Here is a 57,671-nt window from a genome sequence, read left to right on the forward strand (position 1 = left end):
ACACATGGTTAAAAAACTTCTTTTCATTTCTTTATCACTTTTATTTACAGAAATCAGCTCTGCCCAGGATTTTAACAGAAAAAACCTGGAACAAACCATTCAAAATGGCATCAAAAAAGCCTATGCAGCGTCAGTAAGAATATGGGGTATAGATACGCTGACCGGCAAACAAAACAGTGCCCAATTTAGCGGTGTGATAATAGATGCAGCAGGACATATTTTGACTGCTGCCCATGCCATTGTTCCCGGAAAAAAGTATAAAGTAATTTTTACTGATGGTAAAGAATATACGGCTGAAGGTCTGGGAAGAATGGGTTTTGAACCTAAAACCGGCAGGCCGGATGCTGCTGTAATCAGGATTATTGAGAAAGGAATATGGGCCTTTGCAGAAATGGGCTGGTCATATAGCCTAAAGGTAAATGAACCCTGCATTAGCATTGCTTACCCTACTACACTTAACCAGTCTTTACCAACTGTACGTGTTGGCCAAATTTCAAATCCGCTTACGGTATGGGGCTTTGTAGAATCTACCCGTAAAATGGAACCGGGAGATTCGGGAGGGCCATTATTTGACTATATGGGTCGTGTGGTTGCTTTGCACAGCAGAATTGAAAGAGCAGAAGATGTTAATTTTGAGATTCCGGTGGATACGTATAGGAAATACTGGTCTTCACTTACAATTGCCGAAGACTACAAAGCCTACCCTACTCAAGAAGATGCGGTTAAGACTGATCCAAAGGAGGCGGGCATTATAGCAGTTAAAGAATTGGAAAACCTAACGGCTACGCAACTAGGTGTACAAGGTAAATTTGAGGCCTCCACTGTGCTCATTAAAAGCAAAATAAAAGGGCAGGATCAACAAATTAATGGCACTGTACTTTTACCAGATGGAAAAGTATTCAAACCCTCTGTTAAAGACGGAACCTTGATATTGAGTAAAAGCTCTATGGTTGGAAGTGAAGTCAAAATTATATTGCCTGGTTCTGAAGTTGCTGAAGCTACAGTGGTTGCCAGAGATAAGGAAAATGATTTGGTATTGTTGAAAATTGCGATAAAACTAAAGAAAGGTGTAAAACTTAATCCATCGGATACAGTTAGCTTAGCCTTCCGGGACATTGGAAGATTTTTAATTTCTCCTATGACTGCTGCTTCGGATAACAGACTAAGTGTGTTGAGCAGCGGATATATAAATCAGCCCATAAAATTCAGCTCAGGATATTTTGGTGCATCTGCTAATTTCATTAATCAACAAATCATCCTCACAAGGATTAATCCCGGCAGTCCGGCAGAACTTGCTACATTAGAACTGAAAGATCAAATTACTGGCATTAATGGTGTACCCATTAGCAAACCAGAGCACTATGGCGCGGAATTGATGAAATATGCGCCGGGCGATACAATCACGATACAAGGTGTAAGGGCTGGAAACAATTATAATTTAAAAGTGGGTTTAACAAAAATGCCTGCCAGACCTGTTGTTCATCCGGCAGATTTGTTTGATGGTGGCAAAAGCTTTAGGCTTGATGGCTTTGAGCGGGTATTTGCTCATGATGCAATTATAAAACCTAATGAATGTGGCAGTCCTGTATTTGATGCCGATGGAAAGTTTTATGGGATAAACATTGCGAGATTTAGCAGAACATCAACATTGGTTGTTCCTGTAATTATGATTCAAAAGTTTCTAAATAACTTATAAGAAGACAGCATTAACGATAACCCTCAGTTATCAACCAATGATGTAATTGGTATTTATAGGCATAGACGACATCAATTATATTTGTCTGAATCATATAAATATATTGTGAAACAGATTTTTGAATACGGTACGGAGGTGCTTACAGTAAGTAAGGCCCTAGCTATAGGTAAAGGATTACTAAATGGAATTTTAAGCGAAGCCACAAGAGACAAAATAAGGCAAAGCAGTGCTATTGTTGAAAAAATAGCCCGTGCTGATAAAGCGGTGTACGGGATCAATACTGGCTTTGGACCGTTATGCACCTCGATGATTTCTGCTGAAGACACTAAAAAACTTCAGGAAAACATACTCAAAAGCCATGCAGTAGGAATTGGAGAACCTATCGCAATAGAAATATCAAAGCTGATGCTGGTTCTAAAACTCCAGGCATTGGCGCAGGGTTATTCTGGTATCCAGGAGGCTACACTCGACCGTATGATTTGGCATCTGGAAAATGATGCCATCCCTGTGGTACCCAAACAAGGTTCTGTTGGTGCATCTGGCGATCTGGCACCTTTATCTCACCTTTTCCTGCCATTGATTGGCTTGGGAAAGGTCCATTACAAAGGAAACATTGTTTCCACGGAAGAACTTTTAAAAGACCATGCAATGGCACCAGTTGCTTTAGGTGCAAAAGAAGGTTTGGCCTTAATTAACGGAACCCAGTTTATTGCTGCTCATGCGATAAAAGCGGTGGAGAAGCTACATAATGTATTGACTACAGCAGACATTACCGCTGCCATGATGCTAGAGGGTTTGCTGGGCTCTGCAAAACCTTTTGAAGAACAATTACACTTACTAAGACCCTATAAAGGTAATTTGCATGTAGCGGCGCATATCAGAAATCTACTGGATGGTTCTGAAATTGTACCCTCGCATGCCAATTGCTCCAGGGTACAGGATCCATACTCTCTGCGTTGCATTCCACAAGTTCATGGTGCATCGCGTAATGCCTGGCTTCACTTAAAAGAAATGCTGGAAATTGAGATAAATGCGGTAACAGACAACCCTGTAATTTTTAGCGAAGACCTAACCATTAGTGGCGGTAATTTTCATGGACAGCCGATGGCCATGCCTTTGGATTATGCCTGCCTTGCTGCTTCGGAGATTGGCAACATATCTGACAGAAGAATCTACCTTTCGTTGGAAGGCAGTACTCCTGGCGTTCCCAAATTATTAATGAAAGAAACCGGTTTGAACTCTGGCTTTATGATCCTTCAATACACTTCCGCAGCATTGGCAAGTGAAAATAAAGGATTGTGTTTCCCAGCGAGTGCCGATAGCATTCCAACCTCGTTAGGTCAGGAAGATCACGTAAGCATGGGTTCTATTAGCGGTCGCAAGGCCCTTCAAGTGATAGAAAACGTAGAGAAGATCTTGGGCATAGAACTTTTTTGTGCCGCGCAGGCAATGGATTATCATGCACCTTTAAAGTCGGGCAAGATCATCAATGCTATCCATGAGGCAGTACGTGCAAAAGTACAGCACCTGGAGCAGGATCAAATTATGTACGACCTGATGCAAACGACCATCGACATGGTAAAAAGTGGCGAATTGTTGCAAATAGCTAAAGCAACAGCTGTTGCAGAAAAGCTAACTTACAGCACAGAGTTTAGTACTTACTTTGAAGAATTTTAACATGGAAGAGCAGTATTGCCTGATTGGGCCAATTTCGCAATTGCTTACCCTTTCTGATTTACCAGAACGCGGAGCACTAAAAGATGAACTGTTACAGCCTTTACCGGATGCAGGAATCTTGCTTTGGGGAGAACTGATTTATAAAACCGGAAGTTATACGGATTTAGTAGCAGAAGCTACAGCTTTAAAAGCAACATTTGTAAGACTGGAAGGGGATTACGTTTGCTTGCCTGGTTTTGTAGATGCACATACACACATCTGTTTTGCCGGTTCTCGTGCTAACGATTATGCATTGAGAAACGCAGGAAAAAGCTATTTGGACATTTCTTTGGCTGGTGGAGGAATCTGGGACACGGTACAGCACACCCGGAAGGCAAGTGTAGAAGAGTTGGTAGCACTAACCACGACTCGTGCTCAGCGACATTTGCAGGAAGGCGTAACCACCATTGAGGTTAAAAGTGGGTATGGCCTTAATGTGGAGGAAGAATTGAAAATGTTAAGGGCGATTAGACTGGCCGATGCGCAAAGCGGGGCCGATTTGGTTGCAACCTGCCTGGCTGCACACACCCTGCCTAAAGATTTTGAAGGTACACATAGTGATTACTTAGAAGTAATAGCGGAGCAACTTTTCCCAGTTTTGCAACAGGAACAATTATGTACAAGAATAGACGCTTTTATAGAACAAGGGGCCTTTTCGGCAGAGATGATTGGTCCTTACTTTATCAAAGCACAGCAATACGGCTTTACAATTACCGTGCACGCTGATCAGTTTAGTGCCGAAGGAAGTACTGTCGCAGTAGCATTTAATGCCATAAGTGCCGATCATTTAGAAGCCAGTGGGGATAAAGAAATCGAATTACTGGCTTCAAGTAATGTAATTGCTGTTGCATTACCGGGGGCATCTATAGGATTGGGATGTGCCTTTACCCCCGCCCGTAAAATGCTGGATGCGGGAATGAGTTTGGCCATTGCAAGCGATTGGAACCCTGGTTCTGCACCTATGGGTGATTTGTTGACCCAAGCTGCTATACTCGGGACCTTTGAGAAACTGAGCAATGCAGAAGTTTTGGCGGGCATTACTTACCGGGCAGCACATGCACTAAACCTGCACGACAGGGGACAACTCACACCTTCTTTTTTAGCAGATTTCAACTTGTTTGCTGTTGCTGATTATAGAGAAATCCTTTACCAGCAGGGGAAACTAAAACCTGCACAAGTATGGAAAAACGGAACCTGTATGTATAATGCCATTTAAACGCTACTGACATGAATTTTAAAGAAGAGATTTTACAGGGAATTCCGGCTATATTGCCTGCAAAAAAAGAATACAATACGGCGGTTAACCATGCACCGGTACGTAAAGATATTTTGAGCACTGAAGAAAAGAAACTGAGTTTGCGCAATGCATTAAGGTACTTTCCGGAGGAATGGCATAAGGAATTAGCACCCGAGTTTTTGGAAGAACTGAAAACTTATGGCCGCATTTACATGTACCGCTTTAAACCAGCTTACGAGATTTTTGCCAGACCATTAACGGAATATCCATTTAAAAGTCTGCATGCCGGTTGTATGATGTTGATGATCCAGAACAACCTGGACCCGGCAGTAGCGCAACACCCTGATGAATTGATTACCTATGGTGGAAATGGCAGTGTATTTCAAAACTGGGCACAATACCTGCTCACCATGCAATACCTTGCTACAATGACTGATGAGCAAACGCTCAATATATATAGCGGGCACCCGCAAGGTCTATTTCCTTCTTCTGCTGCTGCGCCCCGCGTAGTAGTAAGCAATGGGATGATGATCCCCAATTATTCTAAACCGGATGATCTGGAGAAGTACAATGCCCTTGGGGTAACTCAATATGGACAAATGACAGCGGGTTCTTATATGTACATTGGTCCGCAGGGAATTGTGCATGGCACTGCGATCACGCTGATGAATGCTTTCAGGAAAAAGCTGACAAATGGAGAAAGTCCGGCTGGGAGGGTATTTTTAACCGCAGGGCTGGGCGGAATGAGCGGCGCACAACCTAAAGCGGGTAACATCACGGGTTGCATCACAGTTTGTGCAGAGATAAACCCTGCAGCGGCCGCTAAACGTAAAGCACAGGGATGGGTAGATGAGTTAATTGAAAGTCCTAAAGATTTAATAGCACGTGTACGAAAAGCCATGGCAGCAAAAGAAACGGTTTCCCTGGCTTACATTGACAACATTGTAGAGGTCTGGGAGTTGTTTGATCAGGAAAATATTGCTGTAGAAATAGGTTCAGACCAAACTTCATTACACAATCCATGGTCGGGCGGTTACTATCCGGCAGGACTAAGTTTTGAAGAATCCAATACCATGATGGCAGAAAACCCTTCTCTTTTCAAGACTAAGGTACAGGGGTCCTTACGGAGACATGCTGCAGCAATAAACCGGCATACAGCAAAAGGAACCTACTTTTTTGACTACGGAAACGCATTTTTACTGGAATGCAGCCGAGCGGGCGGCGATGTCTTAGCCAATAATGGAATTGACTTTAAGTACCCTTCTTATGTGCAGGACATTCTGGGACCCATGTGCTTTGATTATGGATTTGGGCCTTTTAGATGGGTATGCACTTCTGGAAAACCAGAAGATTTGAAATTGACCGATCAGCTGGCACTGGAGGTGATGGAAGAAATTAAATTGGAGGCACCAGCAGAAATTCAACAGCAATTGCAGGATAACATCACATGGATTAAAGAAGCGGCACAGAATAAACTGGTGGTAGGCTCACAAGCCAGGATTTTGTATGCCGATGCAGAAGGAAGGGCAAAAATTGCCGCAAAGTTTAATGAAGCTGTCGCATCAGGCCTTTTGTCTGCACCTGTGGTACTGGGTCGTGATCACCATGATGTAAGCGGAACCGACTCTCCCTTTAGGGAAACCAGCAACATCTATGATGGCAGCAGTTTTACTGCGGATATGGCCATACAAAATGTAATAGGCGATAGTTTTAGAGGTGCTACCTGGGTATCTATCCACAATGGTGGCGGCGTAGGCTGGGGCGAAGTAATTAATGGTGGTTTTGGGATGGTACTGGACGGCAGTATGGAAGCCGGGCAAAAGCTCCAAAACATGTTGTTTTACGATGTTAATAATGGCATAGCGAGGCGCAGCTGGGCACGCAACAAAGAGGCAAACTTTGCGATAAGAAGGGAGATGGAAAGAACCCCTTCCCTGCGTGTAACTTTACCAGAAATGGTAGATGACGAATTGTTAAACGGCCTGTTTTAAATTTTCTAAGATGAACAGTTATAAAATCACCCACCCTGTTGCCAACCGAATCCCTATTTTACTGAGTATCCCGCATTGTGGAACTGCTTTTCCGGACGAACTGTTACGGGAATACAAACCGGAAATGCTGCCACCGGATGATACGGATTGGTTTGTAGATGCGTTGTATGATTTTGCCACACAAATGGGTATTACTACTATAGCTGCAAATTACAGCAGGTGGGTAATTGACCTGAACCGCAATCCGGATAGTACACCATTGTACAGTGATGGCCGTGTGATTACGGGTTTATGTACCAGCAGCAACTTTTTAGGAGAACCTATTTACAACGATGAAAGAACTTTAGTAAATGCCGATGAAGTGGAACGGAGGAAGTCGCTTTATTTTGACCCTTACCAACAAAAAGTAAAGGAACTACTGGATGAGCTAAAAGCAGAGTTTGGGACTGTAATGCTTTGGGACTGTCACTCGATACGGAGGTTGGTACCCTCGATACAGAAAGAGGCCTTCACTGATTTAATTTTGGGGACTGCAGACGGGACTTCAGCTTCGGCATCCTTAATTGACACCGCTTTAACACAACTTTCGGGCAATTTTAAAATCAATCACAACCATCCTTTTAAAGGCGGCTACATTACCAGGAATTTTGGACAACCAGCACTTAACCAGCATGCCTTGCAATTGGAAATGAGTAAAGATCTTTATATGGACAACAGTGAAACACGATATGATGAGGCGCGAGCGCTACACATGCAAAGTGTACTAAAACAATGTTTGACCGCCATGAACACCATACTACAAACCCTATAACCGCCATGAAACACTATAAATTCTCTGCATTGCTGCTTAAAAACGGCTGGATGGAACCTGCCTACGTTGGAGTGGACGACAAAGGTATCATCACTTATCTTTCTTCAGAAAAACCTATCTGCGAAGATATTGAAATTGTACATGGTGCTGCCGTACCAGGCTTTCAAAACAGTCATTCTCATGCCTTTCAATATGGTATGGCCGGTATGGCTGAAAGACATACATCAGGAACAAAAGATGATTTTTGGAGCTGGCGTGAAGCTATGTACCAATGCGCATTAGCTCAGGATCCGGATCAGTTGCAAGTGCTGGCCACCACGCTTTACCAAGAAATGCTTAGACATGGATATACGCAGGTAGCGGAGTTTCATTACCTGCACCATGATAAAAACGGAAATCCTTATGACAATAAAGCTGAAATTGGGGAACGCTTAGTTGCCGCAGCTGCAACTTCAGGGATAAAAATAACCCTGGTTCCGGTGTTCTACCAAAAAGGATCTTTTGGAGAGGCTCCTCAGGAAAGGCAAAAGAGGTTCATCTCTTCTACGATGGAAGACTACTTTGAGCTCTTGGAGAGCAGCAAAAAAGCGGTTGGACATTACCATAACGCAAGTCTGGGTTTTGGTGTACATTCTTTAAGGGCGGTAGATGCAGCCGATATCATCCGCACTTTTGAGCAAGGGCCTAAAGATCTGCCTTTCCATTTACATGCGGCAGAGCAACTGAAAGAAATAGCAGATTGTACGGCATACCTGGGACAACGCCCTGTAGAATGGTTGCTGGACCATTTGCCCTTGGATCATCGTTTCAATTTGGTGCACTGTACCCATATGAGCAGCGAAGAAACAAAAAAACTGGCTTTGAGCGGTGCAAATGCAGTTTTGTGTACTGGAACCGAAGGCAATTTAGGAGACGGGATCTTTAATTTGAAAGATTATGCAAGTTATGGTGGAAAATGGTGCTTGGGTACGGATAGCCACATTTCATTGAATCCACTGGAGGATTTGCGTTGGCTTGATTATACACAACGGATGCTGACGCATCAGCGAAATACTTTTGACAATGGTGCGAGTACCCTGGTAAAAAACACTATTCTTAATGGTAGACTTGCCATGGGTAATAGCGGTAATAAAGATTATTTTGAAATTGGCAGGGCCTTAGATGCCGCGGTTTATGATTTAAAAAGGCCTTTATTAAAACAGGCAGCAATAAGTGATTTGCTGCCTGTGATAATTTATACGGCTGATTCTTCAGCTTTACTTGGAACCATGGTTGATGGAAGTTGGATCCGTTGATCCCATAGCTTCCGCCAGCTTGGAAATCAGTGCCTCTCCCCGTAGGTTGCATAGATGTATATATTTCATAATAAGGTTTTAAAAAGGACAAGCGTACTAGCCTGCCCCTATGTAAATGTTAGTTATATCCTAAATTTTGTTTTAAAGTTGTATTGGTATTGATTGATGACAGCGGAATTGGGTAAAGTACATCTGTAGATTGCCAGGCCGGTCCCTTTATAGGTTTCAATACCGCATCGGCACGCGCCGTTCTTTTTAGATTTAACCACCTGTCTCCCCACTCCAGGAAGAGCTCTGTCTGCCGCTCATGTTCCAATGAAATTTTAAAAGACGCTAAATCAGTAGCCGTTGTTCCATCCAACCCTGCCTTGTTGCGGATTACATCAAGATCCAGTTTTGCCCCACTAAAATTATTCTGATATGCCCTGGCTTCAGATCGGATTAACATCAATTCTGATAAGCGTAAGAAGACCTGGTACTCCTCGTCATTACCGGTACTTTTGTATTTTGATGGATAACTATATCTGGTACCACTGTAATTAATGCTGCTAATCCATTTCAAAGGTCTAATGTCGCCCGTTTCAAAAGAATGCATTAGTGCATCTGTCAGTGCAAAATTTGGGAGTATATTTTCCCGGAGTTGAGTATACGATGTTTCGTAAGGATATCCATTGGCATTGGTATAAAATGACAGGATTGTTTCCGGACTATCTTTTAGAAAGGCTTTGGAGATATCATCGGTGACAACGCGATATAAACCGCTCTGGCTGATCACGTTTGTTGCCTCCCTCTCTGCTTCAGGATATTTTCCCATGTATAGGTATACTCTCGACAACATCGCACTCGCCGCCCATTTATTGGCCCTGGTGCGGTTTCCTTGCGACCAGGAGTAATCTGCGGCAAGTGTACGCTCTGCTTCGGAAAGATCTGCTACCATCTGGGTATAAATATCAGACATTGGTGTTCTAGGCATCTTTCTGTTCGTATTTAGATCTGTAACCGTTACCAGTGGCACGTCACCGAAATAATTAACAAGATAAAAATACATGACCCCACGTATAAATTTAGCTTCACCGGTTAGTTGTTTTTTAAGTCCTGCAGAAATGGTGGTAGAATTCTGCGCACCTTCTATAATGCTATTGGCATTAAAAATCATGGAATAAGAGTCATTCCACATGCTTTCTATTTCATTGTTAGAGGAAAGCAGACTATTGTTATAAAAATAGTCTGCGCTGCTGGAAATCGAATATAACTCATCAGCCAATCTTGCAGGATGCAATGTGATGTTATAACTATAATAGCTAGTGCCACCCATAAAACCATTATAAAGTTTACTGTAAAGGCCATTTATGGCAGATTGTGCAGTTGCCGAATCTATGAAAACTGTAGAAGAAACCAACTTATTGTTGGGTAATGGTACGGTAATTAACTTTTTGCAGGAAGTATTCCAGGCAAATACGAATAACGTGATAATCAGTGTATATATACTTTTTTTCATGATAATAGATCCTTTAGAGTGAAAACTGTATACCTCCGGTGATGGTTAATAGCGGAGGAAAAACCGGTGCTGGTAATGGCATCGGGTAACCTAATGGGTTAAATTGTGCGGTCTCCGGGTCATATCCTTTGTAGTTGGTAATGGTAAGCAGGTTTTGCCCTGATGCAAATATTCTGCAATTCCTGATTTTTACAGCAGAAGTCCATTTTTCTGGTAAATTGTACGAAAGCGTAACGTTTTTGAGCCTGATAAAAGAGGCATCTACGACTATGGCGTCAGAGTTTACATAGTAATTCTTGTAAGAGGCGTAAGACGGGGAAGAAACACTGGTGCTGGGCGTAAACCGGCGGTCAAGCACACCCGACAATTGATTTTTAAGTAATCCGGGAAAGCTGGTCGGCGCCAGGCCATCCTTTTTTACAAAGTTCACGAATAAATCGAGCTGAAAATTACCAATCTTCAGGTTATTAGTTAGGCCTCCAAAAAACTTAGGATCTGTGGTGCCTGCAATGATTTGATCTCCCAAACCGTTTATTCTGAGGCCCTGACTAATTTGTCCGTCCCCATCCAGGTCTTGTACCTGAGCAATTCCATCCTGAAAACCGCTGAACTGGTACATAGCCAATAGGTTAAGGGAACGTCCTATAGCATACCTGTTGCCATCAGAAGAACCGGCTAATCCGGGGTAAGACACCAGTTTATTTGTTGAAGTACTGATATTAAATCCTACATTCCAGCTTAAAGATGCTTTATTAATTGGTGTGAGCTTGATATCAAACTCCCAACCCGTATTTTGTACCAGTGCATCCATATTGGCTGTGTAGCCGGTAGACCCGGTTTGTCCGCTTAATGGAGCGTATGTCAACAAATTGCCAGAACGGTTCCTAAACCAAGTTGCGTTCAGCATCAGTCTGTCTTTAAAAAAACCAAGTTCCAATGCCATCTCCATTTTCCTGGTCGTTTCCCAACTGTAATCTTTATTTGCTACGCCTGTGAGCTCTATACCCGGACTATTGCCATATGGCGTCCCTAAAGTAGTATACGTTTCCAAGTACAGGTAATCCTGGATCTGATCGTTACCAACGGTTCCATAACTTCCTCTTAACTTTCCAAAGCTCAGCAAACCTGATTCTTTCAAAAAAGATTCTTCTGTAAATAACCAGGCAGCACCGACAGAACCGAAATTGCCATACTGCTTGCCCGGACCAAATCTTGACGATCCATCTCTCCGGAATGTTCCGCTCAGTATGTACTTACTATCCCAATTGTATACTGCTCTTCCAAAAACCGAGGCAAAACGATATTGAGAACTTGAATTGGTTTGGAAAAAGATCATCCCCGCAGAAGTATAATTTTCTAGCAAGGCATCAGAAGAAAACAGCCCTGCAGCGATAAAATAAGGTTGTTTATATTCCCTAAATTGATAGGTTCCACCCAATGTGGCATTCAACTTGCCCTTTGCTATGTTCACATTATAATCAGCCAATGGCTCTACCAGATAGGTGGTATTGGTATTATTGGTATAATTCCCCCCCCCGCTCTGATTAGTCCCTAGTGTGGGATTACCAGCAGTACTTGGAACAATAGTGATACCTTCCTGAGACACGGAGTTTTGCCCCGCATTAACTTTCAACTTTAGATTAGACAGTAAGTTATACTGTAGTCCGGCATTCATCATCAAAGTCTTGGCGTTGGTTTTGCCATAACTCCGCACTAATGCAAGTGGATTTGTCGGAAAGTCAGGGTGAAAATACAGAGTGCCGTCCGGATTATAAAGTGGATAATTGTTTGGATAGGTAGTGGTAATATTCGCAATGTCTGTAGAGGGCATCTTGTTGGTTTCGCTCGAATAAATTGTTGAAAATTCTGCTCTGAATTTCCCATTTACGGCGGTATGATAGGCTTTAGCATGCATAGAGCCACGCTTGTAACCATAATCGGCCGGATAAACGGTGCCTTCCTTTCGGTAAGATCCACTAAGGTAAAGTCCTGTAGCGCTGTTGCCACCAGAAACAGATAGGTTGGCATCTGTTTGAGGGGCATTATTACCCATAATATATTTTTGATAGTTGGTATCTTCAGTTTGGCTCCAAAGCTTCAAGTCTGGTGCATTAAACTCCGTAGGGGCAATGTTATCGTTCATAAAAGCTGCTCTGCGAATGTCCAGAAATTCGGCTGTACTGAGCACAGGAACAAATTTACGGATCTTCGAAATTCCTGAATATACCGTACCACTGATGGTAGTGGCTCCTGAACTAGCATATTTTGTGGTGATGATAATGACCCCGTTAGCACCACGGGCGCCATATATTGCCGTCGCATCTGCATCTTTAAGCACGTCGATACTTGCTATATCCTGGGGGTTAATGGCATTAAGTGGGTCTGAACTTCCATTTGCTTGTTCGGCAAAGGTATTACCAGAACGCTCTACTGAATTTCCATCAAATGGCACACCATCAATAATATATAAGGGAACTGTCCCAGAACTGAGGGAATTGGTACCTCGCAGTGATACTTTGGATGATGCACCCGGCATACCATTTCCCTGTTGAATAAATAAACCAGGAACCATACCTTGTAACGCCTGTATTGGACTGATAACGGTTTGATTTTTGATATCCTCTGATTTTATCGTGGTAACGGAGCCGGTGCTGAACCTTTTGGTTGTGGTACCATACCCAATTACCTGTACCTCATCTAATTTTGAATCAATTAATTTTAAGCTTATTGCCCCCATGTTTGCCTTTGCTTTAAGCTCAATTGGATCATAGCCAATAAAAGAAATGAGGATTACCGCATTTTCATCTACGTTGGCTAATGTAAAAGCCCCGTTTTTATCGGTAATACTATAAATATTGGTTCCTTTTACTTTTATGGAAGCACCGGGTAAGGGTAGCCCCTTTTCATCCAGCAACCTCCCTGTTATAGTAATAGAGGCAAAATAGCGGCTAAGATTATCAAGTAAACTTTTCTTTTTAGGCTTAATTAAAATGGTTTTGCCATCTATGAGATAAGTTAAAGGTAGACCACTGAGTAGCTGATTAAGAGCATCTTCAAGACTTGCATTTTTTAGTGTAACATCAATAGGCTGCACTTTAGTAATCACCTTACGGTCAAACACAAAGTCATATCCGCTTTGAATATGTATTTTTTGCAACACATTTTCCAGCTGGCTTTTGCGCTCCTTTAAAGTGATACGTTGTGCAAAGCCAGCGGCACTGACCTGCATCAAGGTTGCTATAAATATAACGGTGGTTAAACGCATAATTAGCCAGATTTTCCTAGTATAATTTTTATACATTTGTTAAGTTTGGTTTAAACAGAATGCCTTTTGTTCTCAAGCGCAGGGCATCTGAAGGTGAGTTGATGAGTTTATTATTAACCAATGCCAAACGATTTCCAGGTTCCGGTTGCCCCCGGGATCTGGTTTCTTATCAGTTGACATTACTGTGCTGTTTACATATAATTATCTGACCACAGTAATCCTCCTTCCTTCAACTTTAAAGTGAATGTTATTGGTGGATTCGATCCATTTCAATACGGCGGATAAGTTGTTTTTTCTGGAAATCCATCCCCCCAGCTCAATGTCATTTCCAATTCCGGGATGATAAATAACTTCTACGTTATACCATCTGGCTATTTTGCGCATAGCGGTTTTAAAATCCGTTTCTTTAAAAACAAAATCGCCATCTTTCCAGCCTGTGGCTGTTTCTGTATCTACCTGCAAAACCTTTATGCTGTTACCGCTGTTCATCGCCTGTTCTCCGGGCTTGAGTAGTGTATTGTTATTAATTCTTACGCTGCCTTCTACCAAAGTTGTTTTGATACCGGGCTCATCGCTATAGGAGTTCACATTAAATGCAGTTCCAATGTCTTCAATCAGCTGAGCGGCAGTCTGAACCCTGAAGGGTTGCTTTGCATTGTGAGTTACCTGAAAATAAGCTTCTCCGTCCAAAATAACTTTACGCTCTTTTAAGTTAGCAAATGAAGCTGGGTATTTTAAGCTTGACGCTGCATTTAACCAAACAACGGATTGGTCTGGCAATATAACCTGGTACATTTCTCCTTTTGCCGTGGATATTAAATTATAGGAAATATCATCTGCAGAGGGCTTACTTTGAGTTTTACCTTGTGCTGTAACAGTATATACAATTTGCCCGTTCTTAGTTTTGTTGATGCTTACACCTGCTTCTTTGGCTAGCTCGCCGTTGATGGCATCAGACAATTTGATTTTGCGCCCGCTAGCGAGTGTTAAAGTGGCTGAATTTTTACCTGGGGCGATATCGTTTTCTGCGGTAAGCCCCCCAACAGAATTTGGTGTTCGATGCCCGGTATAATTCCAGGTTAGAAAAGCTATAGCACCGATAATTAATAATATAGCCGCTGCTGTAATTTGGTACCACAAACGGTAATTGGCTTTGGCGGCAGGTATAACTGTTTTTCCTTTTGCAGCATTGATCTTATTTGCAGTTTTAGCCCAAACCAGCTCTTCATGAGCGTCGTAGTAATTTGCCAGCAATAGAGGAAGTTGCTCCTTATGGGTTACCATTTTATACCATTCACGATTGTGCTCATTGGCACTTATCCAATCATCCAGCTCCTGCTGTTGTTGTGGGGTAATTTCGGCACGCATTTGCAGCGCAATTAGCATAGAAATATGGAATTGTTTTTCAAACATTTTATACCGCTCTTTAGTATAAAAACGACCGGGCATCAAAAACAACTAAAAGAAATTAATATATTTTAATTTTTACCGGCAAACAGCATTAAAGCGATAGCAAAAGCATTAGACATTCCTTTTTTAAGAAAGACAGTCCTTAAAAGTTCCACAGCCCTTGTCTTTTGATTACGTACCGTTTGTACAGAAAGATCCAGTTCTAAAGCTATTTCATCGGTTTTTTTTCCTTCAAAATAAATCAGTTTGAAAATCTGTTTACACTTTTCGGGGAGCAATTCAATTTCCTGGCTTAATATTTCCAAAAATTCTGCTTCCATAATGGTATATAAAATGTTGTCTTCGCTTTGACTCAACTGGCTAAAATAGGTTTGTTGAGCAACAGTTTTTACCTTTAAGTGCTTAAGATAATCCAGACTGGCATTACGACAACTGATGAATAGAAATGACTTGATGTTTGTGGCGTTTTCAAAGCTTTGCCTGCGTTCCCAGAGTTTTAAAAAACAGTCGGCTACGATGTCTTCTGCCTCTTCGTCATCCTGAACCATACGTTTGGCAAAGTAGCAAAGGGATTTGTTGTGAAGTTTAAAGAAATGAGCTAAGGCATTATCGTCTCCATTTTGGAAAGACCGGGTCCAATGCTGTTCATCCTGCTGCTCGCTCATTATCGCTACGCTTATTTATGCGGCAATATCTGTATTTATTTTGGATATTGACATTAGAAGCGGCAAAAGACCTTTATTAAAACAGGCAGCATAAACATTTGCTGCCTGTGATAATTATAATATTAACGGATTAGAGGAACCGATTATTGACTACATTTTACTATAACCCGGATTCTGTTCTCCAATTGTAGGGTTGGTTAAGAACTCTTGTGCCGGTATAGGAAGGATGTATTGCGACATGTTAGTTATGGTTGGCTTAAGCTGTTTTACAGTTATAAAGGGCAATCTCAAAAGCGCCATCCACTCCTGTCCATCCTCAGCTATAAGACTGCGGCTGATTTCATAAAAAAGCTGAAGTTCAAATGCTTCATATGAATTGGCATTATCTACCATAGAAAAGTCCGTTGCTCCTGCACGTTGCATACTATTTTTCAATATCGTTTTTGCAGCATTCAAATCTCCTCTTGAACGCGATATGGCCTCTGCTTTGAGCAGGTAAATCTCAGATAACCTAAATGCGTAAGAGGTTTCAGATGCCACGGTAGGTGTTGTATTAGGGGTGATATATTTGGTGAAAAAGTAAGCATTAGGTCTTGCAACAACATTTAGAGGGGCTCCAACAACCCAATTCTTTCTCGGATCGTCCGATCTGAATAAATCATAAAGTCGCTTAGTAGCATAATGGCCTACAGACACCTGTGCTGTAAAACTGGAATAACTAATGCTGATATTGAAAACATCATTCTGTTGATTAGGCTGCGGACGCACACCAAGTATAACTTCTGAACTACTTAAACCTTTTGTTCTAAAGATATCCCTCGGATTGGCCTCCAACTGATATGGACTGTTTTGAATGATTTGATCTGCAAGTGAAATAACCGCAGCATAATCACCCGCCTGTCCCCTGCTCATCAATACCCGCATCTTTAATGCCATCGCAGCCCACCTGGTTGCATAATAGTTAGGATTTTGTATGGGCGCGGTTGATATCGATTTATCAAGATCTGAAATAATGAAATCATAACTTTCTTTAACACTGGTTCTCGCTTTTGCGATATTATCAAGGTTAGATAGTTCGTTTCGCACTAAAATTCCATAGGGACTTTCATACTTAAACCATTCTCCATAATAACTGAGAATTCTAAAATGCGAATATGCCCTCAAAAACAAGGCTTCCCCTAGTATTCCATTTTTTCGATCATCTGTAAACGCAGCATCGGGCAATAAGGGGATCCTGTTGATAATTCCGTTAGCAGCATTTATTGTCCCATAAGATTCATCCCAAACAGCACTTCTTGAAAATCCATCTACATATCTATTTTCTTCCTCCGGCCCATCAGGGGTACCGGCAATATATCCTGCATAGTATCCCGGTAACCATTCATGGTTGGTCCAGTAGGTGATGTTTCTTCCGCTGGCTGGAATGGCTGAAAACAAATAATAAGCGCCTCGGAGTGCGACTTCAGCAGTCCTTTGGTCTAGTATGGTATTGGCATCAACCTTCGCATTCTCTGGCAACGCATTTAAAGTCTTCTTACATGCTACGATCATCGTAAACAATACAAAGCATAATATATTTAGGAGTAGTTTTTTCATAATGATTGTTTCATTTATTTTTTTTAAATCTAAAATCCAAGACGTAATCCCATAGTATACTGACGGACATTAGGATACGCACCAGCATCAGAATAGCCACCTATAATGCTATATGGATCATCACTAACTTCCGGGTCTGCCCCTGGGTAATTCGTAATCGCAAAAAGATTAATTCCAGAAACATATACAGAACATTGGCTAATCTTTAGCCTTGATAGTATAGATTTCGGAAGCTGATAGTTTAAAGTAACAGACTTGAGCTTAACATACGATGCATCATAGACATCTCCACTGGAAGGAGTCATATTTACCGCAGACAAAAGATAAACTAACCGGGGTCTGTTAGAATCTGGATTTTCCGGAGTCCACCTGTCCAAAATACTTACACCCCTATTTGCAAAATTATTAACCTGCTTATTTAAGGCATCTCTCAGATAAAGTATGTCTCCACCATAAGAGAAAGTAAATAACGAAACCAGGCTCAAATTCATATAAGAAAACGTATTGGTGTACCCTCCATAAAACTTAGGTTCCGCCCGTCCTATAATATCCCTTTTATAAAAACCAGACTGATCCAGTTGATAATTACCATATCCTGTGCTTAAGTAAGGACTATTCCCGGATTTATATAAAGCATTAACAGCCTTATAAGCATCCACTTCTTCCTTAGTTTTAAGTGTACCTAATAACGGAACACCATACAGCAGCCCTAGTGGTTCGCCTATTTTTAGAACGGTATTTCCAAAAGTATAAACTCCAGGATTAGATAAATCAGGAGATACATTGTTTAATTTTAAAACTTTAGAACGGTTCCTGGAAATGTTCAACCCACCGGACCATTGGAAGTTGGCTTTCGAAATAAACTGTCCTCGTAAATCAAGTTCCAGCCCCCGGTTTTGGATGTTAGCTATATTTGATATGACTTCTGCAAATCCAGAACTTTTTCCGACAGGGGTATTAAACAAAACTCCGCTGGTATTTTTTTGGTAATAGCCGATGGTACCACTCAGTGTAGATTTAAAAAAGGCGAAATCAAGTCCGAGGTCTTTCTGTAATGTAGACTCCCATTTAATCGTATTATTTCCAAGCTGAGTTGGAATTAAGCCATTACTTCCTCCCAATGAAACAGGGCTATATAGCGTGTAAAAAAGATTATTTCCAATATTTTGAGTACCAGTATAACCAATGCTGGCCCTTAGTTTTAGTTCATCTATCCATTTATGATCTTTTAGAAAATTTTCTTCAGCAATGCGCCAGGCTATTCCGCCTGACGGGAAGTAACCGACCCTATTGTTAGAAGGAAATTTTGAGGAAGCATCAGAACGAGCGGTAAATGTAGCGAGGTATTTATCTTTCCAGGCGTAGTTGCCCCTTAAGTAAAAACTCAGCAACGCACTTTGTCCTGAGGCATTAAAAGGTGGTAAGGGAATTGCAGCGGATGACAGTCCATTCAAAAACTCATCATCAGGAAATCCCTGCCCGCTAGCAGAAAATGAATTGAACCGGTTCTTCTCAAAAGAAGTTCCTGCCAATAAATTTAGCCGGCTATTTTCGTTAAACTGTTTGTTCCATGTAAATGTATTTTCAAAAAATATGATGTTGGTTTCTGTCTGACCCTGAGTGCCAATTCCGCCGTTAGACCTGGCCAGCCCGTTTCTACTTCCTACTGAAATTGTGCCTGGCACATAATTGAGCTGGTGGTAGTTGCTGTGATTTACAGAAACCGTACTCTTAAATTTCAAATCCTTAATCATCTCATATTCCAGAGATAGGGCGCCAATTAATGAAGTGTTTTTACCCTGATTGATTCCATCAAGCAAGGCTAGCGGGCTTTGAAGGTTAGACAAAGCTGTTGCAGAAAAACCGTTACCTAATTCTGCATTAGTAAACAGGTGAACACTTCCATCAGCGTTATATGGTGCAATGGTTGGAGGCGCAAGCAAGGCCTGGGCATATACTCCATTGCTGATGTTATTTCTTGTAAAACCGTAATCGAGGTTTGTAGTAACCCGGAGTTTTTTACTAATCTCATTATCAACATTAATTTTACCGGCAACTCTGTTAAAATCAGAACCTAGAATCACTCCTTTCTGGTTGGTATAGGCAAGTGAAGTATAATAGCTTGAATTAAGCCCACCACCCCGGACAGATAAATCTGCGTTTTGACTGACACCATTTCTAAGAACTAAGCCAAGCCAGTCCGTATCATTGTTACCGAAAAAATTTGGGTCATTAAGAATGCTCGTCGCAGTGGCTTGTGGAACCCGGCCTATTTCCTCTCTAATGTCATTTGCATTTTTAGCTGCCTCTTTCATCACCATAATGTACTCTTCCTTGTTTAGCAACTTTTCTTTCACGGCAGAGGAGACACCCGTGTAATAATTAAACTCCAAAACCGGCTTCTGATTTACCTTTCCTTTTTTGGTTGTAATAATAACCACTCCATTTGCAGCTTTTGAACCATAAATAGCCGTAGCAGATGCATCCTTTAGTATGTCAATACTTTCAATGTCATTGATGTTAATTCCCGCAAGACTATTTACGCCTCGGGAAAAAGAACCAGAAACACTTGTTCCAATCAGGTTTCCGGTCTGATTTCTAAGTGTGGCTTCATTGGGGTTTATCACCTCGGCAGCGGTAGTCAAATACCTGTTCTGAACGTTAACAGGTACACCGTCTATGATATAGAGTGGATCATTACCACCTAAAAGTGAAGCGCCACCTCGAATCCGGATTTTAGCTACCCCACCAGGTGAGCCGTCTCCTTGTACAACCTGTACACCAGAAGCCTTGCCGGCTAGCGCATTATCCATACTTACGAATGGAATGTTGCTAAGTTCTTTCATATTTACCGAAGCAACTGAACCTGTAAGGTCTTTCCTTTTAGTCGTGCCATATCCAACTACAACTACCTGATCCAGATCTGAGATGCGCTCTTTAAGAACAACGTTAACACTGGCTGCCGTAACGACCTGCTCTGCAACCTGGTAACCAAGCAAATTAAATATCAGCACATCTTGCTCATTAGCTATGATTTTAAACCTTCCGCTATTGTCGGTAAATGTACCTTTCGTTTTCTGCCCTTTAATTTTGACGGTCACTCCTGGTAAAGGCTTTCCATTCTCATCTCTTACGTTTCCTGTAACCTCTATTTCCGAAAAATACCGGGCAATCTTATTCAGGATATTTGCCTCTTTTGTTTTTACTACAATGGTTTTATCTTCAACGGTATAAGTAAAAGACTGGGATGCAAAGCAGCGTTGCAACACTTCATCAAGGCTTGCATCTTTAACGCTAATGCTTACGGGGCTTGCTTTAGCAATCAATTGGCGGTCAAACATAAAATCATAGCCACTCTGTACCCTGATTTGTTTAAACACCTCCAGCAAAGTCGTATTTTTTGAATGGAGTGTAATAAGCTGACCGTACGATGCAGCACTTACCTGCATCATTGTTGTAATGAGTAGAACGGTGGTTAATCGCATAATTAGTATAATTTTTCTATACATTTGTTTTGGTTTAAAGTTGAAAATGTTGGTTGAAAATCTCGCATTTAGCTTAAGCCAATTTGCCAGAGGTGTTAGTCGCACTTCTGGTTTTTTGTTCATTCTAAGCTGTTATGGTAATTTATCTGCTCACAATTACCCTCCTTCCTTCTAATTTAAAATGAACTTTTCCAGTAATCTCCATGATCTTTAAAATCGATGAAATATTTTTTGAGCGAGACATGTAGCCGCCCAGTTCTACATTGTCCGGTGCAGAATCGTCGTAAACAATCTCTACGTTGTACCATCTTGACAACTGCCTCATGATACTTTTGAAATCATCATTTTTAAATATAAAATCGCCGTTTTTCCAGGCGGTAATTTGGTTAACATCTGCGCCTCTAACGGTAATTGAACCTTCTTTATTTAATCCCTGCTCCGAAGGTTTAAGAAGGACTGATCCATTTATTTTTACACTTCCTTCTACCAGGGTAGTTTTTACATCCGGCTCATCGGTATAAGCATTAACATTAAAGGAGGTCCCCAGGTCTTCTATGGTTTGGGTATTTGTTTTCACAAAAAATGGCTGGCGATTGTGCTTTACCTCAAAATAGCCCTCACCTTCTAAAAACACCCTTCGTTCTTTTAAACGGGCAAACGAAGTAGGGTACATTAAGCTCGATGCTGCGTTTAACCATACTACAGATTGATCAGGCAGTACTACTTTGTATGTTTGCCCTCTTGATGTTGACAGGGTATGATAAGCTGTTTTGTCACTTACAGTCTTATCTTCAGCAATTTCGTAAACAATCTGGCCGCTGGAAGTTTTAGTAATCTTTAGTCCTGCATCTTGTAGTAGTTCACCCTTTGTGGCAGCAGTCAAATTAATCCTTCTTCCGTTGGCAAGTGTTAACGTTGCCGAACGATTACCGGGAGCAATATCATTTTTAGCGAATGATTTGTACTTTTCGTTAATATCCTGTTCTGAGTTTAAAAAGATTATAACTATTCCCAAAGCAATAAATAAACAGGCGGCCGACACCGCATATCTCCAATCCTTGTAAATTTTTAGCAATGAGGGCCTTTTATCCAACCTTGGTAATACCTTTTGCAAAGCCTTTGCCTTGTCAAATCTCGCAAATTTTGCATGCTCAGCAATCAGCTGCTGCTCATTCATCATCTCTTCAAACAACAGACGATTTTCCTGGCTTTTTTCTACCCAGGCAAACAGTTCTGAAATTTGACCGGCAGTTAAACTAGCGTTCAGGTAATTGCTGATCTGGTCTGCAAGCCAAAAAGCATGATTTATTTCCTCTGGTTTCATCTATTCTGATCTTTTTACACCTTTAGAACAGGAAGAGTCCGTTTTTATCCAAATGATTTGAAAATAAATTTCAAAAAAGCCCAAATAACTTTTTAAACCGGCTATTTTGTGTAGGCTGCCACTGCCGGAACCAGAATTGAAAGCGCAATGGTAAGCTCATCGCCCGGAAGGCGATCTTTGAGCAAAGAAATGCCGCGCATCTTTTGGTTATTGACTGTACTTACCGTTACCCCCAGTTCTTCTGCAATTTCCTTTGGCTTTTTACCTTCCTCAAAGGTCATCTTAATTACCCTTCTGCACTGTTCAGGCAAGGTATCCACAGCATCAAAAACTTGCCGCAATACTTCAGCCCTGATCATAGCCTGTAGCACGGTGATTTCCTGTATTTCTCCCTGAAAAGACAAATGTTCCTGATGCTTCAACTTTACAGCATTGCGTTCCAGGTAATTGAAGCAAGCATTTCTAACACTTACAAACAAAAATGATTTGAGTGATTCTATGGTTTCGAAATCAGCGTATTTTTGCCATAAACGGACAAAAATATCCTGAACGATGTCTTCTGTGCTCATGTCATCTCCGGTAATCCGCTCTCCAAAATAGCAAAGCGACTGATAGAAATGATTAAAAATTTGACTAAAGGCATTTTGATCTCCCTGTTTAAAAGAAGAAAATAATTCCGGTAGGTTTGTTTTTGTCTTTGATGCCATCTGACCTGAAACAAATGTATTAATTTTTGCTTGCAATAGTGTGTACAACTCCATCATCAGAACATCAGGCTGGATACACTATTGAATTTAAAAACGTATTTTGCATTGAACCTTATCTAAATTAATATGAAGAAGATTCTTTCTGCTTGCCTTATAATAACTACAATTGCAGCCTGTAGCAATAAAAACAGCAAAATGGAAAAATATACCTGGCCGGACGCTAAAGCGCCAATAGCAGAGATTAAACCTACAACAAGAACTATGCATGGCGATACCGTAGTAGACAATTACTACTGGATGATAGACTATTTTAAAAAGGGCCCCGACAGCAGCAAAATAGTTGATTATCTGGAAGCTGAAAATAAGTATCTGGATACTATGATGAGCGGCACAAAAGCCCTGCAAGCCAATTTATTTAAGGAGTTGAAAGGCAGAATTAAAGAAAAAGATGAATCTGTACCGGTATTTAAAAATGGCTATTATTATTACACCAGAACTGAAGACGGTAAGCAGTATTACAAATATTGCCGCAAAAAAGGAAGCATTATGGCAAATGAAGAAATACTGGTTGATGTGGATAAGATGGCGGAAGGCCTGCCCTATTTTAGCATCTCTGGATTTAGTGTTAGTCCCGATAATAAGTTATTGGCATTTGGAGTAGACAAAGTTTCCCGCAGACAATACACCATTCATATTAAAAACCTGGAGACAGGCGAAATTTTGAAAGACGAAATTGTGAATACCGAGGGTGATGCCATCTGGGCGGCAGATAATCAAACGATCTTTTACACAGCTAAAAACCCAGTTACCTTATTAAGTGAAAAGATCCAGAAACACCAGTTGGGTACAGATGCCAAAAAAGACGTAGTTGTCTATAACGAAAAAGATAAATCGAACTATATAGGCGTTAGTAAATCAAAATCAGGCAAATATATTTTTATCCATTCATCAGCAACCATGTCTGATGAAATTTGGATGATAGACGCCGCCAGACCAAATGATGATTTTAAAGTATTTCAGCCACGTAAAAAAGATGTAAAATATGATGTAGTAGCCTTAGATGATAAATTCTTAATCGTTACCAATTGGGAGGCAAAGAATTTTAGGCTGATGGAAACTCCTTTAACAAAGACCGAAAGCACAAACTGGAAAGAATTGATTCCGCACCGTAAAGATGTATTATTGGAAGGTATTGAAGAATTTAAAGCTTTTATAGTACTCTCTGAACGTAAAAACGGATTATCGCTATTGCGCGTAAGGAAGCTTGGCGGAGCAGAACATTACCTGGAATTTGATGAGCCTGCCTATACTGCAAAAACCGGCGCCAACCCGGAGTACAATACCCATACCTTACGGTATATGTATACCTCTATGACGACACCGATGTCTACCTACGATTACGACATGACCGTTAAAGAGAAGAAATTAATGAAACAGCAGGAGGTAGTTGGTGGTTACACCAGGGAAGATTACAAAACCGAACGTTTATTTGTAACGGCAAAAGATGGCACTAAGGTGCCGGTTTCTCTGGTTTATAAAAAGGATTTATTTAAGAAAGACGGGAGTTCAGCTCTGCTGCTCTATGCTTACGGTTCTTACGGACATAGTATGGATGCTTCTTTTTCAGGCAACATTTTAAGTTTACTAAACAGAGGATTTGTGTTTGCGATTGCCCACATTAGAGGAGGTGAAGAAATGGGTAGGGCCTGGTATGACGATGGGAAGATGATGAAAAAGATGAACACCTTTACAGATTTTATTGATTGCGGGCAATACCTTATTGATCAGAAGTTTACCGCTAAAGGTCATTTGTACGCTCAAGGTGGAAGTGCCGGCGGTTTGTTGATGGGTGCGGTTATAAATCTGGCACCTGAATTATGGAATGGTGTGCTGGCTCATGTACCCTTTGTTGATGTGGTGAATACCATGCTGGATGAAAGCATTCCTTTAACCACAAATGAATTTGATGAATGGGGCAATCCTAAGAATAAAGAGGCTTATTTTTATATGAAAAGTTATTCGCCTTATGAAAATGTAGAAAAGAAAGCTTATCCAAATATGCTGGTCACAACCGGACTTCACGATAGCCAGGTTCAATATTTTGAACCCGCCAAATGGGTAGCTAAGCTTAGGGCGATGAAAACAGATAAAAATGTACTGCTGCTTAAAACAGATATGGACTTTGGCCATGGCGGTGCTTCCGGTAGGTTTGACTATCTGAAAGACATCGCACTTAACTACAGCTTCCTCTTTAGCCTGGAAGGAATTACTGAATAGAAAAAAGCTGATCTTCATCAAAATTGAAGATCAGCTTTTTGAATTTAACCTTTACCGTAAACGGTTTTCAAATATTCGGCTACTGTAACTGGCTTTCTTCCCAGAATTTCCGCCAAATCAGTACTAACCGCGTCAACCTCACCTTCGGCTATTGCTGCACTAAAAGCAGATACAATGCCAATCACTTCTGCAGGTACTCCAGCGGCTGTAAGCGCTGCAGTAAATTCTGCTACCGTTGGTGCGTGGTAAGAAATTTCAGTTCCTGTTACTGACGATATAATTTGGGCTATTTCAGTAAAAGAGATGGCTTCAGAACCTGATAATGCCAAAACCTTCCTTTCATATTTCCCTGTCTCATCTAACAATACGTTTGCACCGGCTTCAGCAAAATCAGTCCTTACTGCAAAAGAAGTTTTTCCATCACCTGCCGGAAGGAAAATGGTTTTTGTTTCCAGCACTTGCTTACCCGCAAACATCGGGATGATATCCGCATAAAGGTTATGCTGCAAAATGGTATATAACAATCCAGACTCTTTTAACAATTTCTCGGTATTCAAATGTCCCTTGGCTACTGCTGCAATAGGAGAACTATCTGTTTCATTTTTACGTTGAAAACTGGTGTATAGTAAAACTTTAACTCCCGCAGCCTCTGCTGCCTTAACTAAACTTTCCTGCTGTTTAACACGGGCCACAATATCATCTCCAGAAACCATATAAACTTTGTCGATGCCTTCAAATGCAGCAACTAATGAATTGAAATCATCATAGTTCCCCAGAACAATGTTTACACCTTTTTCCTTTAAATCCGCTGCTTTAGCCTCATTTCTTACCAGGGCCCAAATATTTGAAGCTGCTGTGTGTTTTAAAAGATGGTTGATTACTGCTGTTCCCAATTGACCAGTAGCACCCGTAACTAATATTTTACTCATGATTTTTGATTTTAGTTTAAACTTTATACTCTCCAAAAGGTCATTAGTTACCTTTGGATACTCAAAGATAAACAGTAGCTTAGTACCAAAAAAGAAGGCACGTCCTGGTGTGAAACTTACCTCCAGGAAACTAATACTGAAAATCAATACGTTGCGATGGAAAATAATTTAGAAAAATATAAAAACACGGAGGGCTGTCCGGTAAGAAATGTATTGGACAGACTTGGTGACAAGTGGTCTATCCTGATTATCATTACGCTGGGAGAAGCCGGAACATTAAGATTTAACCAGCTTAGCCATAGTATTGGCGACATTTCTCAAAAGATGCTTACTGTTACACTAAAAAATTTAGAGGCAGACGGCCTTGTTTCCCGCAAAATATTCCCGCAGGTTCCACCCAGGGTAGAATACACACTTACTCCCGTTGGAGAAACCCTTCTGAATCCAATTTTAACACTCTCTGAATGGGCACTAAACAATATGCCTTCCATTTTAGCATCCAGAAAACAATACCTGAATCAATAACAAAATACATATGAACAGAAATATAGCGAAGACGGCAACACTTTTAGTATTAGCTGCGATTACACTTTCATTTGCGCAAAAAAAAGGAGAACCTGGCAAACAACAGAAACTACTGATGATTGTAGGCTATTCCCTCCAAAAATACCACTATCTTTCTCCGGTCATCAATGATGATTTTTCTAAAGCCTTATGGAAAGATTATGTAGATGCACTGGATGGCAAGAAGAATATCCTGCTTAAAGCTGATGTAAATGCATTAAGTAAATACCAGACCTATCTGGACAACGAAATGCGTGGTGACTCCCTTTTATTTTTTCCGGAAATTACCAACATTTATGCAAAGAGGCGTGCTGAAGTAGCAACCCTATATAAGGAGTTGTTATCGAAACCTTTTGTTTTTGAAAAAAACGGCATCATTGAACTGGACAGAACACCAAAGGATTTCCCTAAAAATGAGACAGAACGCAGAGAAAGATGGAAAAACAGCCTGAAATTTATTACCCTTCAAAAATTAACTGAATTACAGGACACCCGTTTAAACAGTAAATCTGGCGATGCCACCTATCATAAAACCGACCTGCAACTGGAACAAGAAGCCAGGCAGTTTGTACTCAAGCAGTATGACAGGATTTATAATCGCTATAATGCTTATAGTGAGGATAAATTGTTTGGCAATTATTTGAATGTAATTACCCGTTACCTTGATCCACATACGGACTATATGGCACCTGTAGATAAAAAATCTTTTGATGAACGGATGGGCAACCGCTTTTACGGCATAGGAATACAACTCAATGAAACTGAGGGTCAAATTAAAATGGCTGCTTTAACCCCAGGTAGTCCGGCTTTTAAAAGTGGTGCATTTGCTGTAAACGATGTGTTGACTAAAATTGGCCAGGGACCTACCGGGCCAATGACTGAGGTTGCCGGAATGGAAATTGAAGATGTGGTTAAACTTATTAGAGGAGATAAAGGAACGATAGTTAGAATTGGTTATAAAAAAACCGATGGTACAAATGCGATTACCCCCTTAGTGAGGGCTGAAATAAAACAAGAAGAAGCGCTTGCCCGCAGTGCGGTAATCCTGGAAAAGGGAAAGAAAATTGGATACCTTAACTTACCTTTATTTTATGATGACTTCGGAAATCCCAATGGCTCACATTGCGCAGATGATGTAGCAAGAGAAATTGTTAAACTGAAAGCAGATCAGGTTGATGGAATAGTGATGGACCTTCGTTTTAACGGCGGTGGCTCTTTAAATGAAGTGATAAAAATGGTGGGCCTTTTTGTAGGTTCCGGACCTGTGGTGCAAACAAGAAACAGTAAAGGAGAGGCACAGGTTTATGCCAGTAAAAATGAGCTTCCTTTATATACAGGTCCACTTACCGTAATGGTTAACGAATACAGTGCTTCGGCCTCTGAAATATTTGCAGGTGCAATACAGGATTACAAACGCGGTTTAATTGTAGGCACAACTACATTTGGAAAGGGAACGGTTCAAAATACATCTGGACTTGGCCCACAGGAAAATGGCGCCCTTAAATTAACAATCAGCAAATTTTACAGGGTAAATGGTGCTTCTACCCAGCAAAAAGGGATTGTACCTGATGTTATTTTACCAAATGGTGGGGAGACAAGGAAAAACCATGAAGGTGATCAACCTCATGCAATGCCCTGGGATCAGGTAGCAGTGGCAAAATACAAATCATGGTCTGTAAATATTGATAGCATAGCTGCACTGGCGACTCAACGACTGGCTGCGGAGCCTGCTTTTTCTGAAATCAGAAACAACAATGTATGGTTGGAAAAGCATCCGGATACGCTGAAGACCATGACCGTTGCGCAATATAAAGCAGACCTGGAATACCGCAGAAAGATTGCTAAACAAAATGGCCTGGTTCAAAAATTAAAAGATGAAAATATTTTAAAGGTAAACCCGGCTGCCGTTATCCCTGAAGAAAAACAAGCATCTTACCTGGACTGGTATAAAAAAATTGCGGCAGACTTATATATCAGACAAGCAGTTTTTGTAACACTGGATCAGCAGGATAATAAATAAGCGATTTATAGCGGGAGGGTAAAATAGAAAGTGGATCCTTTTCCTTTTTCACTTTCTACCGAAATTTGCCCTCCATGATGCTGAACAATTTCTGCAGATAAATACAAGCCTATTCCAAAACCAGAAATATTTGGATTGTCTTTATTTTCTACACGATAAAACCTGTCAAATAGCTTTTTAAGGTTCTGATTATCGATACCGAGGCCTTCGTCTTTAATACTTACTTTTACCTGGTCGCCATTTAAAATACATTTAATGGTGACCAGGTTTTTATTTGGAGAATATTTTACGGCATTATTGAGTAAGTTAGAAATAACAGCTCCTATCTTATCCCGATCCGCATAGATAAAACACCCATCGGTAGCCGGTGTAAAATCAAACTGATAATTAGAGGCCGAAACACGCGCATCCTCAATCATATCCACAATTAATTCATCAAGGTTAAATTTCTGCTTTACCAGATGGATTTGTCCAGATTCCAAACGGGAAATATTAAGAAAACCATTGATCATGGAGGTCATTTTCTTCAGCTGCCGCTCAGCCTTTTGAGATAGCTGCGTACTAAATTCATCTTCGTTTTTAATAGCGGTGCGTTCCAGCATTTGAATATAAGCCGTTAAAGATGTGAGTGGGGTTTTAAGTTCATGACTTACCATACTGATAAAATCCTTTTTTCTATGGCCATCATATTTTTGCGTCAAAAATAACTCCGTTACATCTTCAGCTGTATGAAGGATAGCATAGGTTTTTCCCTCCCTATTTTTCATAGCCTTATATTCATAATTGTAATACAAGGTTTGCAGCACTCCATCAATCCTGGTTTCTGCCGGAATCTCTTTTCCTGTATTTGTGATCCCCGTATTCCAAACATCCCGTAGCATTTGAATGAAAGGTTGTCCATTAAGTTCTGGCACAGCCTTCGCTAATGGCATGCCTATAATATCTTTATCCTTCCCCCAAAAAGCAAGCATCGCATCATTAGCCGCCTGAATTACGACATCTTCTGTAGTATAAACAGCGAAAGCTTTGGGCAATGTAGCAAGGACATCTAGTATTTCGGCTGCTGTAAGGTCAGGTGTAAAGCTCATATTTCTGATTAATGCGATCAAATATTTTTGGCAATTTCCATTAAACTACGCTTATCGCAGGGAAAAGTTTTTAATACTTACATATATCAGCAAAAATCAACTATTGGTGCCCTCTTTTAATACATAAACCTGTTCAATAAATGCCCGGAGCTGATCATAGAACAACAACATATTCACTACTTCATCTCCATCTACTTTGTTCGTATGCGTCAGCATCCAGGCTTTATACAAATCAAAAAGGTTGTCTTTTATATCTATTAAAGCGTATTCATCTATAAAGCTTTGCAAATTTTGCAAGGCTTGTGCTCTGTTGTAAGTTGGCTTTTCCATAAACTTTTTCATTAAATTAATCGGTTTAAGGTATCATCATTTTCAAGTACTGCATTAGTTAAGTCGGTTTCACCCAAAGCTTTTTCTACCAAAGCTCTGGCTATAGCAGGACTAATATCGCCCGCAATAGTAATGTAGGCGTGGTTAGAGTTCACATGGGTTTTATAAAATGTATGCAGGTCTTCAAATGTAAGTCCCTCCACTACCGCTTCAGTTACCAATTCTCCATAAGGATGATTCTTAGTGTGTAAATCCAGTCTTAACTTTTTTTTAATTTTACTAAAATCATTAAGGGTAATTTCCGGCTTTTTAAGCGCATCAAACATCGATAAAAAGTTATCCTTGAACTCTTCCTTTTTAGCAGAAACATTGTAAAGCCTGCTGATCAGGTTAAGCGTACTTGTTTTTTGTGTGTCCGTCTCTACACCCTCGTCGAAGGAAAAACCAGCGTACACTTTAGGCGTACTGTGGTTTTCCGCGACAATAAGGGTAAGTCCATTCTTGAACTTAAAACTAACCGGATCTTTATATATGCCTTGTTGTGCCTTTACTGAATTACTGTTCATAGCAAACAGGCTTAGTGCTGTAAATATTATTTTTTTCATGTTGTTTGTCTTGGTAGATGGTTCAACTTATTTGATGATCAAAAATAGGGTTATCAAAAGGTTTGCTAAAGAGATCATAGATAGAAAGGCATTTTTAGACGGTAAATAACCGCTGATAATCTTTGAAATCTTTTCGTAAATATTGATGATAATCTTTATTTTAGTCAAAATCTAACACCTATGAACTGCCTGATCGTTGATGACAACAGTATTGCAAGAAGCACATTAAAACAGCTGCTAAGCCTTCATGAAGACCTTACGTTGGTTGCAGAATGTGCCGATGCCATTGAAGCCACAAGAGAAATGCTGAACAGCCCTGTTGATCTTTTGTTCCTGGACATAGAGATGCCTGGAATGAGTGGTATAGAACTAGCCAGAACGTTATCTAACAAGGATGTGCTGATCATCTTTACTACCTTTCAAAGAGATTATGCTGCCGAGGCTTTTGACTTAAATGTAGTAGACTTCATCACCAAACCCATAATGCCCGTGAGGTTTCTGCAGGCCTTAAAAAAAGCGAAAGAGATTTATAAAAATAAGAACCTCGTATTTGGCAAGGCCGAAGATGATTTTGTTTTTATAAGAGACTCAAACATTGTAAGAAGGCTAAAAATTGATGAGATTTTATACCTCGAAGCAATGGGAGATTATGTAAAAGTATACATCAAAGAAAAACATTATGCAATCCATTCTTCTCTAAAATCCGTAGAAGAAAAGTTACCATCAAGTGTTTTTTTACGCGTACACCGTTCGTTTATCATTAACATTTCTAAAATTGATACGGTGGAAGGAGGAACATTGATTATCAACAAAAATCTGGTACCTGTAAGTGATGGTTACAGGGCCAATTTAAACAAACGGATTAATATACTATAACCATTAACAGTTGAACCAGCAAAAGGGAGTTATAAACCTAACTTATATGAAAATGATTAGCCTTGGTAACGAAGAATACGAAAAAACCGTTACCTCGCAATTTATTGAACTTATTCCGGAACACCTTCATGTCTTAACATCAAACTTTGATGAAGGGGCTTACGAAGTGGTTAGAAAAGAGATGCACAGAATGATTTCAACGCTTTACATTATGGGTTTAAACATCAGTTTAAAGAAGGAAATTGATGCTATTGTGAACCACAATTTAAATAGAAATGATTTTGAAACCTATCTTAACATTGTAATCTCTACCTGTTTGCAAGCAAAACTGGAAGCGGAGGAGTTATATCTTACCTTTAGTTGATTTATTTTAAATTCACAAAGCCGTAACTTTTTTATCGTTATTTTGTATTATTGTAGAACCTGTCACAATATGCGGCTATGGCTATATCCACCATGCTTTTGCTGATGCGGCTCTTAATTAAACAGATACTAATTTTTACTAAATGAATTTTACAAATTTTGGCAAGTACATCCTGCTTTTGAAAGCAGTATTTAGAAGGCCGGAAAAATGGAAGATCTACCTTAAAGCGATATTTCAGCAGATGGATTATATTGGTGTAGGTTCTTTGGGCCTTATCTCCATCATTTCTACGTTTATTGGAGCAGTAATGACTTTGCAAATTGCCTTTCAGCTGGTAAGTGATTTTATCCCCAAAACCATTATTGGTTCTGTAACGCGTGACTCTAGTATTCTGGAGCTTAGTCCAACCATCAGTGCAATTGTTTTGGCAGGTAAAATTGGTTCGGCCATTTCATCAGAAATTGGAACCATGCGTGTAACTGAACAAATTGATGCGCTTGAGATCATGGGCATCAATTCTCCGGGTTATCTTATTTTACCTAAAATTATTGCGGGGATTACTATGGTGCCCCTATTGGTTATTTTTGCCATGTTCTTAAGTATAACAGGGGGATTCCTTGGAGGAACACTTTCAGGAGCTGTTTCTGCCGCTGAATATGTGCAAGGGATTACAACAGATTTTAACCCTTATACCATCACTGTTGCTTTAGTAAAAGCATTTGTGTTCGGTTTTATCATTACCTCTGTTCCTGCCTATGAAGGTTTTTACGTTAAAGGTGGTGCACTGGAGGTTTCTCAGGCAAGTACCAGATCTGTTGTAGTAAGCTGTATCAGCATTCTTGCCTGCGATTATATTGTAACCAACTTATTATTATAACCCAATTGATATGATTGAAATTAAAGATATTTATAAATCATTTGGGGACAATGAAGTCTTAAGCGGTATATCCGGCAAGTTTGAAGCGGGCGTAACCAACTTAATCATTGGTGGATCCGGATCAGGAAAGACAACTTTACTAAAATGCATGATAGGACTACATGCTCCTGATAAAGGAAGTGTGTTATATGACGGCCGTGAGTTTACCACAATGACTTTTGAAGAGCGCATTGAAATTCGTAAAGAAATAGGCATGCTTTTTCAGGGCTCTGCACTTTTTGACTCTATGACTGTAGAAGAGAACATCATGTTCCCTTTAAACATGTTTACAGAACAGCCCAGAAAAGAAAAACTGGAAAGGGTAAACTTTTGTCTTGAACGGGTAAACCTGGAAGGCAAGAACAAACTTTTCCCTGCTGAGCTATCTGGTGGAATGAAAAAAAGGGTAGGTATTGCACGTGCTATTGCCATGAACCCGAAGTACTTATTCTGCGATGAACCTAACTCCGGACTTGACCCAAAAACATCAATTGTTATTGATGAACTGATTAAGGAAATTACTGAAGAATACAAAACCACAACGATAGTAGTAACTCATGATATGAACTCTGTGATGGGAATTGGAGATTATATTCTATTTTTGCACGAAGGCAAGAAATTCTGGGAAGGCTCAAATAAAGAGATTGCCAAAACAGATGTTGAAGAATTAAATGACTTCGTTTTTGCCAGCCGCTTTATGAAAGCTGCCAGAAAAAACTTTTAATACCCAAATAGATTTATGATAAGCCTGTTAACCCCTACCCACTGGAAAGATTATGAACTGATTGATTGTGGTGACTTTGAAAAACTAGAACGTTTTGGCAACCTTGTGTTGTGTCGTCCGGAACCGCAGGCAGTCTGGAAAAAGACTTTTTCAGAACAGGATTGGAAAAAACGGACGCATATCCGCTTTAAAGGCCGATCAGCAACATCAGGGGAATGGATTAAAAATGCTGCTCATTTGCCAGACCGCTGGAATGTAGAATATAAAAATGACGACGTAAAAATTAACCTGCGTTTGGGCTTAACATCTTTTAAACATGTAGGTGTATTTCCTGAGCAGGCCGTGAACTGGGACTATATTTCTTCATCGGTACGGAAGTTTAAAACCTCATCCCCAAAAGTACTCAACCTTTTTGCTTATACAGGTGCTGCTTCTTTAATTGCAAAAGCTGCAGGCGCAGATACCACTCATGTGGATTCAATTAAGCAGGTGGTAAACTGGGCGAATGAAAATCAGGAAATTTCGGGCTTAAAAGATGTACGCTGGGTTGTAGAAGATGCACTTAAGTTTGTAAAACGTGAATTAAAACGCGGCAAAAAATATAACGGGATTATTCTGGATCCTCCGGCTTTTGGCCACGGGCCCAACGGCGAGAAATGGAAACTGGAAGACCACATTCAAGAAATGATGCTGGAAGTAGTGCAACTACTAGATGAAGAAGAACATTTTCTGATCTTAAATACATACTCCCTTGGATTTTCTTCAGTAATTGTTGAAAACCTGATCAAAACGTCATTTCCGCAGGTTACCAACCTTGAGACAGGAGAATTGTTTTTACAGGCAACCTCCGGAATTAAATTACCACTGGGCGTTTTTGGAAAATTCAATAAGTTTTTAAAATAAGAGGATCTTCCGGCATCCACCGGAAGTTTCCTCCACCAAACTAAACCACTAGTTTATATTTTTACGCGCTTACAAGCGTAGCCTATTCTTATCAGGTTTATCAAACCTCTCCTTATTATCTGGATTCGTTCCAAATAGCAATGCAAGTATAGAGGTTATTTAGAATAATTACAAACAATAAGAGAAAGAATTTTTAAAGCCCTCTGTTAGCGGACTTTTTATTAGCTAAAAAGAATGCTATACTTGCAAACAAATACATTTACACATATCATTTACTAAAACTATGAAATTACCACACCTGGCCGGAACTTTATTAATAGGTCTGGCTTCTGTTGGCTTATTTGCCAATTGCAGTTCGGATGCGAAAAAAGCAAATGGACAAAGTAAAGCCGCAGGAGACACAACGGCTACCGGTACTGCCGAAGCACCGCCGGATACAACACGTAAGCCAATTGACACCGCCTTATTTAAAGCGCAATTGAAAAAATTGGCAAACGGCGATACTACAGGCAAATGGCCTGTAAAAAACCAACCTATACCACTTCCAGGATCGATTCTGCCTTTCAAAAGAATTGTGGTTTATTATGGAAACTTACATTCAAAAAAAATGGGTGCCCTTGGCGAATATGCACCAAAAGAAATGTGGAGCCGCTTAAATGCCGAAGTTAAACATTGGGAAAAAGCAGACCCGGGAACCCCTGTTCAGGTTGGTTTACATTACATTGCAGCTGTAGCAAGCGGTACGCCTGGTAAAGATGGAAAATACATCAACAGGATGGGCAACAAACAAATAGATTCTGTTTTGGCAATTGCTAAAATGAAGCCCGGAACAATTGTATTTCTTGATCTTCAGGTTGCTTTGAGCACCATTAAAAATGAATTGCCACATATTGAAAAATACTTGCAGCTACCAAACGTACATTTAGGAATAGATCCTGAATTTTCAATGAAAGACGGATCACTTCCGGGGAAAAAGATTGGCACTTATGATGCTGCAGACATTAACTATGTTTCTCAATACTTGACGGATATGGTTAAAAAATACAATTTACCTCCAAAAGTATTTGTCGTTCACCGATTCACTAAAAAAATGGTGACCAACTACCAGAGTATTAAACTGCACCCTGAAGCACAGATTGTGATGCATATGGATGGATGGGGTGAACCAGAACTAAAACAAGGAACATACCGTTATTTCATCCAGAATGAGCCGGTTCAGTTTACTGGATTTAAATTATTTTATAAGAATGATTTGAAGAAAGCACCTAATCGTTTAATGACACCGGAAGAACTTTTAAAATTAAGACCGGTACCAATCTACATTCAATACCAGTAATAAAAGGCTAAAAAACTAAAGTAGCCTTACGCGATGGGTTATCCAGCTTAGTGCTTTTGCGCTGTCCGTTTACGATGGCATGAATCATATTAGACTGAGAAGGATGTGCTTCAAACAAAAGGTCATTTTGAATATCAAACTGCCTAACTGGAGGTTGAGGTGAGGATTCAAAATAACACCAGGCCGCATCATCCTGTATTTCGTAACCAATATATTTTAATGCCAGCAATTTTCCGCTGGCATTAATTTTTAAATGCTTGTTGATGTAGTCAGCAATCAATGCATCCACTTGTTTCCTATCTGCAGGTTTAAGTATATTGATCTTTACTTTATCTTTATTTAAAGTCTTTTCAAAATCATCATAAAATATTTTTACGCTTACCTCAATGGTTCTTGTTTTTGGGTTCTGTTCTATTTCTGTAACACTCACATAGAAAGGATGCATTTTTTTTATCGGACTGGCATTGGCTATATGAAAGAGGCCCGTTAAATTTAACAGTGTATACAATACAAGTTGTAACATATTTGTACAGATTAGCAGAGATTAGAATATTGTTACAATATTAGCTAAAATTAGCATTTTTACCGCATGCAAGACTTCGCCCTCTATTTTGAACTAGGCTGGCAGCATATATTAGACTGGCAGGGATATGATCACATTCTATTTGTACTGGTGTTATGTTGCAGTTATACATTAACGGATTGGAGGAAAATCCTCCTATTGGTAACAGCATTTACTATAGGTCATAGCCTAACACTGGCATTGAGTGTATTAAATTTTGTTCGTGTTAACAGTGCCTGGATTGAATTTATGATTCCCCTCACCATTCTGGTCACAACCAGCCTGAACATTATTGGCCGAAAAACAAAAAAAACAGGCTCATGGTTAAAATACACACTTACTTTATTCTTCGGCCTGATTCACGGAATGGGGTTTTCTAATTATTTGAAGAGTTTATTGGGAAAAAGTACAAACATCGCAACTGAATTGTTTGCATTTAACATCGGACTGGAATTTGGACAGCTAATGATAGTACTTATTAGCCTTGCTACCTCTTTTTTCCTCATTAATCTTATAAAAATTACACAAAAAGACTGGATTTTCTTCCTTTCATCTGCTATATTTGGAATATCCTTTATCATGTCTGCAGAAAGACTTGCTGCCTTACTATAAACAAATGAATAAACTTTTACTTTTCTCAATTACTGCTGTATGTAGTGTAAATGCTTTTGCACAATCGCTAAATAATCCCGGTTCAAATCACGGTAATAAATTTGAACAACTTGGAACTATGATTTCAGATCCAAACTCTTACAGAACTGCATCAGGCGCACCTGGTTCAGCCTACTGGCAACAGAAAGCGGATTACATCATTAATGCCGATTTGAACGAGAAAACCAATATACTAACAGGTTCTGAAAGTATTACATATTACAACAATTCCCCTGACCCTTTAAGCTATTTATGGGTTCAATTAGACGAAAACCAACACAAATCAACAGATGACAGCCAGATTTTTGACGGCAGTAAGCTGGGTGATAAAATGACCGCTCAGGCACTTTCTAAAATGATTGGAGGCCCTAATGACCTTGGGGTAAAAATTATAAAAGTAACGGATGCACAAGGCCACACAATTCCATATACCATCAATCAAACGATGATGCGAATTGATTTACCAATGATTTTAAAACCACAAAGCAGTTATAAATTAAACATTTCATGGAATTATAAAATCCCGGACCGCCTAACCGTTGGAGGACGTGGCGGACTGGAATATTTCCCTGAGGACGATAATTATCTTTATACCATTACGCAGTGGTTTCCGCGTATGGCCGTTTATTCAGATTTTCAAGGCTGGCAAAACAAACAATTTAACGGACGGGGTGAATTTGCCCTGGTTTTTGGGAATTACAAAGTGAACATGACTGTACCGGCAGATCACGTAGTTGGTGCTACAGGTGAATGCCAAAACTATGCACAAGTGCTAAGCAGCACTGCATTAAAGAGATGGAATACCGCCCAAACCAGTAAAACGCCAGTAGAAATTGTAAACCTGAATGAAGCAAAGAACGCAATTGCAAAAAAAGCGACAGGTCGTAAAACCTGGACTTATGTTGCCAGTAACGTAAGGGATTTTGCATGGGTTTCTTCCCGCAGATTGGTTTGGGATGCTATGGCTACATTTGTTGACGGCAAGAAAATAATGGCCATGTCTTATTATGGTCCTGAAGCCTATCCGCTCTACAGCAAATATTCAACAAAATTAATTTCGCATACTTTAAAAGTTTATTCCAAACATACCATCCCTTACCCCTATCCTGTTGCCATCTCCGTAGAAGCCGCAAATGGGATGGAATATCCAATGATCTGTTTCAATTATGGTCGTGCAGAAAAAGACGGCACCTATACAGAAGCGATCAAGAATGGTATGATGGGTGTAATCATCCATGAAGTGGGCCACAACTTTTTTCCGATGATTGTGAACTCAGATGAAAGACAATGGAGCTGGATGGACGAGGGTTTAAATACATTTTGCCAGTTTTTAGCCGAACAGGAATGGGATAACAATTATCCTTCACAACGTGGCCCGGCACACAAAATCACAGATTACATGAAAATGCCCAAGGATCAACTGGAGCCAATCATGACGAATTCAGAAAACATCATCAATTTTGGCCCTAATGCCTATGCAAAACCTGCTACTGCGCTAAATATCCTTAGAGAGACCATAATGGGCAGAGAGTTGTTTGACTATGCCTTTAAAGAATATGCCAAACGCTGGGCATTTAAGCATCCTACACCGGCAGATTTCTTTAGAACCATGGAAGATGCTTCGGCTGTAGATTTGGATTGGTTTTGGAGAGGTTGGTTTTTTGGAATCGACCCGGTAGATATTTCGCTTGACGATTTGCGTGCCTACCGGATCAACTCTCAAAATCCGGCTTTAGAGAACATTGAAGATAAAAAAGCCTATGATCGGGACAAATACATTATTGGCCGGGAACGCAATAAGATAGCCGGTATTAAATTTGAAGTGGAACAAGATACCAACACGCTGGATTTTTACAATAAATACAACCGGTTTGAAGTAACAAAAAGTTCCGAAGAGCAATTTAAAAAGTATTATGCAGACTTATCTCCAGCAGAGAGAAAACTATACGACAGCAAAAAGAATTTCTATGAACTGGACTTTAGCAATAAAGGTGGCTTGGTTATGCCAATCATTATTCAATGGACTTTTACAGATGGAACCACTGAGGTAGAACGAATTCCAGCTTACGTGTGGCGTAAAGATGAAAACAAGCTTACTAAGGTTTTTGCGAAAGACAAAGAAGTAGCCTCCGTATTGTTAGATCCGTACCGTGAAACCGCTGATATAGATGAACAAAACAACAGCTGGCCCAGGAAAAACCAGCCTTCCCGCTTCGAATTGTTTAAGCAACAACAAGCTCCAAGAGGCTCGTCAACCGGACGCAATCCTATGCAGGAGGCTAAACGTGGGATAAACTAAAAGATTCCCAATTGCCCTTTATCATCAATCTTGATGTCCTCAGGATTGGTGATTTCCAGGTCAACCTTTTTTACTGGAGGCGCAGATGGTTTTATTTCTTCCTTCTGCTCTTCCCTACTTTCCTCTTTTAAAGCAACAGCATCTTCTGTAACAGGTACTACGCTTCCTTCAGATTCATTTTCCAAATGTTGCTCTTGCTCTGTTACAGGCTCCGCTTTTACCTCTTCCAAAGGCTCAACCTCTTCCGCATCAGTAATAGCTATATTTTTTACATCGTGTTGTGTTAACCTGTTTCCGTTGGCTTTTATCCCTTTTACGTCAATAAAATCTGCCAGCACAATTTCCAGTGTTTCCGGAATTTGTGTCTTACCCTTTAACACATCCACATATAGCTTAGCTGCCGGATTGCTGGTCATGTATAGAAGCTTTGAGCCCTGTTCATCACTAATGATACTCTGCTTACGTCCAACTGCAATGGGTTCGAAAACAAACCTTTTAACAAATTGGTTTTTGGCTTTACCTTCGTATTGCACCACGGCAAATGGTTTCTCCGCATCGTATTTCTGGATCAGGATCAAATCAGCATCAAAATGATTGCTGAGCTCAAAAGTACTGAGTTCATACCAACCCTCTCTGTGTACCTGAAGAATCTTATCATCACCATCAAATTCACCCAGGTATTTCCCTCTTCCATCCACATTAAGGCGTCTCAGCAAATCATCGTACCAAATTTTAAGGCCAGACAAAGTAGAGACCCCTTTGCTTTTGAACAGGACCTTTTTTATAGGGTACTTTGAAACAATATTTCCTTGTGATGCACGGCCTTTGATGGCAATTTCTGCAAAATCAAGATCAAACTGAAGCTTCTTTAATTTGGTATGTGGTTTAAGCTGTACGGTAACAATTTCACCTTCACCATTAGGATTAGCCGTAAAATACAATACTTTGGAGCCCTTACTGCCTTTGGTAAGGTCATATTCCTTATCCCTCGTTACACCCATTACAGCAAAACGTTTAACATAAGACACGCCACTAGCGCCATCTTTATAAATCAGATTATAAATGGTACGCTCATCATTCTTTTTAAATACTGCGGCATATAATATTCCCTTTCCAACAAAGGTTTTATCTGCCACCTTAGTAATGATGCATTTTCCATCCTCACGAAAAACAATGATTTCATCAAGATCAGAACAATCGGCAATAAATTCGTCCTTTTTAAGACCAGTTCCAATAAAACCGTCTTCTCTGTTTAAGTAAAGTTTAACGTTGGCAAGCGCAACTTTGGAAGCCTCAACACGGTCAAACAGTCTGATTTCTGTTTTACGCTCACGGCCTTTTCCATATTTATCTTTTAAGCGCTGAAACCAGGCGATTGCAAAATCATTTAAATGACGTAAATGATTTTTAACCACTTTGATTTCATCCGCAAGTGCTTTCATCTGCTCATCCGCTTTTTTAACATCAAAACGGGTAATGCTGCTCATTGGTTTATCAATAAGCTTTTTCAAATCTTCAGGCTGTATTTCCCGGTAGAGCTGGGCTTTAAAAGGATCAAAAAGTTGATTCAGTACTTCTACTACCATGTCAAAATTTACAGAATTTTCGTACGCTGCATTTTTGTACATACCCTCCTGAATAAAAATCTTTAACAAGGAACTGAAAAAGATTCTTTCTTCAAGCTCATGCAGTTTGATCTCCAATTCTTTTTTAAGCAGTTCTTTAGTAAATAATGTATTCTGTGTAAGAATGTCATTTACTGTTAAAAACTGAGGCTTATCATCCTTAATGATACAGGTATTGGGCGAAATAGAAACCTCGCAAGAGGTAAATGCGTATAAAGCATCTATAGTTACATCAGGAGAAATACCCGGCGCCAGATGAATGACAATTTCAACATGCGCAGCAGTATTGTCTTCAATCTTCTTGATTTTTATCTTTCCCTTATCATTTGCAGTCAGGATGCTATCAATGACTGAACCAGTAGTCGTACTATAGGGAATTTCAGTGATAACTAAAGTCTTTTTATCCTTCTCTGTGATTTTTGCCCGTACACGGATCTTTCCTCCTCGCATACCCTCATTGTAAGCAGAAAAATCTGCCATGCCGCCCGTAAAGAAATCCGGCACAATATTAGGCCTGCTGCCCCTAAGTACCTCCATAGAAGCATCCAGCAACTCTACAAAATTATGGGGCATTACCTTAGTGGCCAAACCTACTGCAATTCCTTCTGCTCCCTGGGCCAATAACAACGGGAATTTTACCGGAAGTGTGAGAGGCTCGTTATTCCGGCCATCATAACTCAGCTGCCAGGTTGTAGTGTCAGGATTAAATACAACCTCATTTGCGAACTTAGATAAACGTGCTTCAATATAACGGGGTGCCGCAGCGTTATCTCCTGTAATTGGATCGCCCCAGTTACCCTGGCAATCAATTAGAAGATCTTTCTGTCCAATTTGAACCATGGCATCACCGATGGATGCATCACCATGCGGGTGATATTTCATGGTGTTTCCGATCACGTTTGCGGCTTTATTGAAACGTCCGTCATCCATTTCTTTAAGTGAATGAAGAATCCGGCGCTGTACAGGTTTCAATCCATCATTGATATGAGGTACAGCACGATCTAGAATTACATAAGATGCATAATCGAGGAACCAGTTTTCGTAAAGTCCGTTAATTGGTGTTACGGTATGCTTGTTTTCGTCGCTTTTATGGTCTTCTATTTCGTCGCTCATTCAAAAATCTGTTGGATTGCGTAAATATAAGTGTTGAATTGCAAAATCAGAACAGGAAGTTTCAAACACTTCTTAACAATTGTAAGAAACAAATGCACACATGAGATTGTAGATATAATAAATGTCACCTTAGAATAATATTCAGGGTGTTCGGTGGCATGATTTTAGATATTCACATTTTCAAAAATATCATACATTGAATAAATTCGTACGTACAAGCTTAAAAGTTATACTTTGGATAATTGCAAGTATTATAATGCTGGTTGTCCTCATTGCGATTTCTCTAAACATCCCAGCCGTTCAAAACTTTGTAAAAGATAAAGCAATTGGTTATTTAAAGAACAAAACACATACAGAGGTAAGCCTGGAGAGTGTTAAAATAGCATTACCTAAAGATGTTGTGCTCAACAAGTTTTACATCGAAGATAAAAAAGGAGATACTTTATTATATGCCGAAAAATTAGCGGTAGACATCAGCCTGCTAAAGTTACTTAGCAATAAGGTTGAAATCAACAATATTCAGCTGGATAAGATTAGGGCAAACGTAACACGCATTAATCCTGATACCACCTTTAATTTCTCCTTTTTAGTGGACGCTTTTATGTCCGAACAGAAAAAACCTGATGAAGTAGTGGAAAAGGACAGCACCTCCACAATGAAGTTTTCCCTCAATAAAATAAGTCTCACAGATATTGGAATAGTTTACCGTGATGACGTTGCCGGAAATGATGTAAAGCTCCAATTAGGCGAATTTAAAACCGATATCAAGAATTTTGATATGGAGAAACAGCACTATGTAATCAATGACATCAGCTTGAAGAATACCAGCCTGTCCTATCTGCAGCAAAAACCATTAACAGTGCTCGCTGCGCAGCTTGAAAAAAGTATAGACACCGCAAAAACTGAAAGCGGAAAACTGCCATTGGTAGAAATCGAAGACTTCTCTTTCGAAAACGTTAAGGTTAATTTTAACGACATGATCTCTAAAACAAGTGCAGCATTAAACTTAAACGACCTTAATGCCGCCAATTTGTTTATAGACCTGACCAATGGCATTTATAAAGCTGAAGAGGCAAAGCTTAACAATAGTAAAATCGACTTCAACGCTATGGCGGCGAATGCCAAAGGAAACTTAAACATCAATGAACTTGCCATCTCAAAGCTGGCAGCAGATTTAAATAAAGGCAGTTATACCCTGGATGAGGCAATATTGAACAAATCAAACGTAGCATTTGCATTTAAACCTGCAACGGCAACTAAGACTGCAAGCAAGACTGCTGATACAGCCGTTACCGAAGCACCATTATCACTTCTGGTAGGCAAACTGAGCCTGGCAGAAAACAGTATCAAATTTGACAACCTGGCGGCAAAACCAACAAAAGGAATGGACTTTAACCATTTACAAATTGGCGGTTTAGGTCTCGTAGCAGAACAATTAGCTTACAATGCGACAGGCGCAAAAGTACTGGTGAAATCTGCGGGTTTTAAAGAAAAAAGCGGTTTTCAATTGAATCAACTTCAGGGAGATGTGGTCTATTCTGATAAAGCCATACAAGTAAAAAACCTAGTTGCAAAAACCCCAAACACCAGCATTGAAAACAATACACAGCTAACCTATACCTCACTGGAAGACCTAACCAAACATCCGGAAAGGGTTAAAATAACCATGGGTATTAAAAACACTACCATTGGGCTTAAAGATGGTACTTATTTTAGCGATGCCATTCCGGCTAGCTATCGCAATGAGAAGATCAAGTTAAATGCAAGTGTAAGTGGCTACATGAATAACTTAAACATTCCTAAGTTTCAACTTAGCGGATTAAAAAGCACGAATATTGATGTTAGTGGAAACATTAAAGGCTTGCCGGATATAAATAAGCTATATGCTGACCTCACCATCAAAAGGTTCTCTTTAACTAAAAGCGATCTATTAGTTGTTATCCCTAAAAATACCCTGCCTTCAAATATACAGTTACCAAATGCCATTAGCGCAAACGGAAAGTTTAAAGGCTCCTTAACTGATTTTAATACTGGTTTTAATATCAATACCGATATGGGCGGCGCCAAATTGCTGGCTACCATGAATGGGCCAAAAGGTAAAGAACGTTACTCCGCAAATTTATTGCTCAATAACTTTAATGTTGGCCGTCTTTTAAAGATGCAGCCAACGCTCGGCAAAATCACAGTTAAAGCAAACGTAAACGGAACAGGACTAGATGCTAAAAAAGCTGTTGCAAAGGTAAATGCGCAGGTAGTAAGTGCTTATTACAACAAATACACTTATAAAAACCTATTGCTAAGCGGCACGTATGCGGCACAAAAACTAAACCTCAAAAGCAGTATGGCAGATACGAATGCCAATTTTAGCCTAACAGCTTTTGCAGATATAGCAGGTAAGTATCCGGCGGTAAAAGCCGACTTGAACCTTAAGCAAGTAGACTTACAAAAACTAAATTTCAGTACTACTGAATTCAGGCTGGCAGGATTGGTAAAAGCAGACATTAAAACCGCGGACCCTGATTATTTAAATGGAGATGTAAGTATCCGCGGATTGCAAATGGTAAAAGAAGGACAGAAATTTACCCTGGATACCATAGACGTTCATTCAGAAGCAACGGCAGAGCGCAACCTCTTATCGCTTAAATCTGAAATATTAAATGCCCGTGTAGATGGTAAATACCAGCTTACCAACCTGGCTGGTGCGGTGATTAACCAGATCAATAAATATTATGCTTTTGGCGAGGTCGCAAAAATCCCGGACCAAAGGTTTAGGTTTGATGTAAAAATCCACAACCCTAAATTTATCAAAAACTTTGTACCTTCTTTAACGGCCTTTTCCCCTTCTTATATGAACGGCTTGCTGGATACACAGAAAGACAGTTTGGTAATGAATGCATGGTTTCCACAGGTAGTTTATGGAGATTATAAAGTAGACAGTACCCGCTTAACGGTAAACAATGACAACAATCAACTCAACTACAAACTATTGGTTGGTCATGTTCAAAGTCCCTCACTTGCCCTTTATAACACAGAGTTGAGCGGTCAGGCTGTAAATAACCTGCTTGGTGTAAACCTGTTTGTAAGAGATAGTCAACTTAAAGACAAATACCGTCTTGCAGGAACCTTTAAATCCATCAACAAAGATTACCAGTTCAGTTTTGACCCCGACAAATTGTTGCTGGATTATCAAAAATGGGCCGTGGCGCCAGAAAACTACCTTCAATTTGGTGCTTCCGGTATTCTTGCTCATCAATTTAACCTGAGCCAGGGTGGCCAGTTACTGAGCATTAACAGTTCAGACAACACGCCAAATTCTCCGTTAAAAGTAGAATTTAAAAATTTCAGAATAGAAACACTCACTAAATTTGCTGCACAGGACACCGCATTAGCAGGGGGAAATATCAATGGAACTGTAGATGTAAAAGACTTAACCAGCAGTCCTAAATTCACGGCAAACCTTACGGTAGATCAACTGCGTTATCAAAAAGACCAGCTGGGCACCTTGCGTATTGCAGTCAACAACAATACAGCGAATGCTTTTGAAACCAACATTGCACTGAGCGGGGTACATGAACTAAGGGTAAATGGTTTTTATTACACCAATACAGAAAATGCATTAGACCTCACATTAAACATAGACAAAATTGACCTTAAAGCGGTAGAAAGCCTTTCAATGGGACAAATACGTCAGGGGTCCGGAACAGTAACCGGACAAATGAGTGTTAAAGGGGCAATAGCAGCTCCAAAAGTATTGGGAGAACTGAAATTTAATCAGGCAGCCTTTAACGCAGCTTACGTAAACTCCTATTTCCGCATCCCTGATGAAACGGTAAGTTTCACCAATACTGGTATTACTTTCGACAGTTTTACCATCCTTGACTCTCTCAATCAAAAAGCAATTATAAACGGAGGCATCCGCACCACAAACTATTCGGATTTCAGGTTCAACATGGATATTAGCACTGACAATTTCAGGGCATTAAATTCTACTGCGGTAGATAACGATATGATCTATGGAACTGTATTTTTAACCAGCAACATTAAGGTACGTGGAGATCTGAATCAGCCAGATGTAAACATGAACATCAGGGTAAACAAAGGCACTAAGTTTTACTTCGCCGTTCCTACGGAAGATCCATCAGTGATAGATCAGGATGGTATTGTACAGTTCATCGATGCGGATGCGGCACCTTACAACGGACAAAAACCTTTAAAAGCAGACAGCATCAGTAAAGCGCCTATTAAAGGCATTAACCTTACAGCCAACGTAGTTATTGACTCTGCAGCAGAACTCAACGTAGTGGTTGACCCACAAAACGGAGACATCCTGCGCGTAAAAGGTAACGCAAATCTTACCGCCACAATGGATCCTAGTGGCAAAACCAGTTTAACCGGACGCTACCAGATCTCTGAAGGCTCTTACCGTTTAACGGTAGCACCTTTGGGACAAAGGCCATTTAAACTCGTTAGCGGAAGTTCTATTGTTTGGACGGGCGATCCAATGAGTGCCAATGTGAACCTTACTGCCTTATACGAAGTTAATGCTGCTCCTATTGATTTAATCAATGAGCCCGACAACGTGCAGGCAAAGACAAAACTTCCCTTCCAGGTTTACCTGATGATGAAAGACGAGTTGCTTAAGCCTACCATTTCCTTTAGACTGGATTTACCGGAAAATGAACGTGGCGCATTAGGAGGTACAGTATACACCAAACTGCTTAATGTAAACAGGGATGAAAATGAGCTAAACAAGCAGGTATTCGCATTACTTGCGCTAAATCGTTTCATTGCAAATAATCCATTCCAAAGTCTTGCCGGTGGCGGAGGCGGGGTCTCTACCCTGGCCCGTTCAAGCGTAAGCAAGCTCTTGACTGAACAATTAAACAACCTGGCTTCAGATTTAATTCAGGGGGTACAGCTTAATTTTGGTGTAAATTCTTCAGAAGATTATTCTACCGGGGCGCTGGAGCAGAAGACAGACCTGGAAGTAGGTTTATCTAAACGTTTGCTCAATGACAGACTAACCGTAACCGTAGGTAGTTCATTTGGAATAGAAGGGCCACAAACCCAAAGTTCAAACTCTACCAATATTGCTGGTAATGTGAATATAGAATATGCGGTTAGTGCAGATGGAAGGTATCGTTTACGTGCATACAGGCGCAATCAGAACGACGCCGTAATACAAGGGCAGATCATAGAAACAGGCCTCGGATTTGCGCTTGTTGTAGATTATAACAAATTTAGGGAGATCTTCCGAAAAAGATCAAAAAGAAACAATGCGGATACAGAACAGAAACCAAAGAATGAGAGGAATAATTAAAACCAGCCTATTTGTACTAGTTTGTTTAATTTGGGCTGCCTGCAGCAGCACTAAAGGTTTAAAACCCGGACAAATTTTATATACAGGAGCCGAGGTTAAAATTAACCCCGATTCTACCCATAAAATTGACAGCCAAAAGGACGTTAAAACGGCATTGTTAAGTCGCGCCAGACCAAAACCAAATAAGTCTTTATTAGGCATTAAATTTAAGCTTTGGGTTTACAATACCGTAGGCGAACCTAAAAAACCGAAAGGCCTTAAGCATTGGTTAAGGACTAAATTTGGAGAGCCACCTGTATTATTAAGCCAGGTAAAACTGCAATACAACAACGATGTAATGACAAGCTTTCTGATTAGTCAGGGCTATTTACAATCGCTGGTAACCGGCGATACCGTTGTAACTGGTAAAAAAGCAAAAGCCGTTTATACCGCAAATACTGGCAACCGCTATAAAATTAACAGCATTAGCTTTCCGGAAGATACCACTGGCATAGCCAGGATTGTAAACCAGCACAAAGAAAATACGCTAATTAAAAAGGGGGATTTTTACGACCTTGACGTCTATAAAAACGAACGCATCAGGATAGACAATGACCTGAAAGAAGAAGGCTATTTCTATTTCAGTCCAGATTACCTGATTATACAGGTAGACAGCACCATAGGCAAAAGCCTTGTTGATATCCGTGTAAGGGTTAAAACGATAGCACCCGATGCAGGGTTAAAACCGTACACCATAAAAAACATAAATATTTACCCTAATTACACACTTAGGAGAGATAGCGTATTAAGAAGGTTAAAACCCTTACAATACAACGATTTTAACATTTATGACAACCGGAATACCTTTAAACCAAGAGTATTTGACCGTTTGGTTTTCTTTAAAAAAGGAGAAATTTACAACCGTACAGACCACAATCAATCTTTAAACAGGATGGTAAATATTGGTGCTTTTCAGGATGTAAGAGCAGAATTTTTACCCTTAGATAGCTTTAAAAACGATGAACTTGATTTGAACATTTACCTTACGCCTTTAAAGAAAAACTCACTAAGCTTCTCTGTTACAGGAACCAGCAAGTCTAACAATTTTGTAGGTTCTGAGGTGCGGATTACACAAACTACAAGAAACCTATTTAGAGGTGCAGAACAGCTTGATGTAAGTGTAAGTGGAGGCTTTGAAACCCAAACCGGCGGCGGTGTAGATCAAAATTTAAACTCCTACTCCCTCACCGGAGAGGCGAAACTGACCTTCCCCAGGTTTATTGTACCATTTTACAAACCCAGCAGTACCACTGCATTTATACCAAAAACAGTAACCTCATTATCTTACCAATTGCTGAACAGAAATTCATATTACAGGCTCAATTCCTTTAAAGGTCAGTTTGGGTACAATTGGAAAGAAAACCAGTACAAAGAGCACAACTTTAATCCTATCTCTCTTAACTATGTAACTTCTGGAATTCTTGCTGCTGATACGGCAAAACTATACAATGAGAACCCAGGTTTAAAAACAACTTTAGAACCTCAGCTGATTATTGGAAGCACGTATAACTTTACCTATACCAACCAAATGGAAGAGTCGCGCAGAAACAACCTTTATTTTAACGGAGGCATAGAAACTGGTGGAAACGTGTGGGGGCTGTTTGTAAAGAAAAATGCCGATGGTGGCAGGTCACTTTTTAACACCAACCTAACCCAGTTTGTAAGGTTGGAAACTGATTTAAGAGATTACTATAAAATTACCCGGAATTTAATATGGGCCAGCAGGCTTAACCTGGGTTATGGTTACGCCTACGGCGGAAGCACCTCATTACCTTTTACCCGCCAGTTTTTTGCAGGAGGAAGTAACGATGTGCGTGCATTTCCAGCCAGAACCCTGGGTCCCGGTACTTATAAAAACAATGCCACCACTGCCTTGGCAGATCAGGGAGGGGACATCAAGATCATGCTCAATACAGAACTGAGGTTTAAACTGGTCAGCATTTTATATGGTGCCCTCTTTGCCGATGCAGGAAATATTTGGCTTAGAAAAGAAGACGTAGGCAGGCCCGCAGGTCCAGGTGTTGCAGCTACACCCGGCAGGCCAGGCTCTGGCTTTAAACTAAGTAATGCACTTGATGAACTTGGTGTAGGCACCGGCGCTGGATTACGTGTTGATGCTAAAATACTGGTAGTTCGCCTTGATGTGGCCTTCCCAGTACGAAAACCTTACCTTGCCCCCGGAGAACGTTGGGTATTTGATGAAGTTTCATTTGGCAATAAAGAATGGAGAAGAGATAATCTGGTTTATAACATCGGTATTGGTTACCCATTTTAACAACATTGATCCTTATGAAATTAGCACATAAACTGAAACATTTTTTTATAGCGCTTTACCACCTTTTCATTGCGGCCGGAAAAGGATTTATGGAAGATAGGGTCATGAAGCTTAGTGCAGCACTGGCTTATTATACCATCTTTTCGTTAACACCATTAATCCTGATTGTAATTGCCGCAGCAAGTATCTTTTTTAGCGACAAAATCAATCCGGGCACGGAACTATTTAATCAGATTGCTGATATGGTTGGAAATGACGCTGCTAAACAGCTACAAGACTTTGTAAAAAACGCAAACCTTACCGGAAAATCTACCTTTGGGCTAATCGTTGGGATAGGAACACTTGTAGTGGGTGCTACAGCTATCTTTATTGAAATTCAGGATAGCATCAATATCATCTGGAAAGTGAAAGCTGTACCTAAAAAAGGATGGAAAAAAATGATTACCAACAGGCTGCTTTCTTTTTCTCTCATTGTATCTATGGGCTTTCTATTGCTGGTGTCATTAGTAGTTAACAGTGTGGTTGTTGCATTGGGTTCCAGAATGGGCGAACTGCTGACCAAAACAAAAATAGATCAGGTTATTCCGGTAGCAGATGACACCATGACCTTGCTGATTTATATCTTAAACAACGTAATTACCCTTGCTGCCGTTACGGCAGTATTTACTGTAATTTTTAAAGTATTGCCTGATGTTGATCTAAAATGGAAATCGGCCATTATAGGTGCCTTATTTACGGCTTTACTTTTCAGTCTTGGTAAATATATCATTGGCATTTACATAGAGAAAGGAAATCCCGGATCAGCTTTTGGTGCTGCCAGCTCCATCATTGTAATCTTATTGTGGATCTATTACACTTCCATTATTTTGTACTTTGGAGCTGAGTTTACACAAGCCTACGCAGAAAAATACGATGGAGGAATTGCACCGAGTAAATACGCCGTACATACCCAAATCACGATTATAGAAAAGAAAGTTGATGTATTACCACCTCAGCATCCGGAAGAAACAAAAGTACCGGATACGAAACTCTAATCATTATTTTAAAGAAGTTTAAGCTACTTCATCCACAATATCTTCAGATACTGCGGCGGTAGCTGCTTCAGCATCTGCAGAAACCAGATCTTCAACGGTATCCTTTTCTATTCTTAAGTTACGGATAATGTGCTGCTGGCGGTCAGGAGTATTTTTACCCATATAATATTCCAGCAGGCTTTTGATGGTTTGATCCTTTAAGATCACAGGATCCAGCCTGATGTCTTTTCCAATGAACAAACCAAATTCATCAGGAGAGATTTCACCCAAACCTTTAAAACGGGTAATTTCAGGATTACGCCCCAGTTTTTCAATCGCATTCCTGCGCTCTTCGTCGCTATAGCAATAAATGGTTTCCTTTTTATTGCGCACTCTAAACAAAGGTGTTTGCAGGATGTAAACGTGCCCCGCCCTTACCAGGTCTGGAAAAAACTGCAAAAAGAAAGTCATCATCAAAAGTCGGATGTGCATCCCGTCAACATCGGCATCAGTAGCAATCACAATATTGTTGTAATGCAAGCCTTCCAGGCCATCTTCAATATTTAGCGCATGTTGTAGCAGGTTAAACTCCTCATTTTCGTACACCACTTTTTTGGTGAGTTCATAACAATTCAGAGGCTTACCCTTTAAACTAAAAACGGCCTGGCAATCCACATCTCTTGATTTGGTAATTGAACCAGATGCAGAATCCCCTTCGGTGATAAACAGGGTAGTCTCGTAGCGTTTATCATGTGTGGTATTGAAATGAACCTTACAGTCTCTTAGTTTTTTATTGTGCAGGGAAGCCTTTTTAGCCCTGTCGTTAGCCAGCTTTTTAATTCCGGCGATATCTTTACGTTCCCTTTCAGATTGTAAAATTCTTTTCAGTAAGGCATCGGCAACATCTGTATGTTTGTGCAGGTAATCGTCCAGTTCCTTTTTAACAAAATCATTGATAAAAGTACGCACTGAAGGTCCTTCAGGCCCCATGTTCTGAGAGCCCAGTTTAGTTTTTGTTTGCGATTCAAATACCGGTTCCTGAACCCTCACAGATACAGCAGCTATAATTGAAGCCCTGATATCCGAAGAATCATATTCCTTTTTGTAGAATTCCCTGATGGTTTTCACTACCGCTTCTCTAAAAGCAGCCTGGTGCGTTCCTCCCTGAGTAGTATGTTGCCCGTTTACAAAAGAATGGTAATCTTCTCCATATTGCTGGCCGTGGGTCATGGCAATCTCAATATCATTTCCCTTCATGTGGATGATCGGATAGCGGATACTCTCTACATCAGCATGTTTATGCAGCAGATCATATAACCCACGCTCAGAAAAGTACTTCTGATTGTTAAAATTAACAGTTAAACCAGTATTCAGAAAAACATAATTCCAAATCATGCTTTCTACAAAATCAGGGATATAATGGTAGTTCCTAAAAATACTATCATCAGGATAGAAGGTGATTGCAGTACCATTACGCTGCGTAGTATCAATTACAGGATGGTCTACAACAATCTCCCCTTTAGAAAACTCAACTTTTTTAGTCTTGCCATCACGATAACTCTGAACAACAAAATTGGTAGATAAAGCATTTACAGCCTTGGTACCTACCCCGTTTAGCCCTACAGACTTTTGAAAAGCATTGCTATCGTATTTACCACCCGTATTAATTTTTGAAACACAGTCAATCACTTTTCCCAGTGGGATGCCCCGCCCATAATCCCGAACATTTACTTTAGCATCAGAGACAGTAATATCTATAGTACGACCAGAACCCATCACAAACTCATCAATAGAGTTATCCATAATTTCCTTCAACAGCACGTAAATACCATCATCCTGGGCAGATCCATCTCCCAGCTTACCGATGTACATACCAGGGCGTAATCTAATGTGTTCTTTCCAATCCAGGGACCGTATGCTGTCGTCGTTATATATAGGTTCTGCCATAATACTAAGTATAATACAAATATATTCAAATAACCCGCTGTTTGCAGCACAGATTTTTCAACAAATCCACAATTAACTAGCTTATTTCAATCGGTTTAATAAAAAAGCCCCGGAAAGTTAAATCCGGGGCTGTATGATCTTGCATTTATTAATTACTGTGCTTTGGGTTTGCTTTTTCCGCCCCAGCGGTTTCCGCCACCACCAGCGGGCTTCCTTGACCCACTCATGTTGGGCTGACGCTCAGTTCTTTCTGGACGTCCACCTCTTGATGGCTTAGCTTTACCTTTTACTTTAGCTGCCGCTGCACCAGACATCAGGCTTTGCCAACTCATGGCATAGGGATGATCTTCCTGTACAGGAATTTTAAGTGCAATCAGTTTTTCAATATCGTCCAGATACTCTTTTTCTTCTCCTTCACAGAAAGAGAAGGAAATACCGCTGTTACCCGCACGGCCAGTACGGCCTATTCGGTGCACGTAAGTTTCAGGTATGTTAGGCAGTTCATAGTTGATTACGTGTGTCAGTTCATCAACATCAATTCCACGGGCAGCAATATCAGTAGCCACTAAAATACGGGTTACCTTAGCCTTAAAATTGGTCAATGCGCGCTGACGGGCATTTTGAGATTTATTACCATGAATAGCTTCAGCCTTAATACCTACCTTAATCAAATCCTTAACCACCCGGTCTGCACCGTGTTTTGTTCGGGTAAAAACCAGGGCCGTAGCAATAGTTTTATCTTTAAGAATGTGAATAAGCAGGTTTTTTTTATCCGCCTTATCTACAAAATAAACGGTTTGCTCTATCTTTTCCGCGGTTGAAGAGATTGGTGTAACTTCAACCTTCAGGGGATCTGTTAGAATAGTACTGGCCAATTTCTGAATTTCAGGAGGCATAGTTGCCGAGAAAAACAAGGTCTGTCTTTTAGCTGGTAATTTAGCTATGGTTTTTTTCACATCATGGATAAATCCCATATCCAGCATCCTGTCGGCTTCATCCAGCACAAAGATCTCAATGTCTTTAAGGTTAATAAATCCCTGGTTCATTAAATCAAGCATACGGCCCGGTGTGGCGATCAAGATATCTACGCCCCTGTGTAAGGCATCAGTTTGTGCTTTCTGCCCAACACCACCAAAAATTACAAGGTGGCGCAATGAAAGATTCTTGCCATAAGCTTTAAAACTCTCTTCAATTTGAATAGCAAGTTCCCGGGTTGGCGTAAGTACCAAGGCCCTGATGGGGGTTCTAGGCCCACCTTTAGTATTTTGATGCTCTTTATTCAGCAACTGCAGCATTGGAATGGCAAAAGCAGCCGTTTTACCGGTACCTGTTTGTGCGCATCCTAATAAGTCTCTGCCAGTTAATATAGTTGGGATGGATTGTTCTTGTATTGGGGTAGGTTGTGTATAACCTTCTGTTTGCAGCGCTTTTAAAATTGGCTCAATCAGGTTTAATTCTTCGAATAACAATGTATTTGTAATTTAATGTACGTATGGCGACAAAGATACACATAATATCATCAACAATTTCCTTTCATTTATGGCCAGCCCAAAGCCCTTTCCAATAATTTTTGGCAGGGCTATTGTTAAGTATCAGGTAGATTATACATTCAACATGAAACTTCCTATTCTAATTTTCGGCACCATGGCAACCTTATTTTCAGCTTGCCAAAGCAATAAAAAAGCAGACAAAACTATAGACAGCGCCAGCAAAGCAGTAGTAACCTCTGTAAAAAGCACCAGGGAATGCTACACTTTTGTAAAAGACAAAGATTCAGCAGCACTTTCTATGGATTATTCAGGTACAAATGTAACCGGAACCCTGAACTATAATTTATATGAAAAAGATAAGAACAATGGTACCATTGCCGGCATCATCAAAGGAGACACCATTATCGCAGATTACACCTTCAATGCCGAAGGCACAAAATCTGTTCGTCAGGTTGCATTCCTTAAAAAAGGCAATCAATTACTTGAAGGATTTGCCGAAGTAGAAGAAAACAACGGCAAGGTAATATTTAAAGATCCAGGTTCCTTAAAATTCGAATCAAAATACATCGTGTTTAAACAAGTAGATTGTGATTAGATGGTTGATAAAGCAAGATTAAAATTGCTCAAATCTTTCCCAAAAACCATCAACGGGTAATTTTGCAAAGATGTTTACAGGCTCCTTTTTTACCGGATGTAAAAATTGAAGCCTGCGGGCATGCAGACAAATACTGCCCTTACGACTTCCACGAGGATATCCGTATTTATTATCACCAACAATTGGACAACCCATGGTACTCAGTTGCACCCTGATTTGATGCGAGCGACCGGTAAGTGGATCTACTTCTATTAAGTAATAACCGCCAAGTTCGCCCAGCAACCGGTAACTCAGTTCGGCACGCTGACTACCAGGAACCTCTGCCGGGTAAGGTTTAACTACATTTTTTGAGGGGTCTTTTACCAGCCAGTGCACAAGTGTGCTTGACGATTTTGCTGGCTTATTCCGAACAACAGCCCAGTAAGTTTTTTTTACCTCTCTATTTTTAAAAGCCGCATTCATGCGCTCAAGCGCCTTGCTGGTCTTTGCAAATAAGATTACACCGCTAACTGGCCTGTCCAGGCGATGTACGACACCCAAAAATGCAGTGCCCGGTTTATTATATTTATGCGCCAGATAGCTTTTCACCTGTTCATCCAGCGGTTTATCGCCAGTCTCATCAACCTGTACAATATCTCCGGCGCGTTTGCTTAAAGCAATTAAATGGTTGTCCTCGAAAAGGACGTCTCTATCAGTTACAGGCATTAATATTGTTCCTTCTCGTTGGGAAAATCATTTGACTTCACATCATTGATATAGGATTTGGCAGCTCCTAAAATACCATCGTATAAATTTACATATTGACGTAAAAAACGAGGTTTAAATCCCTTAGTTAAACCAATCATATCATTTACGACCAATACTTGCCCATCGCAGTGCGGGCCTGCACCAATCCCTATCGTTGGAATATGCAAGCTTTCCGAAACAACTTTTGCCAGGGCAGCAGGAATTTTTTCCAGTACAACGCCAAAACATCCGGCCTCCTGAAGCGCCAATGCATCAGTTTTTAATTTTTCTGCTTCTGCTTCATCTTTTGCCCTTACAGTATAAGTCCCAAACTTATAGATAGACTGTGGGGTTAAGCCCAGATGTCCCATTACAGGAATACCAGCTGTAATGATCCGTGACACAGAATCTATAATTTCTGTACCGCCTTCAAGTTTTACACCATGCGCACCAGACTCCTTCATAATGCGAATGGCAGAAATTAAGGCCTCTTTAGAATTTCCCTGGTAAGAACCGAAAGGCAAATCGACCACCACAAAAGCTCTATTTGCACCCCTAACAACACTCTGAGCATGATAAATCATCTGATCAAGTGTTATTGGCAAAGTAGTTTCGTGACCTGCCATAACATTAGAAGCAGAATCTCCAACAAGTAATACATCTAAACCAGCATCATCCAAAACCGTAGCCATAGAATAATCATAAGCAGTTAACATCGCAATTTTTTCTCCGCTATGTTTCATTTCCTGGAGGATGTGGGTAGTGATTCTTTTTACTTCTTTATGTACAGACATCGTTTTGTGTTTTATGGAAACAAAATTAGGTTTTATAAGGCACAAATCCTATCTTTGTATCCCGAAATGAACGGGTTCAAAAACGACACATTTATCAACAAAATGATAGGCGCATCAGCCGAGGGTCCCCTTTCTTTTATTTCTTTTTCAAACATTTTTTCTGATTTTCATCAACATGACTAACTACATCAAGTTACCAGCTATCTTGTTATTGGCCGATGGCACCGTATTTTACGGCAAAGCTGCGGGAAAAATTGGTACCACAACCGGAGAAATCTGCTTCAATACTGGAATGACAGGTTATCAGGAAATTTTCACTGATCCTTCTTACTTCGGACAGATTATGGTTACCACCAATGCACACATTGGTAACTACGGCATACACAAAGAAGAAATAGAATCAGATTCTATTAAAATTGCCGGTCTGGTTTGCAAAAACTACAACATTGGCTATAGCCGTAAGGAAGCCGATGAATCTATTCAGGATTACTTTCAGAATGAAAATATTGTAGGCATTTCGGATATCGACACCCGAGCTTTAGTGCGCCACATCAGGGATCGCGGTGCAATGAATGCCATCATTTCTTCTGAAATTACTGATTTGGAAGAATTGAAAGCAAAACTTGCTGAAGTTCCTGAAATGGACGGACTTGAACTGTCTTCTCAGGTATCTACTAAAGAGCCTTATTTTTATGGTAATCCTGAGGCTAAATATAAAGTAGCAGCATTAGACTTTGGAATCAAGAAAAACACCTTACGCAACTTCGACAACCGCGATTTATATATACAGGTATATCCAGCCAAAACTTCTTTTGAAGAAATGGAAAAATGGGGTGCCGATGCCTATTTTATTTCAAATGGCCCCGGTGATCCTTCTGCAATGCCATATGCCATTGAAACGGTAAAATCAATCCTGGAGGTTGACAAGCCTTTATTTGGTATTTGCCTCGGACATCAGTTGCTTGCGCAGGCTAATGGTATAAATACAATGAAAATGTTTAACGGTCACCGTGGCTTAAACCACCCGGTTAAAAACATCATTAAAGATCATTGTGAAGTAACTTCACAAAACCATGGATTTGGAGTTGTACCGGATGAAGTAAGAAATTCTGACAAGGTTGAAATTACCCACATCAACCTAAACGATCAATCTATTGAAGGGATTCGTGTAAAAGGCAAAAAAGCTTTTTCTGTACAGTATCACCCTGAATCTTCTCCTGGCCCGCATGACTCCCGTTACCTGTTCGACGATTTTGTAGGACTGATGAGCGGAGAAGTAAGCTGGTAATCAACAAAAAATCATGATATAGACATATTTAAAAAGAAGTGACTCCTGTCACTTCTTTTTGTTTAAAACCTCCTTACATTTAAGCAATGGATAAACAAAATATTATGATCAGTGTTAAAAACCTGGTCAAGAAATATGATGATTTTACTGCAGTTCATGGCATCAGCTTTGATGTTTATGAAAATGAAATATTCGGACTGCTGGGACCAAATGGAGCTGGAAAAACCACAACACTCGAAATTATAGAAACCCTGAGAAATAAAACTTCAGGAGAAATTCTTGTAGGCGGGTATAATGTAGATACAG

The 57,671-nt window shown here is 40.2% G+C and carries 41 protein-coding genes (1 of these 41 running past the window's edge); 23 read left to right on the forward strand and 18 right to left on the reverse strand.

Translation table 11 applies throughout. The annotated features are described in order from the left end of the window. The first annotated feature begins 4 nt into the window (after window positions 1-4). From LPB86_RS19400 to hutF, 6 genes are all read left to right on the forward strand, one after another. On the forward strand, window positions 5-1,696 hold the full coding sequence (locus LPB86_RS19400) for a trypsin-like peptidase domain-containing protein (RefSeq protein ID WP_230693075.1): 1,692 nt from the start codon (window positions 5-7) through the stop codon (window positions 1,694-1,696). 105 nt (window positions 1,697-1,801) lie between these two features. Next, on the forward strand, window positions 1,802-3,373 hold the full coding sequence (gene hutH / locus LPB86_RS19405) for a histidine ammonia-lyase (protein WP_230693076.1): 1,572 nt from the start codon (window positions 1,802-1,804) through the stop codon (window positions 3,371-3,373). Beyond that, window positions 3,360-4,628 (forward strand): imidazolonepropionase, encoded by a 1,269-nt coding sequence (gene hutI, locus LPB86_RS19410; RefSeq protein ID WP_230693077.1) that lies wholly within the window; start codon window positions 3,360-3,362, stop codon window positions 4,626-4,628. Before hutH ends, hutI begins: the two co-directional genes overlap by 14 nt. Window positions 4,629-4,639: 11 nt before the next feature. Continuing rightward, window positions 4,640-6,640, forward strand: a complete 2,001-nt coding sequence (locus tag LPB86_RS19415; protein ID WP_230693078.1) for a urocanate hydratase — start codon at window positions 4,640-4,642, stop codon at window positions 6,638-6,640. 10 nt (window positions 6,641-6,650) lie between these two features. Continuing rightward, window positions 6,651-7,451 carry an N-formylglutamate amidohydrolase gene (locus LPB86_RS19420; RefSeq protein WP_230693079.1) on the forward strand — a complete coding sequence of 267 codons (801 nt, stop codon included), beginning with the start codon at window positions 6,651-6,653 and terminating at the stop codon, window positions 7,449-7,451. Between the two features lie 5 nt (window positions 7,452-7,456). Then, window positions 7,457-8,746: a formimidoylglutamate deiminase gene (gene hutF / locus LPB86_RS19425; RefSeq protein ID WP_230693080.1), complete on the forward strand. Its 1,290-nt coding sequence runs from the start codon at window positions 7,457-7,459 to the stop codon at window positions 8,744-8,746. 118 nt (window positions 8,747-8,864) lie between these two features. On the opposite strand, the gene LPB86_RS19430 is transcribed toward hutF, so the two are convergent. From LPB86_RS19430 to LPB86_RS19465, 8 genes are all read right to left on the reverse strand, one after another. Then, window positions 8,865-10,244 carry a RagB/SusD family nutrient uptake outer membrane protein gene (locus LPB86_RS19430; protein ID WP_230693081.1) on the reverse strand — a complete coding sequence of 460 codons (1,380 nt, stop codon included), beginning with the start codon at window positions 10,242-10,244 and terminating at the stop codon, window positions 8,865-8,867. A gap of 13 nt (window positions 10,245-10,257) precedes the next feature. Further along, window positions 10,258-13,509 (reverse strand): SusC/RagA family TonB-linked outer membrane protein, encoded by a 3,252-nt coding sequence (locus tag LPB86_RS19435; protein ID WP_230693082.1) that lies wholly within the window; start codon window positions 13,507-13,509, stop codon window positions 10,258-10,260. Between the two features lie 201 nt (window positions 13,510-13,710). Continuing rightward, window positions 13,711-14,958: a FecR family protein gene (locus LPB86_RS19440; protein ID WP_230693083.1), complete on the reverse strand. Its 1,248-nt coding sequence runs from the start codon at window positions 14,956-14,958 to the stop codon at window positions 13,711-13,713. A 29-nt stretch (window positions 14,959-14,987) separates the two neighbouring features. Beyond that, window positions 14,988-15,584, reverse strand: a complete 597-nt coding sequence (locus LPB86_RS19445) for an RNA polymerase sigma-70 factor (RefSeq protein ID WP_230693084.1) — start codon at window positions 15,582-15,584, stop codon at window positions 14,988-14,990. Between the two features lie 150 nt (window positions 15,585-15,734). After that, a complete protein-coding gene (locus LPB86_RS19450) occupies window positions 15,735-17,180 on the reverse strand; it encodes a RagB/SusD family nutrient uptake outer membrane protein (protein ID WP_230693085.1) in 1,446 nt (481 codons plus the stop codon). Window positions 17,181-17,209: 29 nt separating this feature from the next. Next, complete coding sequence (locus LPB86_RS19455) at window positions 17,210-20,788, reverse strand: TonB-dependent receptor (RefSeq protein WP_230693086.1); 3,579 nt, start codon at window positions 20,786-20,788, stop codon at window positions 17,210-17,212. A 19-nt stretch (window positions 20,789-20,807) separates the two neighbouring features. Next, complete coding sequence (locus tag LPB86_RS19460) at window positions 20,808-21,989, reverse strand: FecR family protein (protein ID WP_230693087.1); 1,182 nt, start codon at window positions 21,987-21,989, stop codon at window positions 20,808-20,810. 101 nt (window positions 21,990-22,090) lie between these two features. Continuing rightward, window positions 22,091-22,696: an RNA polymerase sigma-70 factor gene (locus LPB86_RS19465; RefSeq protein WP_230693088.1), complete on the reverse strand. Its 606-nt coding sequence runs from the start codon at window positions 22,694-22,696 to the stop codon at window positions 22,091-22,093. 126 nt (window positions 22,697-22,822) lie between these two features. On the opposite strand from LPB86_RS19465, the gene LPB86_RS19470 reads away from it, so the two are divergent. After that, entirely contained in the window at window positions 22,823-24,973 is a 2,151-nt protein-coding gene (locus LPB86_RS19470) for a S9 family peptidase (RefSeq protein WP_230693089.1), read from the forward strand. Between the two features lie 44 nt (window positions 24,974-25,017). On the opposite strand, the gene LPB86_RS19475 is transcribed toward LPB86_RS19470, so the two are convergent. Then, window positions 25,018-25,902, reverse strand: a complete 885-nt coding sequence (locus tag LPB86_RS19475; RefSeq protein ID WP_230693090.1) for an SDR family oxidoreductase — start codon at window positions 25,900-25,902, stop codon at window positions 25,018-25,020. A 156-nt stretch (window positions 25,903-26,058) separates the two neighbouring features. Here LPB86_RS19475 and LPB86_RS19480 point away from each other — a divergent pair, with 156 nt between their 5' ends. Both LPB86_RS19480 and LPB86_RS19485 read left to right on the forward strand, forming a co-directional pair. Then, window positions 26,059-26,427, forward strand: a complete 369-nt coding sequence (locus tag LPB86_RS19480; RefSeq protein ID WP_230693091.1) for a helix-turn-helix domain-containing protein — start codon at window positions 26,059-26,061, stop codon at window positions 26,425-26,427. A 10-nt stretch (window positions 26,428-26,437) separates the two neighbouring features. Then, the gene (locus LPB86_RS19485; protein WP_230693092.1) at window positions 26,438-28,486 is read left to right on the forward strand and encodes a carboxy terminal-processing peptidase; all 2,049 of its coding nucleotides are present in this window, start codon (window positions 26,438-26,440) and stop codon (window positions 28,484-28,486) included. A 5-nt stretch (window positions 28,487-28,491) separates the two neighbouring features. Here the strand turns inward: LPB86_RS19485 and LPB86_RS19490 are convergent, their stop codons facing one another. From LPB86_RS19490 to LPB86_RS19500, 3 genes are all read right to left on the reverse strand, one after another. Then, window positions 28,492-29,574: a cell wall metabolism sensor histidine kinase WalK gene (locus tag LPB86_RS19490; RefSeq protein WP_230693093.1), complete on the reverse strand. Its 1,083-nt coding sequence runs from the start codon at window positions 29,572-29,574 to the stop codon at window positions 28,492-28,494. A gap of 96 nt (window positions 29,575-29,670) precedes the next feature. After that, window positions 29,671-29,916, reverse strand: a complete 246-nt coding sequence (locus LPB86_RS19495) for a hypothetical protein (protein ID WP_230693094.1) — start codon at window positions 29,914-29,916, stop codon at window positions 29,671-29,673. Continuing rightward, complete coding sequence (locus LPB86_RS19500) at window positions 29,916-30,509, reverse strand: insulinase family protein (protein ID WP_230693095.1); 594 nt, start codon at window positions 30,507-30,509, stop codon at window positions 29,916-29,918. The genes LPB86_RS19495 and LPB86_RS19500 overlap by 1 nt, the downstream gene beginning before the upstream one ends. Before the next feature lie 180 nt (window positions 30,510-30,689). On the opposite strand from LPB86_RS19500, the gene LPB86_RS19505 reads away from it, so the two are divergent. From LPB86_RS19505 to LPB86_RS19530, 6 genes are all read left to right on the forward strand, one after another. Continuing rightward, complete coding sequence (locus LPB86_RS19505; protein ID WP_230693096.1) at window positions 30,690-31,385, forward strand: LytTR family DNA-binding domain-containing protein; 696 nt, start codon at window positions 30,690-30,692, stop codon at window positions 31,383-31,385. A gap of 46 nt (window positions 31,386-31,431) precedes the next feature. After that, the gene (locus LPB86_RS19510) at window positions 31,432-31,749 is read left to right on the forward strand and encodes a hypothetical protein (protein ID WP_230693097.1); all 318 of its coding nucleotides are present in this window, start codon (window positions 31,432-31,434) and stop codon (window positions 31,747-31,749) included. 142 nt (window positions 31,750-31,891) lie between these two features. Next, complete coding sequence (locus LPB86_RS19515) at window positions 31,892-32,626, forward strand: ABC transporter permease (RefSeq protein WP_230693098.1); 735 nt, start codon at window positions 31,892-31,894, stop codon at window positions 32,624-32,626. 10 nt (window positions 32,627-32,636) lie between these two features. Continuing rightward, window positions 32,637-33,389 carry an ABC transporter ATP-binding protein gene (locus LPB86_RS19520; protein WP_230693099.1) on the forward strand — a complete coding sequence of 251 codons (753 nt, stop codon included), beginning with the start codon at window positions 32,637-32,639 and terminating at the stop codon, window positions 33,387-33,389. A gap of 15 nt (window positions 33,390-33,404) precedes the next feature. Further along, window positions 33,405-34,292, forward strand: coding sequence for a class I SAM-dependent methyltransferase (locus LPB86_RS19525; RefSeq protein WP_230693100.1), 888 nt, complete (start codon window positions 33,405-33,407; stop codon window positions 34,290-34,292). Between the two features lie 283 nt (window positions 34,293-34,575). Continuing rightward, entirely contained in the window at window positions 34,576-35,628 is a 1,053-nt protein-coding gene (locus LPB86_RS19530; protein WP_230693101.1) for a hypothetical protein, read from the forward strand. Between the two features lie 7 nt (window positions 35,629-35,635). Here the strand turns inward: LPB86_RS19530 and LPB86_RS19535 are convergent, their stop codons facing one another. Continuing rightward, window positions 35,636-36,151, reverse strand: coding sequence for a DUF6702 family protein (locus LPB86_RS19535; protein ID WP_230693102.1), 516 nt, complete (start codon window positions 36,149-36,151; stop codon window positions 35,636-35,638). Between the two features lie 66 nt (window positions 36,152-36,217). Here LPB86_RS19535 and LPB86_RS19540 point away from each other — a divergent pair, with 66 nt between their 5' ends. Continuing rightward, a complete protein-coding gene (locus tag LPB86_RS19540; protein ID WP_230693103.1) occupies window positions 36,218-36,802 on the forward strand; it encodes a HupE/UreJ family protein in 585 nt (194 codons plus the stop codon). 4 nt (window positions 36,803-36,806) lie between these two features. Continuing rightward, window positions 36,807-39,140, forward strand: coding sequence for a M1 family metallopeptidase (locus LPB86_RS19545; RefSeq protein WP_230693104.1), 2,334 nt, complete (start codon window positions 36,807-36,809; stop codon window positions 39,138-39,140). Here LPB86_RS19545 and LPB86_RS19550 read toward each other — a convergent pair. Continuing rightward, window positions 39,137-41,878, reverse strand: a complete 2,742-nt coding sequence (locus LPB86_RS19550; protein WP_230693105.1) for a DNA gyrase/topoisomerase IV subunit A — start codon at window positions 41,876-41,878, stop codon at window positions 39,137-39,139. The genes LPB86_RS19545 and LPB86_RS19550 overlap by 4 nt on opposite strands. A 196-nt stretch (window positions 41,879-42,074) precedes the next feature. Between LPB86_RS19550 and LPB86_RS19555 the strand changes: the two genes are divergently transcribed. Genes LPB86_RS19555 through LPB86_RS19565 form a run of 3 tightly spaced genes read left to right on the forward strand, consistent with a single transcriptional unit; the run spans window position 42,075 to window position 50,546 of the window. Beyond that, window positions 42,075-47,198: a translocation/assembly module TamB gene (locus tag LPB86_RS19555; RefSeq protein ID WP_230693106.1), complete on the forward strand. Its 5,124-nt coding sequence runs from the start codon at window positions 42,075-42,077 to the stop codon at window positions 47,196-47,198. Continuing rightward, a complete protein-coding gene (locus LPB86_RS19560; RefSeq protein ID WP_230693107.1) occupies window positions 47,182-49,512 on the forward strand; it encodes a BamA/TamA family outer membrane protein in 2,331 nt (776 codons plus the stop codon). Before LPB86_RS19555 ends, LPB86_RS19560 begins: the two co-directional genes overlap by 17 nt. 14 nt (window positions 49,513-49,526) lie before the next feature. Next, window positions 49,527-50,546, forward strand: a complete 1,020-nt coding sequence (locus LPB86_RS19565) for a YihY/virulence factor BrkB family protein (RefSeq protein WP_230693108.1) — start codon at window positions 49,527-49,529, stop codon at window positions 50,544-50,546. A gap of 18 nt (window positions 50,547-50,564) precedes the next feature. Here LPB86_RS19565 and LPB86_RS19570 read toward each other — a convergent pair whose 3' ends face one another. Next, window positions 50,565-52,472 carry a DNA topoisomerase IV subunit B gene (locus LPB86_RS19570; RefSeq protein ID WP_230693109.1) on the reverse strand — a complete coding sequence of 636 codons (1,908 nt, stop codon included), beginning with the start codon at window positions 52,470-52,472 and terminating at the stop codon, window positions 50,565-50,567. A 152-nt stretch (window positions 52,473-52,624) separates the two neighbouring features. Continuing rightward, window positions 52,625-53,941 carry a DEAD/DEAH box helicase gene (locus tag LPB86_RS19575; RefSeq protein WP_230693110.1) on the reverse strand — a complete coding sequence of 439 codons (1,317 nt, stop codon included), beginning with the start codon at window positions 53,939-53,941 and terminating at the stop codon, window positions 52,625-52,627. Window positions 53,942-54,011: 70 nt separating this feature from the next. Between LPB86_RS19575 and LPB86_RS19580 the strand changes: the two genes are divergently transcribed. Further along, window positions 54,012-54,557 carry a hypothetical protein gene (locus LPB86_RS19580; protein WP_230693111.1) on the forward strand — a complete coding sequence of 182 codons (546 nt, stop codon included), beginning with the start codon at window positions 54,012-54,014 and terminating at the stop codon, window positions 54,555-54,557. 18 nt (window positions 54,558-54,575) lie between these two features. On the opposite strand, the gene LPB86_RS19585 is transcribed toward LPB86_RS19580, so the two are convergent. Continuing rightward, window positions 54,576-55,262: an RluA family pseudouridine synthase gene (locus tag LPB86_RS19585; RefSeq protein ID WP_230693112.1), complete on the reverse strand. Its 687-nt coding sequence runs from the start codon at window positions 55,260-55,262 to the stop codon at window positions 54,576-54,578. Next, a complete protein-coding gene (gene panB, locus LPB86_RS19590; protein ID WP_230693113.1) occupies window positions 55,262-56,077 on the reverse strand; it encodes a 3-methyl-2-oxobutanoate hydroxymethyltransferase in 816 nt (271 codons plus the stop codon). The genes LPB86_RS19585 and panB overlap by 1 nt, the downstream gene beginning before the upstream one ends. Before the next feature lie 175 nt (window positions 56,078-56,252). On the opposite strand from panB, the gene carA reads away from it, so the two are divergent. Both carA and LPB86_RS19600 read left to right on the forward strand, forming a co-directional pair. Next, a complete protein-coding gene (gene carA, locus LPB86_RS19595) occupies window positions 56,253-57,365 on the forward strand; it encodes a glutamine-hydrolyzing carbamoyl-phosphate synthase small subunit (protein WP_230693114.1) in 1,113 nt (370 codons plus the stop codon). Between the two features lie 86 nt (window positions 57,366-57,451). After that, on the forward strand, window positions 57,452-57,671 hold the beginning of the coding sequence (locus LPB86_RS19600; RefSeq protein WP_230693115.1) for an ABC transporter ATP-binding protein. The gene runs 548 nt beyond the window's last position; 220 of the gene's 768 nt are visible here — the first part of the coding sequence; it begins with the start codon at window positions 57,452-57,454; its stop codon lies beyond the right edge, outside the window.

It is taken from the genome of Pedobacter sp. MC2016-14 (genome assembly GCF_020991475.1).
Classification (GTDB): Bacteria; Bacteroidota; Bacteroidia; order Sphingobacteriales; family Sphingobacteriaceae; genus Pedobacter.

Excerpts from the sequence above, each read along its gene's own strand:
- LPB86_RS19510 (WP_230693097.1), top strand. The coding sequence starts at position 31,432 with ATGAAAATGATTAGCCTTGGTAACGAAGAATACGAAAAAACCGTTACC.
- LPB86_RS19500 (WP_230693095.1), bottom strand. The coding sequence starts at position 30,509 with ATGAAAAAAATAATATTTACAGCACTAAGCCTGTTTGCTATGAACAGT.
- hutF (WP_230693080.1), top strand. The coding sequence starts at position 7,457 with ATGAAACACTATAAATTCTCTGCATTGCTGCTTAAAAACGGCTGGATG.
- LPB86_RS19525 (WP_230693100.1), top strand. The coding sequence starts at position 33,405 with ATGATAAGCCTGTTAACCCCTACCCACTGGAAAGATTATGAACTGATT.
- LPB86_RS19530 (WP_230693101.1), top strand. The coding sequence starts at position 34,576 with ATGAAATTACCACACCTGGCCGGAACTTTATTAATAGGTCTGGCTTCT.
- LPB86_RS19565 (WP_230693108.1), top strand. The coding sequence starts at position 49,527 with ATGAAATTAGCACATAAACTGAAACATTTTTTTATAGCGCTTTACCAC.
- LPB86_RS19440 (WP_230693083.1), bottom strand. The coding sequence starts at position 14,958 with ATGCCCGGTCGTTTTTATACTAAAGAGCGGTATAAAATGTTTGAAAAA.
- LPB86_RS19495 (WP_230693094.1), bottom strand. The coding sequence starts at position 29,916 with ATGAAAAAGTTTATGGAAAAGCCAACTTACAACAGAGCACAAGCCTTG.
- LPB86_RS19465 (WP_230693088.1), bottom strand. The coding sequence starts at position 22,696 with ATGGCATCAAAGACAAAAACAAACCTACCGGAATTATTTTCTTCTTTT.
- carA (WP_230693114.1), top strand. The coding sequence starts at position 56,253 with ATGACTAACTACATCAAGTTACCAGCTATCTTGTTATTGGCCGATGGC.
- LPB86_RS19535 (WP_230693102.1), bottom strand. The coding sequence starts at position 36,151 with ATGTTACAACTTGTATTGTATACACTGTTAAATTTAACGGGCCTCTTT.
- LPB86_RS19445 (WP_230693084.1), bottom strand. The coding sequence starts at position 15,584 with ATGAGCGAGCAGCAGGATGAACAGCATTGGACCCGGTCTTTCCAAAAT.
- LPB86_RS19480 (WP_230693091.1), top strand. The coding sequence starts at position 26,059 with ATGGAAAATAATTTAGAAAAATATAAAAACACGGAGGGCTGTCCGGTA.
- LPB86_RS19490 (WP_230693093.1), bottom strand. The coding sequence starts at position 29,574 with ATGAGCTTTACACCTGACCTTACAGCAGCCGAAATACTAGATGTCCTT.
- LPB86_RS19545 (WP_230693104.1), top strand. The coding sequence starts at position 36,807 with ATGAATAAACTTTTACTTTTCTCAATTACTGCTGTATGTAGTGTAAAT.
- LPB86_RS19540 (WP_230693103.1), top strand. The coding sequence starts at position 36,218 with ATGCAAGACTTCGCCCTCTATTTTGAACTAGGCTGGCAGCATATATTA.
- LPB86_RS19455 (WP_230693086.1), bottom strand. The coding sequence starts at position 20,788 with ATGAACAAAAAACCAGAAGTGCGACTAACACCTCTGGCAAATTGGCTT.
- LPB86_RS19585 (WP_230693112.1), bottom strand. The coding sequence starts at position 55,262 with ATGCCTGTAACTGATAGAGACGTCCTTTTCGAGGACAACCATTTAATT.
- LPB86_RS19475 (WP_230693090.1), bottom strand. The coding sequence starts at position 25,902 with ATGAGTAAAATATTAGTTACGGGTGCTACTGGTCAATTGGGAACAGCA.
- LPB86_RS19400 (WP_230693075.1), top strand. The coding sequence starts at position 5 with ATGGTTAAAAAACTTCTTTTCATTTCTTTATCACTTTTATTTACAGAA.
- LPB86_RS19420 (WP_230693079.1), top strand. The coding sequence starts at position 6,651 with ATGAACAGTTATAAAATCACCCACCCTGTTGCCAACCGAATCCCTATT.
- LPB86_RS19430 (WP_230693081.1), bottom strand. The coding sequence starts at position 10,244 with ATGAAAAAAAGTATATATACACTGATTATCACGTTATTCGTATTTGCC.
- LPB86_RS19550 (WP_230693105.1), bottom strand. The coding sequence starts at position 41,878 with ATGAGCGACGAAATAGAAGACCATAAAAGCGACGAAAACAAGCATACC.
- LPB86_RS19450 (WP_230693085.1), bottom strand. The coding sequence starts at position 17,180 with ATGAAAAAACTACTCCTAAATATATTATGCTTTGTATTGTTTACGATG.
- LPB86_RS19505 (WP_230693096.1), top strand. The coding sequence starts at position 30,690 with ATGAACTGCCTGATCGTTGATGACAACAGTATTGCAAGAAGCACATTA.
- LPB86_RS19515 (WP_230693098.1), top strand. The coding sequence starts at position 31,892 with ATGAATTTTACAAATTTTGGCAAGTACATCCTGCTTTTGAAAGCAGTA.
- LPB86_RS19470 (WP_230693089.1), top strand. The coding sequence starts at position 22,823 with ATGAAGAAGATTCTTTCTGCTTGCCTTATAATAACTACAATTGCAGCC.
- LPB86_RS19485 (WP_230693092.1), top strand. The coding sequence starts at position 26,438 with ATGAACAGAAATATAGCGAAGACGGCAACACTTTTAGTATTAGCTGCG.
- LPB86_RS19435 (WP_230693082.1), bottom strand. The coding sequence starts at position 13,509 with ATGCGTTTAACCACCGTTATATTTATAGCAACCTTGATGCAGGTCAGT.
- LPB86_RS19570 (WP_230693109.1), bottom strand. The coding sequence starts at position 52,472 with ATGGCAGAACCTATATATAACGACGACAGCATACGGTCCCTGGATTGG.
- panB (WP_230693113.1), bottom strand. The coding sequence starts at position 56,077 with ATGTCTGTACATAAAGAAGTAAAAAGAATCACTACCCACATCCTCCAG.
- LPB86_RS19415 (WP_230693078.1), top strand. The coding sequence starts at position 4,640 with ATGAATTTTAAAGAAGAGATTTTACAGGGAATTCCGGCTATATTGCCT.
- LPB86_RS19560 (WP_230693107.1), top strand. The coding sequence starts at position 47,182 with ATGAGAGGAATAATTAAAACCAGCCTATTTGTACTAGTTTGTTTAATT.
- LPB86_RS19520 (WP_230693099.1), top strand. The coding sequence starts at position 32,637 with ATGATTGAAATTAAAGATATTTATAAATCATTTGGGGACAATGAAGTC.
- LPB86_RS19460 (WP_230693087.1), bottom strand. The coding sequence starts at position 21,989 with ATGAAACCAGAGGAAATAAATCATGCTTTTTGGCTTGCAGACCAGATC.
- LPB86_RS19580 (WP_230693111.1), top strand. The coding sequence starts at position 54,012 with ATGGCCAGCCCAAAGCCCTTTCCAATAATTTTTGGCAGGGCTATTGTT.